Source organism: Marinomonas spartinae (assembly GCF_900089775.1).
Lineage (GTDB): Bacteria > Pseudomonadota > Gammaproteobacteria > Pseudomonadales > Marinomonadaceae > Marinomonas > Marinomonas spartinae.
On the sequence record NZ_FLOB01000005.1, the window covers coordinates 57672 to 115342 of the forward strand.

The 57671-nt window shown below is 44.8% G+C and carries 57 protein-coding genes and 1 other RNA gene (2 of these 58 cut by a window edge); 35 read left to right on the plus strand and 23 right to left on the minus strand.

Annotated features, from left to right (window positions below):
* The 5 genes from MSP8886_RS12045 to MSP8886_RS12065 form a co-directional block, all read left to right on the plus strand.
* Positions 1-41, plus strand: partial view of a GlxA family transcriptional regulator gene (locus MSP8886_RS12045; RefSeq protein WP_067016737.1) — the 3' portion only. The gene continues 979 nt to the left of window position 1, outside the view; only the last 41 of its 1020 coding nucleotides appear in the window; its start codon lies off the left edge, out of view; its stop codon occupies positions 39-41.
* 154 nt (positions 42-195) lie between these two features.
* Positions 196-963, plus strand: coding sequence for an ABC transporter ATP-binding protein (locus tag MSP8886_RS12050; protein ID WP_067016740.1), 768 nt, complete (start codon positions 196-198; stop codon positions 961-963).
* A 149-nt stretch (positions 964-1112) separates the two neighbouring features.
* Positions 1113-1871 carry an ABC transporter substrate-binding protein gene (locus MSP8886_RS12055; protein ID WP_067016742.1) on the plus strand — a complete coding sequence of 253 codons (759 nt, stop codon included), beginning with the start codon at positions 1113-1115 and terminating at the stop codon, positions 1869-1871.
* Between the two features lie 89 nt (positions 1872-1960).
* On the plus strand, positions 1961-2650 hold the full coding sequence (locus MSP8886_RS12060; RefSeq protein ID WP_067016744.1) for an ABC transporter permease: 690 nt from the start codon (positions 1961-1963) through the stop codon (positions 2648-2650).
* Between the two features lie 3 nt (positions 2651-2653).
* Positions 2654-3364, plus strand: a complete 711-nt coding sequence (locus MSP8886_RS12065) for an ABC transporter permease (protein ID WP_067016745.1) — start codon at positions 2654-2656, stop codon at positions 3362-3364.
* A 128-nt stretch (positions 3365-3492) separates the two neighbouring features.
* Here MSP8886_RS12065 and MSP8886_RS12070 read toward each other — a convergent pair whose 3' ends face one another.
* Positions 3493-3831, minus strand: coding sequence for a P-II family nitrogen regulator (locus MSP8886_RS12070; RefSeq protein WP_067016747.1), 339 nt, complete (start codon positions 3829-3831; stop codon positions 3493-3495).
* Between the two features lie 124 nt (positions 3832-3955).
* Between MSP8886_RS12070 and MSP8886_RS12075 the strand changes: the two genes are divergently transcribed.
* On the plus strand, positions 3956-4327 hold the full coding sequence (locus MSP8886_RS12075; protein WP_067016749.1) for a hypothetical protein: 372 nt from the start codon (positions 3956-3958) through the stop codon (positions 4325-4327).
* 125 nt (positions 4328-4452) lie between these two features.
* On the opposite strand, the gene hemE is transcribed toward MSP8886_RS12075, so the two are convergent.
* The 3 genes from hemE to MSP8886_RS12090 all read right to left on the minus strand — a co-directional run bounded on the left by hemE (position 4453) and on the right by MSP8886_RS12090 (position 7023).
* Positions 4453-5556 (minus strand): uroporphyrinogen decarboxylase, encoded by a 1104-nt coding sequence (gene hemE / locus MSP8886_RS12080; protein WP_067016751.1) that lies wholly within the window; start codon positions 5554-5556, stop codon positions 4453-4455.
* A 128-nt stretch (positions 5557-5684) separates the two neighbouring features.
* Positions 5685-6545, minus strand: a complete 861-nt coding sequence (locus MSP8886_RS12085; protein WP_245659094.1) for a DUF2927 domain-containing protein — start codon at positions 6543-6545, stop codon at positions 5685-5687.
* Positions 6487-7023 (minus strand): NUDIX hydrolase, encoded by a 537-nt coding sequence (locus MSP8886_RS12090; protein WP_067017120.1) that lies wholly within the window; start codon positions 7021-7023, stop codon positions 6487-6489. Before MSP8886_RS12090 ends, MSP8886_RS12085 begins: the two co-directional genes overlap by 59 nt.
* Positions 7024-7283: 260 nt before the next feature.
* Between MSP8886_RS12090 and astE the strand changes: the two genes are divergently transcribed.
* The 7 genes from astE (at position 7284) to traF (ending at position 14491) form a co-directional block, all read left to right on the plus strand.
* Positions 7284-8336 carry a succinylglutamate desuccinylase gene (gene astE, locus MSP8886_RS12095; protein WP_083200947.1) on the plus strand — a complete coding sequence of 351 codons (1053 nt, stop codon included), beginning with the start codon at positions 7284-7286 and terminating at the stop codon, positions 8334-8336.
* 121 nt (positions 8337-8457) lie between these two features.
* Positions 8458-9441 (plus strand): zinc ABC transporter substrate-binding protein ZnuA, encoded by a 984-nt coding sequence (gene znuA / locus MSP8886_RS12100; protein WP_067016756.1) that lies wholly within the window; start codon positions 8458-8460, stop codon positions 9439-9441.
* Between the two features lie 155 nt (positions 9442-9596).
* Positions 9597-10574, plus strand: a complete 978-nt coding sequence (locus MSP8886_RS12105; RefSeq protein WP_067016758.1) for a KpsF/GutQ family sugar-phosphate isomerase — start codon at positions 9597-9599, stop codon at positions 10572-10574.
* 80 nt (positions 10575-10654) lie between these two features.
* Complete coding sequence (kdsA, locus tag MSP8886_RS12110) at positions 10655-11512, plus strand: 3-deoxy-8-phosphooctulonate synthase (RefSeq protein ID WP_067016759.1); 858 nt, start codon at positions 10655-10657, stop codon at positions 11510-11512.
* 2 nt (positions 11513-11514) lie between these two features.
* Positions 11515-12099: a KdsC family phosphatase gene (locus MSP8886_RS12115; RefSeq protein WP_067016762.1), complete on the plus strand. Its 585-nt coding sequence runs from the start codon at positions 11515-11517 to the stop codon at positions 12097-12099.
* Positions 12096-12887, plus strand: coding sequence for a 3-deoxy-manno-octulosonate cytidylyltransferase (kdsB, locus tag MSP8886_RS12120; RefSeq protein ID WP_067016764.1), 792 nt, complete (start codon positions 12096-12098; stop codon positions 12885-12887). Before MSP8886_RS12115 ends, kdsB begins: the two co-directional genes overlap by 4 nt.
* Before the next feature lie 299 nt (positions 12888-13186).
* Complete coding sequence (gene traF / locus MSP8886_RS12125; RefSeq protein WP_067016765.1) at positions 13187-14491, plus strand: conjugal transfer protein TraF; 1305 nt, start codon at positions 13187-13189, stop codon at positions 14489-14491.
* Here traF and MSP8886_RS12130 read toward each other — a convergent pair.
* The 3 genes from MSP8886_RS12130 to MSP8886_RS12140 form a co-directional block, all read right to left on the minus strand.
* The gene (locus tag MSP8886_RS12130) at positions 14488-15108 is read right to left on the minus strand and encodes a 5-formyltetrahydrofolate cyclo-ligase (protein ID WP_067016767.1); all 621 of its coding nucleotides are present in this window, start codon (positions 15106-15108) and stop codon (positions 14488-14490) included. The genes traF and MSP8886_RS12130 overlap by 4 nt on opposite strands.
* 4 nt (positions 15109-15112) lie before the next feature.
* Positions 15113-15290: non-coding RNA, 6S RNA (ssrS, locus tag MSP8886_RS12135), on the minus strand.
* A gap of 124 nt (positions 15291-15414) precedes the next feature.
* Entirely contained in the window at positions 15415-15708 is a 294-nt protein-coding gene (locus tag MSP8886_RS12140; protein ID WP_067016769.1) for a cell division protein ZapA, read from the minus strand.
* Positions 15709-15853: 145 nt separating this feature from the next.
* Between MSP8886_RS12140 and prfB the strand changes: the two genes are divergently transcribed.
* The 10 genes from prfB to MSP8886_RS12190 all read left to right on the plus strand — a co-directional run bounded on the left by prfB (position 15854) and on the right by MSP8886_RS12190 (position 25819).
* Positions 15854-16949, plus strand: a protein-coding gene (gene prfB, locus MSP8886_RS12145) for a peptide chain release factor 2 (protein WP_139063140.1) whose coding sequence is annotated in 2 segments (ribosomal slippage) — positions 15854-15925 and positions 15927-16949 — 1095 coding nt in all. Because the reading frame shifts where the segments join, the coding sequence is not laid out codon by codon here.
* Between the two features lie 51 nt (positions 16950-17000).
* A complete protein-coding gene (gene lysS / locus MSP8886_RS12150) occupies positions 17001-18503 on the plus strand; it encodes a lysine--tRNA ligase (RefSeq protein WP_067016770.1) in 1503 nt (500 codons plus the stop codon).
* Positions 18504-18676: 173 nt separating this feature from the next.
* Positions 18677-19159 (plus strand): Tse2 family ADP-ribosyltransferase toxin, encoded by a 483-nt coding sequence (locus tag MSP8886_RS12155; RefSeq protein ID WP_067016772.1) that lies wholly within the window; start codon positions 18677-18679, stop codon positions 19157-19159.
* A complete protein-coding gene (locus MSP8886_RS12160) occupies positions 19146-19373 on the plus strand; it encodes a hypothetical protein (RefSeq protein ID WP_067016774.1) in 228 nt (75 codons plus the stop codon). Before MSP8886_RS12155 ends, MSP8886_RS12160 begins: the two co-directional genes overlap by 14 nt.
* 109 nt (positions 19374-19482) lie before the next feature.
* A complete protein-coding gene (gene hisC / locus MSP8886_RS12165; protein WP_067016776.1) occupies positions 19483-20547 on the plus strand; it encodes a histidinol-phosphate transaminase in 1065 nt (354 codons plus the stop codon).
* Between the two features lie 457 nt (positions 20548-21004).
* Positions 21005-22330 carry a methyl-accepting chemotaxis protein gene (locus MSP8886_RS12170; protein WP_067016778.1) on the plus strand — a complete coding sequence of 442 codons (1326 nt, stop codon included), beginning with the start codon at positions 21005-21007 and terminating at the stop codon, positions 22328-22330.
* Positions 22331-22539: 209 nt separating this feature from the next.
* Positions 22540-23085 (plus strand): GNAT family N-acetyltransferase, encoded by a 546-nt coding sequence (locus MSP8886_RS12175; protein WP_067016780.1) that lies wholly within the window; start codon positions 22540-22542, stop codon positions 23083-23085.
* A gap of 241 nt (positions 23086-23326) precedes the next feature.
* Positions 23327-23680: a DHCW motif cupin fold protein gene (locus tag MSP8886_RS12180; protein ID WP_067016782.1), complete on the plus strand. Its 354-nt coding sequence runs from the start codon at positions 23327-23329 to the stop codon at positions 23678-23680.
* 35 nt (positions 23681-23715) lie between these two features.
* Positions 23716-24267, plus strand: a complete 552-nt coding sequence (locus tag MSP8886_RS12185; protein WP_067017126.1) for a nucleotidyltransferase family protein — start codon at positions 23716-23718, stop codon at positions 24265-24267.
* A 280-nt stretch (positions 24268-24547) separates the two neighbouring features.
* Positions 24548-25819 (plus strand): O-acetylhomoserine aminocarboxypropyltransferase/cysteine synthase family protein, encoded by a 1272-nt coding sequence (locus MSP8886_RS12190; protein ID WP_067016784.1) that lies wholly within the window; start codon positions 24548-24550, stop codon positions 25817-25819.
* A 322-nt stretch (positions 25820-26141) separates the two neighbouring features.
* Here the strand turns inward: MSP8886_RS12190 and MSP8886_RS12195 are convergent, their stop codons facing one another.
* Positions 26142-27209, minus strand: coding sequence for a 2,3-butanediol dehydrogenase (locus tag MSP8886_RS12195; protein ID WP_067016785.1), 1068 nt, complete (start codon positions 27207-27209; stop codon positions 26142-26144).
* Positions 27210-27521: 312 nt separating this feature from the next.
* On the opposite strand from MSP8886_RS12195, the gene MSP8886_RS12200 reads away from it, so the two are divergent.
* Together MSP8886_RS12200 and MSP8886_RS12205 are read left to right on the plus strand one after the other, a co-directional pair.
* The gene (locus tag MSP8886_RS12200) at positions 27522-27935 is read left to right on the plus strand and encodes a GNAT family N-acetyltransferase (RefSeq protein WP_067016787.1); all 414 of its coding nucleotides are present in this window, start codon (positions 27522-27524) and stop codon (positions 27933-27935) included.
* A gap of 9 nt (positions 27936-27944) precedes the next feature.
* The gene (locus tag MSP8886_RS12205) at positions 27945-28823 is read left to right on the plus strand and encodes a GNAT family N-acetyltransferase (protein ID WP_067016789.1); all 879 of its coding nucleotides are present in this window, start codon (positions 27945-27947) and stop codon (positions 28821-28823) included.
* A gap of 72 nt (positions 28824-28895) precedes the next feature.
* Here MSP8886_RS12205 and MSP8886_RS12210 read toward each other — a convergent pair whose 3' ends face one another.
* Entirely contained in the window at positions 28896-30053 is a 1158-nt protein-coding gene (locus MSP8886_RS12210; protein ID WP_067016791.1) for a hypothetical protein, read from the minus strand.
* A gap of 257 nt (positions 30054-30310) precedes the next feature.
* Between MSP8886_RS12210 and MSP8886_RS12215 the strand changes: the two genes are divergently transcribed.
* Entirely contained in the window at positions 30311-31969 is a 1659-nt protein-coding gene (locus tag MSP8886_RS12215; RefSeq protein ID WP_067016792.1) for an acyl-CoA dehydrogenase family protein, read from the plus strand.
* Between the two features lie 55 nt (positions 31970-32024).
* Positions 32025-32393 (plus strand): nuclear transport factor 2 family protein, encoded by a 369-nt coding sequence (locus MSP8886_RS12220; protein WP_067016794.1) that lies wholly within the window; start codon positions 32025-32027, stop codon positions 32391-32393.
* Positions 32394-32485: 92 nt separating this feature from the next.
* Here MSP8886_RS12220 and MSP8886_RS12225 read toward each other — a convergent pair whose 3' ends face one another.
* From MSP8886_RS12225 to MSP8886_RS12255, 8 genes are all read right to left on the minus strand, one after another.
* On the minus strand, positions 32486-32923 hold the full coding sequence (locus MSP8886_RS12225) for a hypothetical protein (protein WP_067016795.1): 438 nt from the start codon (positions 32921-32923) through the stop codon (positions 32486-32488).
* 123 nt (positions 32924-33046) lie between these two features.
* Positions 33047-34888 (minus strand): ABC transporter transmembrane domain-containing protein, encoded by a 1842-nt coding sequence (locus tag MSP8886_RS12230; protein WP_245659095.1) that lies wholly within the window; start codon positions 34886-34888, stop codon positions 33047-33049.
* Positions 34889-35009: 121 nt separating this feature from the next.
* Entirely contained in the window at positions 35010-35156 is a 147-nt protein-coding gene (locus tag MSP8886_RS22350) for a hypothetical protein (RefSeq protein ID WP_175365305.1), read from the minus strand.
* 16 nt (positions 35157-35172) lie between these two features.
* A complete protein-coding gene (locus MSP8886_RS12235) occupies positions 35173-36495 on the minus strand; it encodes an aspartate aminotransferase family protein (RefSeq protein WP_067016797.1) in 1323 nt (440 codons plus the stop codon).
* Positions 36496-36575: 80 nt separating this feature from the next.
* The gene (locus MSP8886_RS12240) at positions 36576-37628 is read right to left on the minus strand and encodes a phosphotransferase enzyme family protein (protein WP_217491346.1); all 1053 of its coding nucleotides are present in this window, start codon (positions 37626-37628) and stop codon (positions 36576-36578) included.
* A gap of 210 nt (positions 37629-37838) precedes the next feature.
* Entirely contained in the window at positions 37839-38918 is a 1080-nt protein-coding gene (locus tag MSP8886_RS12245) for a tartrate dehydrogenase (RefSeq protein ID WP_067016799.1), read from the minus strand.
* 71 nt (positions 38919-38989) lie between these two features.
* Positions 38990-39853 carry a GNAT family N-acetyltransferase gene (locus tag MSP8886_RS12250; RefSeq protein ID WP_067016801.1) on the minus strand — a complete coding sequence of 288 codons (864 nt, stop codon included), beginning with the start codon at positions 39851-39853 and terminating at the stop codon, positions 38990-38992.
* A 307-nt stretch (positions 39854-40160) separates the two neighbouring features.
* Positions 40161-41039: a GNAT family N-acetyltransferase gene (locus MSP8886_RS12255; protein ID WP_067016803.1), complete on the minus strand. Its 879-nt coding sequence runs from the start codon at positions 41037-41039 to the stop codon at positions 40161-40163.
* Positions 41040-41354: 315 nt separating this feature from the next.
* Between MSP8886_RS12255 and MSP8886_RS12260 the strand changes: the two genes are divergently transcribed.
* The 8 genes from MSP8886_RS12260 (at position 41355) to MSP8886_RS12295 (ending at position 50970) form a co-directional block, all read left to right on the plus strand.
* Positions 41355-42836 carry an aldehyde dehydrogenase family protein gene (locus MSP8886_RS12260; protein WP_067016805.1) on the plus strand — a complete coding sequence of 494 codons (1482 nt, stop codon included), beginning with the start codon at positions 41355-41357 and terminating at the stop codon, positions 42834-42836.
* A gap of 234 nt (positions 42837-43070) precedes the next feature.
* Entirely contained in the window at positions 43071-43739 is a 669-nt protein-coding gene (locus MSP8886_RS12265) for a haloacid dehalogenase type II (protein WP_067016806.1), read from the plus strand.
* 26 nt (positions 43740-43765) lie between these two features.
* A complete protein-coding gene (locus MSP8886_RS12270) occupies positions 43766-45043 on the plus strand; it encodes an NAD(P)/FAD-dependent oxidoreductase (RefSeq protein WP_067016808.1) in 1278 nt (425 codons plus the stop codon).
* 132 nt (positions 45044-45175) lie between these two features.
* Positions 45176-46786, plus strand: coding sequence for an ABC transporter substrate-binding protein (locus tag MSP8886_RS12275; protein ID WP_067016810.1), 1611 nt, complete (start codon positions 45176-45178; stop codon positions 46784-46786).
* A 70-nt stretch (positions 46787-46856) separates the two neighbouring features.
* Positions 46857-47810, plus strand: coding sequence for an ABC transporter permease (locus tag MSP8886_RS12280; RefSeq protein ID WP_067016812.1), 954 nt, complete (start codon positions 46857-46859; stop codon positions 47808-47810).
* Positions 47807-48676: an ABC transporter permease gene (locus tag MSP8886_RS12285; RefSeq protein WP_067016814.1), complete on the plus strand. Its 870-nt coding sequence runs from the start codon at positions 47807-47809 to the stop codon at positions 48674-48676. The genes MSP8886_RS12280 and MSP8886_RS12285 overlap by 4 nt, the downstream gene beginning before the upstream one ends.
* Positions 48677-48688: 12 nt before the next feature.
* Positions 48689-50530, plus strand: a complete 1842-nt coding sequence (locus MSP8886_RS12290) for an ABC transporter ATP-binding protein (protein WP_067016816.1) — start codon at positions 48689-48691, stop codon at positions 50528-50530.
* A gap of 35 nt (positions 50531-50565) precedes the next feature.
* Positions 50566-50970, plus strand: coding sequence for a helix-turn-helix transcriptional regulator (locus MSP8886_RS12295; RefSeq protein ID WP_067016818.1), 405 nt, complete (start codon positions 50566-50568; stop codon positions 50968-50970).
* 108 nt (positions 50971-51078) lie between these two features.
* On the opposite strand, the gene MSP8886_RS12300 is transcribed toward MSP8886_RS12295, so the two are convergent.
* The 6 genes from MSP8886_RS12300 to MSP8886_RS12325 all read right to left on the minus strand — a co-directional run.
* The gene (locus tag MSP8886_RS12300; protein WP_067016820.1) at positions 51079-52404 is read right to left on the minus strand and encodes an NAD(P)/FAD-dependent oxidoreductase; all 1326 of its coding nucleotides are present in this window, start codon (positions 52402-52404) and stop codon (positions 51079-51081) included.
* An 83-nt stretch (positions 52405-52487) separates the two neighbouring features.
* Entirely contained in the window at positions 52488-53477 is a 990-nt protein-coding gene (locus MSP8886_RS12305; protein ID WP_067016822.1) for a M14 family metallopeptidase, read from the minus strand.
* Between the two features lie 17 nt (positions 53478-53494).
* Positions 53495-54976: an NAD-dependent succinate-semialdehyde dehydrogenase gene (locus MSP8886_RS12310; RefSeq protein ID WP_067016824.1), complete on the minus strand. Its 1482-nt coding sequence runs from the start codon at positions 54974-54976 to the stop codon at positions 53495-53497.
* A 142-nt stretch (positions 54977-55118) separates the two neighbouring features.
* Entirely contained in the window at positions 55119-55613 is a 495-nt protein-coding gene (locus MSP8886_RS12315) for an Lrp/AsnC family transcriptional regulator (protein WP_175365306.1), read from the minus strand.
* Between the two features lie 90 nt (positions 55614-55703).
* On the minus strand, positions 55704-57080 hold the full coding sequence (locus MSP8886_RS12320; RefSeq protein ID WP_067016828.1) for an aspartate aminotransferase family protein: 1377 nt from the start codon (positions 57078-57080) through the stop codon (positions 55704-55706).
* Positions 57081-57350: 270 nt separating this feature from the next.
* Positions 57351-57671: the 3' portion of an autotransporter outer membrane beta-barrel domain-containing protein gene (locus MSP8886_RS12325; protein ID WP_067016830.1), read on the minus strand. The gene runs 3264 nt beyond the window's last position; only the last 321 of its 3585 coding nucleotides appear in the window; the start codon falls outside the window, past its right edge; it ends in the stop codon at positions 57351-57353.

Sequence of the window (57671 nt, forward strand, 5' to 3'; positions counted from 1 at the left end):
TTCAATCGGACAGGAATAAAAGACAACTGTGGCGAAAATAATTTAGAATACGCCCCTTTTACATCGTGGTGTTATGTCAGAGGTGTTAGACCCTGCCAATATGGCCTCTCTAAGACAGAAGAGTTGGATGTGGGCACAGAGTGTGTTTGAACACCAAAACAAAAGTTAAGCTGAAATTTTAAAAGGTAATGAACAATGTCGAAAGCCCCTGCGCTAGAGCTCATTGATATACATAAGACATTTACAGATGTAGAGGTACTCAAAGGCATTAGTCTGAAAGCTTATGATGGGGATGTTATATCCATTCTTGGTTCCAGTGGGTCAGGTAAAAGTACCTTTTTACGCTGTATTAATTTGCTTGAGAACCCAACTAAAGGTGAAATTATCTTTAATGGTGAATCATTAAAGTTAACATCAAGTGGTCGTGATTTGGCCGCAGCTGATATGAAGCAATTGACAAAAATGCGTCAGCAAATTGGCTTTGTTTTTCAGAGCTTCAATTTGTGGCCCCATATGACAGTGCTGCAGAATGTTATGGAAGGGCCGTCTCATGTATTGAAACGCCCGAAACATGAGGTTATGGACTATGCTGAACACTTACTTAATAAAGTAGGGATTGCAGATAAAAAGCATATGTATCCGAATCAGTTGTCAGGTGGGCAGCAACAGCGTGTGGCTATTGCTCGTACCTTGGCCATGGATCCACAGGTTATTTTGTTTGATGAGCCTACTTCAGCCCTTGACCCTGAGTTAGTTGGGGAAGTATTGGGGGTTATGCGAAAACTGGCCGAAGAGGGTCGGACCATGCTTATTGTTACCCATGAAATGAGCTTCGCCAAGGAAGTGTCCAGTGAAGTGGTGTTCCTACATAAAGGCGTGGTCGAGGAAAAAGGCACACCAGATAAGGTGTTTAACTCGCCTGATTCTGAGCGCTGTAGAACGTTCTTATCCAGTACTTATTAGTTTACCTGTCTCTTTGGAATGACTCTCTTAGTAGATATGAAGTAGGTAAGTACTTGCTATTAATTATTTTTTCGTTGTGAAAGGACGGTTGTAGGTGCGTTATTCATTGTGCGTACTGCAATCATTGTGCGTTTTAAAAGGGGAATATTATGACATTAAAAAAAATCGTATTGGGTTCTGTGCTAGTGACTGGCGCCTTGTTGTCTTCTGTTATGGTTCAAGCGCAAGAAACTATTCGCTTTGCGACAGAAGGGGCATTCGCTCCGTTTAATTATATGGATAATACTGGCAAACCAGTTGGTTTTGATGTCGATATTGCTCATGCTTTGTGTAAAGACTTGAAGGCGAAGTGTGAAATTGTGACTCAAGATTGGGATGGTTTGATTCCTGGTCTTAAAGTCCATAAATACGATGCTATCATTGCCTCCATGTCGATTACACCAGAGCGTGAGAAAGTCGTGGCTTTCACGAATAAGTATTACTCTGGTGGTGTGCGCTTTATGGGGCTAGTTGGCAAGAACTTTAATCTGAAGGATTTATCAGGTAAAACCATCGGTGCGCAGCGTGCGACAGTGGCCGCCCAGTATCTCGAAGATCATTACGGCAAAACCGCTAATATTAAGCTATACGATAACCAAGACAACGTCTACCTAGACCTTGAGTCTGGCCGTTTAGACATCGTATTGTCTGATGAGTTACCTACTTACAACTGGCTGAAAACATCAGGAAAAGGCGGCAAGTTTGAATTTAAAGGCAAAGCCTTCTTGAAAACTGATCGGATCGGCATTGCGGTACGAAAAGGTGATACCAAGTTGAAAGATCAGCTTAATAAAGCGATTAAAGACATTCGCGAAAACGGTACTTACCAGAAAATCAATGCTAAGTACTTCCCGTTCTCTATCTACTAAGCGTTAGCTGACTAGATAGCGATGATAAAAAACCTTTGGTGGTTTTCACCAAAGGTTTTTAATTTTCTAGCTTATTCTGAGATGTTTATATGATTGATCTTCATGGATTCGGTGATCAGCTTTTACAAGGCGCATTGATAACCGTGGAGCTGGCAATGGCTTCTTTGGGTGTGGGTCTTGTATTGGGCTTGTTAGGGGCGGCGGCTAAGTTGTCATCTATTGCGCCATTACGTTGGCTTGCAACCATTTACACCACCATTGTCCGTGGTATTCCAGAGTTGCTCACTGTATTGATTATTTACTTTGGGGCAACCATTGTATTGATGGCTATCGCTAGCCAGTTTGGTTACGACGACTATATTGAAGTTGGCCCATTTACGGCGGGTGTGACAGCTTTAGGTTTAACCTTTGGGGCTTATGCTACTGAAGTCTTTCGTGGTGCTCTGCAGTCGATTCCCAAAGGTCAGCACGAAGCGGCGACGGCGCTAGGTATGGGCGCGTTTAGAAAGTTCCAGCGAATTATCTTGCCGCAAGTATGGCGCGTTGCTTTACCGGGATTGGGAAATTTATTTTTGGTGTTGCTAAAGGATACGGCACTGGTATCGATTGTTGGCTTGGACGACATCATGCGTAAAGCTAATATTGCCGTGAGCAGCACTAAACAGCCTTTTTTATTTTACGCCACCGCCGCGATAATGTATTTGCTACTCACCATTATTTCAATGGTGGTTGTTACATGGTTAGAAAAACGCGCCAGTCGCGGCATGAGAAGAGGGTAAACGATGGATTTTTCAGTGGTAGTCGAGTATTTCCCTCGTTTATTAGAAGGTGCTTGGGTTAGCGTGCAGTTGGTTGCATTGTCTGTTGTATTGGGGGCGCTTGTTGCCTTGCCTATTGCGCTGGCACGTATATCTCAAAATTGGTGGATTAAAGGGTTCCCTTACGCTTATATCTTCTTTTTTCGCGGTACACCTCTGTTGGTTCAGATTTTCTTAGTTTACTACGGTGCATCGCAGTTCGATGTGGTTCGTGAGAGCTTTTTATGGCCGATACTTCGTGAGCCCTATTGGTGTGCCATTATCGCCTTTACCTTAAATACCTCAGCGTACACCGCTGAAATCTTTCGTGGCGCAATCCAAGCAATTCCTGAAGGGGAAGTGGAAGCGTGTAAAGTGGTTGGCATGACAAAGGCTCAGATGTATCGTCGTGTTCTGTTGCCTCGTGCATTTGGCATCGTCTTACCTGCTTATGGGAATGAAATTATTTTAATGCTCAAAGGCAGTGCCTTAGCGAGTACCATTACGATATTGGACTTAACTGGGATGGCGCGAACCATTATTGCTCGTACTTATACGCCGATTGAGATATTTCTGGCTGCGGGAGGGATTTATTTAGCCATCAGTATGGTAATTATCGCTATCTTCCGTCAGGTAGAGAAACGTCAAAACCGTTACCTTGGAACGGTGTCGATTAAGGTGCCAGATAAAGGCTAATATTTGACAAGACTAAGGTGTAAAACAAAAAAGAGGTCTGTTATAGCCTCTTTTTTGTTTCAACTGCCTATATAAAGCAATTCTCAATAAGGTTCGGTCACGTGATACATGGCTAGAGATAGATTTGATTAAATTGCATCTGCACCGGTTTCCCCCGTGCGAATTCGAATAACTTGTTCAAGTTCAGACACAAATATTTTTCCATCCCCAATCTTGCCAGAATTGGCGCTGTTTTTAATGGCTTCAATGGCTTTGTCTAGCTCACCGTCATCAACGGCCAATTCCAATTTTACCTTTGGTAGAAAATCGACGACGTATTCTGCACCACGGTATAGTTCTGTATGACCTCTTTGGCGGCCAAACCCTTTTACTTCTGTCACCGTTATGCCGCTAATACCTATTTCAGACAGGGCTTCACGAACTTCATCTAACTTGAAGGGTTTAATAATCGCTGTAATTAACTTCATTTTTCTCTCCATACAAAACAGGTTCTATAGGCTAAAAGTAACACTCTCTTGTAAAAGTCGCCACTTGCTCGTGAATTATGCGCTATATTAATTTTGCGGAGTTGGAATTTAGAGGGGAGGAGGTATGAGCGAAGTAGAGGGCGTTATGGCATTTGAGCAGGGGATAGATAGCTTTATAAAGCGTATTCGATCTGTTCTTTATGAGCGGGCGAATGTTCGATTGTCTCAGCATACGACACCGCAAAATCTTGCCACGCTTTTTTTACAGCAGGACAAATACCCATTACAACTGCGTTTTGTTGTTCTAGCGGTAGGTCATGATCAGTCATTAGGACGTTTATCTTGGTTGGATCAATATGGTTGTGATCACGTCTGTTGTTATGTGAATGAGTTGTTTCACTGTGTTGTGCGTAAGCGTAATGGTAAATGGAGTGAACAAAAGCATAAGGTTGATGAATTGTGCGCGCGTCGCTTACTGGACTTGCTTGCTGCATGATTATTCAAAGAGCATAGGTTGGGTTGAGGAGAGATTGAATGAAATGCGATAAGATAAAATAGCCACCGTGTTGATCAATACGATGACTATTTTATAGGTGCCATTTGCTTGTTAAAAGGCCTAAATTAATCCAAATTATTTAGAGCATCCAAATCCTCAGACAACGGCTCGTGATATTTTCTACCTAATTCATGGACCGCATCGATCAGATACTTAGGGTGATCTGGGTTAACAAACTGGTGAATACCATGGCCGAGGTTAAACACATGGCCTGTACCATGGCCGTAGCCAGACAGTACCAACTCTACTTCTCGTTCGATGACGTCCTTATCAGCGTATAAAACACAAGGGTCAATGTTGCCTTGTAGTGCTACTTTTTCGCCCACTCGTGCACGGGCTTCCGCGATATCGGTTGTCCAGTCCAAGCCTAGTGCATCTGGGCCAGTTGCAGCCATGTTTTCTAACCATTGTCCGCCATTCTTGGTAAACATGATCACAGGGATGCGTTTGCCTTCGTGCTCACGAATTAGTCCGTCTAGAATCTGTTTCATATAAAGCAAAGAGAACTGTTGATACATTGGGCCACTTAAAGCGCCACCCCAAGTATCAAAAATTTGTACTGCTTGGGCACCCGCTTTGATCTGTCCATTTAAATAAGCCGTAACGGATTTTGCGAGTTTGTCTAGCAAACCATGGAGCACTTCAGGGCTTTGGTACATCATTCCTTTGATATGGCGAAAATCCTTGCTGGAGCCGCCTTCTACCATGTAGGTTGCTAGCGTCCATGGGCTTCCGGAAAAACCAATTAGCGGTACACGGCCATTCAGAGCATGACGAATGGTGGTGACGGCCTTCATGACATAATCTAGATCATCCGCTGAGGTGACAGGAAGTGCTTCCATATCCGCTTGGGAGCGAACGGTATGCTTGAATTTTGGACCTTCACCTGTTTCAAAATACAAACCTAATCCCATAGCGTCTGGAATGGTTAAAATGTCCGAAAACAAAATAGCTGCGTCTAGGTCATAGCGTTCCAGGGGCTGCAGAGTTACTTCACAGGCAAAGGCGTCATTTTTGCACAGACTTAAAAAGTCACCTGCTGTGGCCCGACTTGCACGGTATTCTGGTAGGTAGCGGCCAGCTTGGCGCATCATCCAGACGGGGGTGGTATCGACCGGCTGTTTGAGTAGGGCGCGTAAAAAGCGATCATTTTTAAGCTCAGGAAACATTCAGACTCTCCACTGGAAATTGTTTGTTGCTTTATTTTACCTAAGTTGATTTAGAAAAGCAGATTCAATAAACCTAATTTATGCCAAATAGCGTGATAAAGACCAATTGCATTGATTTATCGCATGCATTAGTCGCCCACATAACGTCTCAAACTGTGTATTTGCACCCTCTGTAAAGCGTGTTCAATATCGCCTGATTGATGCAACTCCTTGAGTACGTTAGGAAACGCTGCTTTGACTTGTTTGACTGTCATGCCAGGTTTTAAGTAGGGGGAGTAGAGGGCTTTTAACAGAATATAATCTAATGGGCTGAGATAGGTGTCGATGCTGTGATCATTAAAGACGGAAGGAAAAACCTCATCAGAATCATTTGGTAGACCAAGCAATTGAGTGATTTCTTCTACCACACAGTCTAATAATCGTGCTTTTTCTCGAGCATAATCTACGGGGATAATGATGGTTCCTCTTGTTATTTCATGGCGTTGATTGAGGCGGAAGTTACCCAAGCAGACGGCTTCATTAAGTGCTTTGCGTATTTTATCTGGATTTCCAATGTATTGACGGACTTTGTCTTCAACATTTTTGTACTGGGTAAAAATGACAAGAATGCCTGCTCCCTTCGCCTGCTTGGTAAAATGGATGGGCATGCCTGAAATATAGGCAAGGTGGCCCATTTGAGTCGTTAGTAGGTCAAGTTGTAGTTGTGAATCGCCAGTATCACTTTCAACGTAAACAGAAATTGGCTTTTCCCAACGTACCAACTTGGGGTGTTTGGTTTCTTTATATTCTCGCTCAAGGGCGATTTTTATAAAACTTTGTGTTATGTAAGCATCACTTTGCCAGCGTTCTTGGGCGAATGCGGGTAGGCAAAAAAGGGCTAAGAAAACACTCAGGTAGGTATATTTTAAGAGTGTTTTTTCAGAAGGTGGGTTACTCTGGGTCACTCGGTGACGGGGCAGTGAGTTTATGGGCATAATGATATAAGGCATCCAATGAATCCGGCGTAAATGATAATTGGTCATCATTGTTCAATACTTCATCGATACTCATTTCATGCACGGAAGCCACTTCTTTGGCTTGTAATACTAACGAGCCGTGAATACTTTCATCATAGCAGCAGCTATAGATTTTGCCCCAAATTTTAAACCCAGTGCCTTCAGTATAAAAAATGCCGTGGGAGGTAAGGTCGGCATCAAAGCCCATTTCTTCTTTTAGCTCGCGATGAGCAGACTCTATGTAAGATTCCCCTGTTTCGACCACACCCCCCGTCGCGACACCATAAAAACCGGGGCAAAAAGCTTTATTATCTGTGCGCTTTTGAATGAGTAAGTTGCCCTTGGTATTAAAGACAAGAATATAGGTGACACGGTGGTAGTCTTCACCAAATTTCATTAAGTGGCGTGCAACTTCGCCAATAACCGTGTTGTTTTTATCAACAAGTGTAATGATTTCATCGGTGGTAGACATAAGGCTCTCAGGTAATAAAGTGAATTGGCTATAAAAAAGCGCATGATAAAGGGTATCGGCATTTGCCATGAAAGAAAAGCATTTGCAAAAAAACTACTGGAATGAAAAGGGGCAATCACCTCATGCGGGAAAAGGCAGATCTTTTCGATAGAAAGAGCTGGATAGATTGTGTAATGGTTGAGTCATGAATTAAGAAAGCCTTATCATAGTGGTGTAAGCATTGTGCTTAGAAACATTTAATCATTATGGGACATGATACTGTGCAGATTTCTGATAACGATATTTTAGCCCTGACGCTGTCTAATCCAACGCATCTCGACCCGTTTGAGTTTGTTTTTCCTGGTGGTGTTGGTTTTGTTGTAGATACAGGGATTTTTCGTTTTGAACCGATGTCTACTCGGTTATCTAATGATCCAGTTAGCTTAGTTTTGTCGGTGGGGATTCATGGTAATGAAACGGGACCGATAGAGTTGGTGAATCAACTGGTAAAAAACATTTTATCGGGTAAGTTATCTTTAGCGATACGTCTACTGGTGGTGATTGGTAACCCGGTGTCTGCTAATCAAGCTACTCGATTTTGTGAGGTGAATTTAAACCGACTGTTCAATGGGGCTTGGCAACAATATTTAACGAATGAAGAAGGTCTTGGAAGCAGTGAAGCTCGCCGAGCAGAGCGACTGGAAAAGGCTGTAAGCGATTTTTATGCACAAGATTCTCATTGCACGTTGCGATTGCATTATGATCTACACACTGCTATCCGTGGTTCTAAATACGAAAAATTTGCGGTGCATCCTTTTATGGAGGAGCCCGTTTATCAACATGCTCAGTTTGGATTCTTAGTTGCCTCTGGGATTGAAGCAGTCCTCTTGTCGCACCAGCCAACCACCACCTTTTCTTATTATTCCTATGCCGCCCACCGCGCCAATAGCTTTACGATTGAGTTAGGTAAAGTGCATCCTTTTGGTGAAAATGACTTGTCGAGTTTTACACAGATACAAAAGGCGCTCATTATCTTGCTAGAAAACGCGACGTTAGCACAGGGGGATTTATCGTCGATTCAGGTCTTTGCTGTTCAAGATGCTTTGGTAAAAAATGCTGATGATTATCAACTGACCATTGCAGAAGATGAGGAAAACTTCACTGATTTTGAAGAAGGCTATGAGTTGGTGACTTCTTCAGCTGATGGATATCGCATTACGAAAACAGGCGATGCCATTGTGTTTCCGAATGCGAAGGTGCCGATCGGTCAACGAGCTGGCTTGGTAGTGCGTCCTATTGCCATTAATTCTTTAGCGTTTGAATTAACCTCCTAATACTATTTTTGTGATTTTGATGGAAGAGGTCATAGCACAGGGATGTGACTTGAAAATCATTATTCTTTACTATACTGTTACGTTATAACGTAATTTATATCTAATAGGATTGAGGTAAGTAATGAATAAGCTATTGATGGCGCTTAGTGCATCGGTGTTATCGCCTATGGTGTTGGCGAAACCAACGATCGTAACCAGTATTAAACCTGTGTCTATGGTCGTGGAAGCCATTGCTGGAGACCGTGCGAATATTGAACAAATTGTCTCTAGTACGGCATCTCCTCATGATTTTGCCATGCGCCCCTCTGACTTGCGTAAAATAGGCCAAGCGGATGTGGTGGTTTGGGTCGGAGAGTCTCTAGAGCGTTTTCTGGAGAAACCGTTGGAAAATGCGGGTAAAGAAAAATCCTCTATTGAGTGGTTAACCTTGAATGGCATGACTCTCGAGAACTTTGCCAAAGGGCATGATCATGACCATCACCATGGTGACGAAGAGGATCATGGACATATGGAAGAGGTTGATCACCATGAGGACGACCATCATGATGAAGACCACGAAGAGCATCATCACGATGACGGTCATCACCATGAAGGGGTGAATCCACATGTCTGGATGTTGCCTAATAATGCCAAAGTGTTAGCAGAAGCCGTGACCAAACGTTTGTCTAAGTTGGATGCCGCTAATGCCAGTTATTATCAGGCTAATTTACAAACCTTTGAAACCAAGTTGGCGGCGACGGATGCGCAAATTAAAAAAGCCATGCAAGCCGTTCATGGTGTGCCTTACATCGTTTTCCACGATGGCTATGGGTATTTTGAGCATCATTATGGATTGAATCATGCTGGCGCCATTACGGTTAGCCCTGAACGTCAGCCTGGCGCGAAAAAAGTGGCGGAGTTGCGTGAAGAAATCACCGAGCATAATGTGAAATGTGTGTTCAGTGAACCACAATTTAGCCCCGCTATTGTGAAGACCTTGCTAAGTGGTACTAAGGTTAATACGGCAGTGTTGGATCCGCTGGGTTCAGATATTAAATTAAGCCCAAATGCCTATTTTGATTTCTTAAAATCACTGAGTCATCAGTTCTCAAGTTGTCTTAAATAAAGGGGCTTGGGAGGCGATGAATAGACGAATTTCTTGATATTGCTCTAGGAGTCTTGGTCTGCTATCGCAGTGCTTTGGGTAAAAGTGTCTGCGATGGTAGGCGACTCACTCTGACCTCTGTATAATCAATGCACTTAATTATTCAGAGAAGTCATATGAGCAATACGTCCTCTATTAAGAGTATTCACTCTGACGCTCTCATCGAGAGTGCTCGACACACTTTATCGACTCAAGCTCAATCCTTGCAGAACCTTGCCAATCAAGTGACCGAGGAGTTTGCCAAAGCCGTTCGCATGATTCTTGCGAGCGAAGGGCGCGCCATCATTTGTGGTATGGGAAAATCCGGTCACATTGGTAAAAAAATTGCGGCAACCCTGGCTTCTACCGGAACCCCAAGTTTTTTTCTTCATCCTAGTGAGGCGTTTCATGGTGATTTAGGGATGATTCAGCCACAAGACGTCTTACTCTTGATCAGTTTTTCAGGAGAAACTGAGGAACTGATACGCTTGCTGCCTTCCCTAAAAGACTTTGGTAACCCATGTATTGCAATGGTGGGTAATCTCGACTCAACGTTGGCAAAACATTGTGACTGTGTACTGGATATTTCCGTGGACAGAGAAACCTGCCCTAATAATCTTGCCCCCACTACGTCGACGACCATGACCACCGCTATGGGGGATGCATTGGCGGTGGCTTTGATGGAATGTCGCAACTTCCAGCCGCAAGACTTTGCGCGTTTTCATCCAGGCGGCAGCTTAGGACGTAAATTACTGACCCGTGTAAAAGACTTAATGCACAAAGACAATTTGCCAGTTTGTGCGCCAGAGACCAGGTTAAAAGAAGCCATCTCAGTGATGACTCATGGTCGTATGGGGGTGGTGATTATTCAAGACAAAGGCCATTTACTCGGTATCTTCACCGATGGGGATTTACGTCGTGCTATGCTCAAAGAAAGTGAAGGGATGATACACAAGCCGATGTCTGAATTGATGACAGCAAAACCGAAAACTATTAATGAGAACGTCATGATTGTCCAAGCAGAAGAGCAAATGCTGCGTGACAAAATCACCTTGCTGGTGGTTGTCAACGATCAGGGCAATTTGACTGGTTTGCTGGAAATCTACGACCGATAAGCCTTGTGGCTGTCGATGAATGTTTGATGTTTACAGCGGTTTTATGTGAACGTCCATATTGAATTTATAGGAAAATTACCATGTCTCACGGTAACAAGATCATTAAAATCGGCGACAACATTGAAGTCGCAAACCATCTTCCTTTTGTATTGTTCAGTGGTATGAATGTACTGGAATCTCGCGATATGGCCATGCGTGTTGCGGAAGAGCATGTCAAGGTGACGGAGGCTTTGGGCATTCCTTATGTGTTCAAAGGCTCGTTTGATAAGGCAAACCGTTCTTCCATCAATTCCTACCGTGGCCCAGGTATGGAAGAAGGGTTAAAAATTCTTCAAGAAATCAAAGAAACCTTTGATGTGCCTGTGATTACCGATGTGCACGAGACCTTCCAGTGTGCGCCTGTGGCGGAAGTGGCGGATGTCATTCAACTGCCCGCTTTCTTATCTCGTCAAACAGACCTTGTGGTTGCCATGGCGCAAACAGGCGCGGTGATTAATATCAAGAAAGCGCAATTTCTGGCACCTCATGAAATGAAGCACATTCTGAAGAAATGTGAAGAGGCGGGCAACAGCCATTTAATGTTGTGCGAACGCGGTACTATGATGGGTTACAACAACCTAGTTGTGGATATGTTGGGCTTTGGGGAGATGAAAAAATTCGAATACCCCGTGATGTTCGATGTGACCCATGCTTTGCAGCGCCCTGGAGGCCGTGAAGATTCTGCTGATGGTCGCCGTGCTCAAGTAACCGAGCTGGCTCGTGCGGGTATGTCGCTTGGTCTTTCAAGCTTGTTTCTAGAAACTCACCCTACACCAGATCAGGCAAAATGCGACGGCCCTTGCGCTTTGCCGTTAGGCAAATTAGCTCCCTTCTTAAAGCAAATGAAGCAGCTTGATGAACTGGTGAAAACCTTTGAAACGTTGGATACGAGCGCTTAATCATGGATGAGAACTTTCTCGCAGGTTATCCATCGTTGCAAGACGCCAAGTCCCTTGTGAGTATGCTGCAAGGGCTGAAGTTGGTCGTGTTTGATGTGGACGGGGTCCTCACCGATGGCGGCTTATGGTACGCAGACGCTGGAGAGCAGGTAAAACGCTTTAATGTCAAAGATGGTGTGGCTATGAAGCTGTTGCCTAAGTGGGGTATCGATGTGGCGGTGATTACTGCAAAAGATTCGGCCCCCTTACGTAAGCGGATGAGCGACCTTGGGGTGGTGCACTTTTACCCCGGTTGTCATAATAAGGCCGAAGCGTTTGATGAGATTGCCTCAGCTCTTGGGGTGGCACCAGAGCAAGCCGCTTATGTGGGGGATGATGTAATCGATCTGCAAGTCATGCCCAAAGTGGGAGTGGCGTTTTGTCCAGCGGATGCCCATGTGCTTGTTCAGCGTCATAGTCATTTTGTACTGACAAAAGCGGCTGGCCAAGGTGTGGCGCGAGAAGTAGCAGACGTGATTTTAGCTACGCGAATGTCGTTAGAAAGTGCCTATGAATGGGCGCAACAACCGGAGTTTGAGAAAAAATGAGCCACGCTGAGTTACCTGAATTTCATATCGTGATTCCAGCCCGTTACGCGTCTCAGCGGTTTCCTAAAAAGTTAATGGCGGATTTAGGGGGGAAGCCCGTTTTACAATGGGGATATGAGCTCGCCCTGAATGCTGGCGCAAAAACTGTCACCATCGCCACCGATCATGAGGTGATTTATCAAGCTGCTCAATCTTTTGGCGCGCCTGTTGTCATGACGCGAGATGATCATGAAAATGGTACCGAACGCCTTGCGGAAGTGGCGGAAAAAATGGGCTGGCAGCAAGATGAAATCATCGTAAATGTGCAAGGGGATGAGCCTTTATTACCTGTTGAGCTGATACATTCGACTGTTGACGCGTTGGCACAAGACACAGCGTCTGAAATGGCCACCATTGCATGTAAAATTCATGATGCGGAAGACTTCTTCAATCCCAATGTGGTAAAGGTTGTGTGTGATGAGCAAGGCCGAGCCTTGTATTTCAGCCGCGCGCCTATGCCATGGGATCGTAATGGTTTTATGGATAACGCTACTAATGAAAGTTCGCTAGCAGAAGACTTTCCTGCTATGCGTCATATTGGCTTGTATGTGTACCGTGCCAGCTTATTGGCGAAGTACGCAACCTTGCCTATGTCGCCTTTGGAAAAGTGGGAAAAACTGGAACAGCTGCGTTTTCTTCATCAAGGGATCAAGGTGCAAGTGGCACAAGCGTCTGGTTTACCTCCCCATGGTGTGGATACGCAAGATGATCTTGATGCATTGCGTAAGCATATTGCCTCAACTAGATGACAGCCTCTTATATTTATACTTTCTGGAAAGTCGTCCCTTAGCCTTAGAAAGTAACAAACTCTCCCTTTTACCTTCTCGATACTCTGAAAACCATCCATGTTTTGGATGGTTTTTTATTTTCTTTCTAAAGTCATCCCTGCTTTGTGTCGATGAGTAGTTTGTACATATTTTTTGCAGAATTATCAAAAAAATAGTCAGAAACTCTTATATTGTCAGTAAATTGTATGTATTTAGAGTTAGGTAGGCTGGTTTTTCTTGTTGTTATGCCTGTTTAAATTTAGTTTGAGAAGAGTTGGTTTATGAAAATTTACATCAGCATGTTTGGGGCTTTGTTTAGTTCGTTAACAATGGCGGCTATGCCTGTCTATTTGCCTGTGGGGTCAAGTTATACTTTGAGCGGGGTGATCAATCCTCGTGCGTTGTCGACGTCGTTATCAAATCCTGCTGCGCCTTATTTGATGGGCAGTGTGTCCTCTGGGCAAAATGTTCGTTTGGGGTTGCTTGGTCCGGTTGGTCTCTCCTACGAGCTGGGAGAAGTCGGGAATTTGACGGATAAGGTCGATGATTTAGAGAGCCTGTTAAATCGTACGGACTATCAATCACAAGCTGAGGTTGATGCGGCGATAGCCAAAGCAAACTCGATTGTTAGAGATGTGGCAAGTACAGCTTACATAAAAGTAGCGGGCAGTAGTCAAATCCCTTTTATGCCCTTTATCTATAAAACCAATACCCGTGGCGCGTTTATAATAGATGCTAGCGCTTCCTTTTTGGGAAGAGCGAATGTATTAGCTGATGATATCGTTGCTGAACAAACTGGCTCCACCTACAAGATCAAATCAGACACTTCGTTTTACGTCAAAAAAGCAACGGATTTACGACTGGGCTTGGGTTACAGCCAGAGTGTACTGAGAACGAATTACGGTGAATTAATTGGTGGCGTAAAAGCCAATCTACATAGAATTTCTTTAGGTCGTTCATTAGTTGTTTTAACTGATGAAAATGATGATGCCAGTAAAGTATTTACTGACTCCCTGTTTAGTGATCAGCATTCGAGTTCCAATGTAGGGATCGATATCGGTGCTATCTGGGTGAGTAATCACTATCAGCTGGGGGCTACAGTTGCCAATATTAATCAACCAAAATTTGATTATGCTGACCTTGGAAATTGCTCCAATTTATCAGGTTCAAAGTTAACAAGTTGTAATGCTGCTGTGGTGTTTTCTGGAAAGGGTAAGTTGGATTTATCTGAAACCTACCAGATGAAAACACAAAGTACCATTGATGGAGCCATTACCTCACGAAATCGCCAATGGATATTGGCTGGATCCTATGATTTAAACAGTGTTAAAGACCCCGTTGGGGATAAGTACCGCTGGGCGGTGGCGTCTTTATCTTTCTTTAGCGATAACTTGATCGCACCAGGTTTTCGAGTGGGTTATCGGGAGAACCTCGTGGGTAGTCAATTAAAATACGTGACTGGGGGTCTGACCTTTTTCCGCCGTTTAAATTTAGATGTTGCCGTTTCAACGGGGACAACCGAATACAATGGGCACTCCATACCACGAAGTGCCTATTTTTCTATTGGTTACGATATGGCGTTTTAATCTGTCTGTGTATGGTTAGTAATACTGATTAATTGAGTGGGAGTCATGATGACGTCGAGTGGAATATCCCAGCTTTCCATTGGCAAGCTCGCCACTTGCTGGCAATCGTGAGCGAGGCCTATTAACAAGGGCTTCGCTTGCTCCGACTTATTGGCGAATGTGCGATCGTAAAACCCACCGCCCATACCCAAACGCCCCCCTTGGTCATCAAAGCCAACCAAAGGTAAAAATACCAAATCCATTTCAAAGCCAGATATTGGAGAAACGTCAACGGGTTCTTTAATACCAAAACGGTTTTCATGCCACAGGGTATCATCATCTAAATGTTGCTGGGTATAGTGAGCGAAATCCAGAGATTGCTCTTTGACAACGGGCAAGTAAATGTTATGGCCGAGTGACCAAAGATGCTCGCATAGTATATGGGGGGAGATTTCGCCATCATTGGTCAAGTACAAAGCAATGTTTTTGCCATCGCTTATGTTAATAGCAGAGGAAAGACCCTGATACGCTTTCACTAGGGCTTCTGCGGCCAGTGATTGCTCTGTTGTACTTAAATGTCTGCGTGCTTGACGAAGTTGACGACGTAGCGTTTGTCTAAAATCTACTGCTGAAGGCATAAAAGAGTTTCCCAAGTTGCCGTTTCGACTATTGGCCTTGAACCCAGTGGTTCAAGGTGGATGGATCTGAGGCTCTTTAGGCTTTCCGACGCACGGACATGCTCACCGAACCCACAGTCTCCGTCCGGGGTATTACTCATAGGCTCAAGGGCGTTAAGCCGCCTCGAACAACCCAGGAAACAAGTGAAGTATAGAGTAAGCGATGAGGAAAATCATCCCATGCTCACACTTGCTGTCTCGGCTGTATGAGGAAAATTCGTGTTCTCGCTCTTGCATGAAGCAAAGTTGATTAAAGAGTAAGCCGCTTTAACCCACTTTCGTTTGATGCGTAAGCGCAGCATCAAGCTGTGACGTCAGTTCTCGCAGCTGCTGCTCATTAGAACGCGCATATTTTCGGCCTGAAAGCATGTCGTGAGTAATATTCAATGCGGCAAGCACCGCGATTTTTTCAAGGCCAATGATTTTTCCACTGGCTTTGATTTCGCGCATTTGCATATTGAGATACTCAGCGGCTTCTTTCAGATCCGCTTCGTGCCCTTTCGGACAATTTATGTTGTAAGTTTGCCCAAGTATATTGACTGAAACCGTTGGTTTATCCATATTGACTCCATTTGATAGCAAGGCCCACCATAAAATGGTCTGTTTTTCCATCATTGGGTAGCGAATGGCATTTTATGCTGCGGTTAAATTCGTTACAATTGCGAATCACATTTATCCACTCTGTTTATAGCAAATTGACGCAAATATGGAAATCAACCCGATACTTTCTAAGATAAAAGACCTTTCTGAACGTACTTTAACCCTTCGGGGGTATCTTTGACTACGAGTCAAAGAAAGAACGACTAGAAGAAGTAAACCGCGAACTGGAAGATCCAAATGTTTGGAACGATCCTGATTATGCCCAAAAGCTCGGTAAAGAGCGTGCTGCCCTTGAAGTCGTGGTGGAAACCATTGATAACATGGAAAGTGGCATCGACGACTCCAAAGAACTACTGGATCTCGCCGTGGAAGAAGACGACAGCGAGTCTGTTGACGCGGTGCAATCTGAACTGGCTGACCTAGAAGCTTTACTGGCTAAGTTGGAATTTCGCCGCATGTTCTCCAAAGAAATGGATGAAAGCAGTGCCTTTTTGGACATTCAAGCAGGTTCTGGCGGTACAGAGGCCCAAGATTGGGCAAACATGCTGTTGCGTATGTACCTTCGCTGGGGCGAAGATAAAGGCTTCAAAGTGGAGTTAATGGAAGTCTCCGCAGGCGATGTCGCGGGTATTAAATCGGCGACGATTCGTTTTGAAGGCGAATACGCTTTCGGTTGGCTACGTACCGAAACGGGTGTGCATCGTCTGGTGCGTAAATCACCTTTTGATTCGGGTAACCGTCGCCATACCTCGTTTGCGTCTGTATTCGTTTCTCCTGAAATTGACGATAACGTAGATATCGATATTAATCCAGCCGACTTGCGTACTGATACCTACCGTTCATCCGGTGCGGGTGGACAGCACGTTAACACCACCGATTCTGCGGTGCGTATTACTCACGTGCCAACAGGTATCGTTGTACAGTGTCAAAACCAGCGCTCGCAACATGCTAACCGTGACTTCGCGATGAAACAATTGCGCGCAAAGTTATACGAGTTGGAAATGATGAAGCGCAGCGAAGCGGCGCAAGCTCTAGAAGACAGTAAGTCTGATATCGGCTGGGGCAGTCAGATTCGTTCTTATGTACTGGATGCGTCACGTATTAAGGATTTGCGTACTGGAGTAGAAACCTCTAATACAGGTGCTGTTCTGGATGGCAATCTAGATCAATTTATCGTTGCAAGCTTAAAACAAGGCCTGTAAAGCGCTAGCACTTATTTATTTTTAAACATTTATAAAGAGCAATATCAAACCATGGCTAACGAAAAGACAACAGAACCTACCGCACCATCTGATGATAACCGCTTAGTAGCGGAGCGTCGTGCTAAGTTGGCGGCTATCCGTGAACAGCGTAATGCTTTCCCTAACTCTTTCCGTCGCGATGCTTACGCAGCTGACCTTCAAGCAGAGTTTGGCGAGTTTGAAAAAGCAGATCTAGAAGAAAAGGATCATAAGGTTAGCATCGCGGGTCGTATCGTTCGTAACCGTGGTGCCTTTATGTTGCTGCAAGACATGACGGGGCAAATCCAAGCCTACGTGAATCGTAAAGCGCTCAGCCCAGAGTTATTAGCGGAGCAAAAAACATGGGACTTGGGTGACATCATTGGTGTCTCAGGCCCAGTGCACAAATCAGGTAAAGGCGACTTGTACATCGATATGCAAGAAGCACAATTACTCACCAAATCCCTACGACCACTACCAGACAAGCATCATGGCTTGTCTGATATGGAAATGCGCTACCGTCAGCGTTATGTGGATTTGATTGTGAACGAAGAATCTCGTGACACCTTCCAAGTGCGCTCAAAAATCATTTCTACTATTCGTCGCTTCTTGGAAGATCGTCGTTTTATGGAAGTGGAAACGCCCATGCTACAAACCATTCCAGGTGGAGCAACGGCTCGTCCATTTATTACCCATCATAACGCGATGGACATGAGCATGTACTTGCGTATTGCCCCAGAGCTTTATTTGAAACGTTTGGTTGTGGGTGGCTTTGAACGCGTATTTGAGATCAACCGTAACTTCCGTAACGAAGGGACATCGACTCGCCATAACCCAGAATTCACTATGATCGAATTCTATCAAGCGTACGCTGACTACAAAGATCTTATGGATCTGACGGAAGACATGCTGCGTACCGTGGCAGAGAAAGTGTTGGGTACAACAAAAGTGACCTATCAAGGGGCTGAGTATGACTTTGGAGCCCCATTTGTTCGTATGACCATGCTTGAGTCCATCCTTCACTACAACCCAGAACTAACCGCGGCGGATCTGGAAACCGTTGAAAAAGCGACAGAAGTGGCGAAGAAACTGAAAATCGATGTGAAACCTATTTGGGGCTTAGGCAAACTTTGGACGGAAATCTTCGAAGAAACCGCTGAACACAAATTGGATCAACCGACTTTCATCACGGAATACCCAGCGGAAGTCTCTCCACTGGCGCGTCGTAACGATGATAACGAGTTTATTACTGACCGTTTTGAATTCTTCGTTGGTGGTCGTGAAATCGCCAACGGCTTCTCGGAGTTGAATGATGCAGAAGATCAGGCAGAACGTTTCAAGCGTCAGGTAGCGGAAAAAGACGCCGGTGATGACGAAGCTATGCATTACGATGCGGACTACATCAACGCACTAGAATACGGTTTACCACCCACCGCTGGTGAAGGGATTGGCATCGACCGTTTAGTCATGTTGTTTACGGATGCGCCTTCTATCCGTGATGTGTTGTTGTTCCCACATATGAAGCCTCAGGACTAATCCGAGGTTATATATCTAAACAGCCACAAAGAAAGTTTGAATAGCCAGCGATAGCAGCTTGTGTTACTGGCTATTTTTTATATTATACTCGGGACACTTTCCTCAGAGGTTTTTGCATAAATTAAGGTTGGTTTCACTAAGGGTTTTTATATTTAACAAAACAGGGAGTTGATATGGTTACTTTGGAAGAAATTATTATTGGTCGAGGTGAGTTGGAAAAAATATATCGTTCTGATGTATCGCTTACTCTTTGGAGAGCGGTCAATAAATCAGAGCTTCAAGTAGGAAATCCTCTTTACCCTGACTTAAAAGAAAAAATCTTACCAAACGGACGTATTCGGTTAGCTGATGTATCAACATATATGAAAGACGGTATAGAGTATGTTAAGTCTGAAGAGAGTAGAGGGACATCTCTTTCTGACAAAAATGGCCTTTTTGGACATAAAAACTGGGATTATGTCGTCATTCCTGCAGGTACAGTTGTTCCTCATGAACTTATTATCACAAAAGATCATTATATTTCCAAAAAGAAGAGTTGGCATTATTCAATATCCCCTAACTTTGATATGACTGTATCTAGTTTTCTGTCTGCTCTAGATCAGCTAGCAATCAATGCGAAGATAAAAATAAAGGTACAGAGCAATGTTAGACGCTGATATTAGAAGTATATTTGTCTGTATTCAGGCTTTAGAAGACGCTATTCGGTATTATGATTTGCTTGCTCAATCGGATACGACAGATAGTGATGACTATGAAGAATGCAAATATATGTATGAAGTCGAACTAAGTCGACTTTGTGAAATATACTCCAAAGAAGAGGAGCGAGGGAATGTCCCTGTTCCCTTAAAAAAACTCTTAAAGAATTCTTAGAGGTTAGAAGATGTCAGAGCCCTTTAACTGATAACAAGATTTGCCTTATCTAGTATCTACTTTTAAAGGGCTCTGACCCCTTTATGAGAAGAAGTGGAGAGTTATTGATATGAGTCGTTTTTGGACAGATAAAATTGCTTCTCTTGACCCTTATGTGCCAGGCGAACAACCGCAAGACAAAAAGTACATCAAGCTAAACACCAACGAGAGTCCATACTCTCCTTCTCCAAAAGCCTTAGATGCCATGGCTATAGAAGTCAGTGAGCGTTTACGTCTATACCCAGACCCAAATTGCATGACATTGAAAAATGCCTTAGCAAAAAACTACCAACTCGATATCAACCAAGTGTTTGTTGGGAACGGTTCAGACGAAGTCTTGGCCTTGGCCTTTATGGGTTACTTTGCAGACGGTAAACCTTTAGCGTTTGCGGATATTACCTACAGCTTTTACAAAGTATACGCGGGCTTATACGGCATCGAACCTAAACTGATTCCTCTAAGCGAAACATTTGATATTGTCCCAGCGGATTACGACAATCTAGATGTGTCTGGTGTGGTGGTTACCAACCCCAATGCGCCAACGGGTAAAGCTCTGCCGCTATCGGATATTGAATATATTCTAAAAGCCAATCCAGACGTGGTGGTATTGGTGGATGAGGCCTATGTGGACTTTGGGGCACAAAGTGCGACCACCTTAATCAACCAATATCCTAATCTGTTAGTCGTGCAAACCTTGTCGAAATCTCGTGCTTTGGCTGGGATTCGAGTGGGTTATGCGTTGGGCCATCCTGACTTGATCGAAGGGCTAGAACGTTTGAAGAACTCCTTCAACTCCTACCCTATTGACCGTATTGCCTTAGCTGGCGCCACGGCCGCTGTGGAAGACCAATCTTACCTAGAAGACATTTGCGCGAAAACCATCGCGACCCGAGAGCAATCGGTAAAAGACCTAGAAGCCCTTGGCTTTGAAATTGTGCCATCGTCTACCAACTTTGTGTTTGCCACTCACCCAAACAAAGACGCAGAAGAGATTTACCTGTCATTAAAAGAGCAGGGGATTTTGGTGCGTTATTTTGGTAAGAAGCCAAGAATTGGTAACCACTTGAGGATTACCATTGGCACAGACGCAGAGATGGCAGCGCTGACCGCGGCTTTAGAAAAGCTTTTAAAATAAGTTTTCGAATTTTGCAAAGGCCACAGATTGTGGCCTTTTTAATTGGAAAACATAGTGTAGATATGGTTCCTTTCTAAAAAAATTGGATTCGAAGAAGTTGGTAGGGAAAAAGTTGAGCTATCTAGCGGTTCACCATTTGAAGCTGTAGAAATGAATCGATTGATACCTTAAAGAGCATTTTGGACAGATCAAAATAACGTGATTATTTATATGCCTCCAAACTCTCTGAGTAGGCGAGGCAAACACTATGTTAATGCTATTCAGATAGCTACTTCCAACGCTCCAACCCGAGGTAGTGTCCGTAGTAGCCTCTTAAACTCTTCGGTAAATCGTTATTTCATTGCACCTTCTCATCTAGCTATTACTAATTATTACTCATCATTACTCATTAACCTCGTCAATGTAGCCTAGTATTAACTCTATACTCATTGTGTGAGTAGCCTACAGAGGAAGGAATATGAAGAAATATTACCGGCTGGCATTAGGTATGAACATTGTCTCTATAGTGCTTGCCTCACTATTCGTGATAGAAAACACAAACCTGCTTATTTTGGTTGTAGCAATAGCGGTGGGGGGAGGTTGTCTGATAAAGATGGAGCGTTTAGCAAGGGAGAAATTCAACTTTTATGAGCAGATTCTTGATTCGGTCCCAAATCCACTTTCTGTTACCGACATGGATATGAAATGGACATTTGTCAATCGAGCGGCTACCGATCCCTTGGGAGTAAAACGAGCGGATGTAGTCGGACAGCAATGTTCAAATTGGGGAGCAAATATCTGTAAAACTGAAGATTGTGGTGTGAATTGTTTAAGAAAAGGCAAACCGTATACTTTCTTTCACCAGTGGGGGAAAGATTTTCGTGTAGATACTTTTTACATTAATGGATTAGATGGTAAAGAGATAGGTCATGTTGAATATGTACAGGAGATATCAGAAAAGGTTGCATTAAAAGCGGTGTACAAAGATGTGGATGCCATTAGCGACAGTCTCACAACTGGGGCAAAAGACCTTAATGTTGCCAGCCATGCTTTGACAGTCGGGTCGACTCAGCAAGCGACCTCTATTACTCAAATTGGCCGTTCGCTTAATGAGATTCTTAGTCAGGCCAATGACAATGCTGAGCGTGCATCAGGAGCGAGTGCTGTTTCGTCTGAGGCTCAGCGTGCTGCGACCATGGCCTCCGATGAAATAAGAGAACTTGAGCAAGCGATGCAGGAAATTAATGGCTCAAGTGAAGCCATTAGTGACATTATTAATGTCATTGATGATATCGCCTCTCAGACGAATTTACTGGCACTTAATGCTTCCATTGAAGCCGCTCGGGCAGGCGAAATGGGTCGCGGTTTTGCTGTGGTGGCCGATGAAGTCAGGTCGCTTGCTGAACGAAGTACAAAGGCCGCTAGCGAGTCGGCGCAGTATATTCAGTCATCAGTAGCAAATGTCGAAAAGGGGAATGCAATATCACAAAAATGTGTGAGTGCATTGAGTGAGATTGTTAAGCACGTGTCAACTATCTCCAACACCATCGAAGAAATAGATAAGGCATCGCAAAGTCAGGCGATGGGATTGAGCCAGGTCAATCAGGGGATGTCAGAAATTGATGATGTGATTCACTCGACGGCCGCGTCTGCGGAAGAGACTTCCCTCTCTGCCACTGAACTGAGTGAGCTTTCATTGCAACTCCAGGCCCAGCTCGAAAATATGAGAAAAATTGACGGATTAATTGATGATGCTGCTGCCAAGAAAGACGCTAACCTTATTGAGGTTAAAAATGTGTCATAACATAGAGCAAAACCTAACATGTGCCGAGTCTTGACCAAGACGAAAATGAAAAAAACGATAGTGGCTATTGCGGATCATTAAGCAAAAGGTTCAATATACCTAGGTAGTATATTGAACTTTCGGCACACAGATAGCCTTTACGGCGCTTCTCTGTAAAGGCTATCTGTGTGCTTGGTGTTATATCTTGGTCGAAACTTATAAGATAAATCATGAAGTTAGAATTAGAACATTATTACTTACGTTCACTTGAGCCAACTGACAGCGAGTTTTTTTATAAATGGTCCTGTGACCGTGAAGTGACGTTATATAGCCTCTCTTCTTATGCGTATCCACAGTCAAAATTAGACATAGAAAAATGGCTTTCAACCGTTAATTCGTCGGCTAAAAATGTCTCATTTGGTTTATGTAGCAAAAAGAGTGATCAGCTCATTGGTTACGCAGGAATATCTGCCATAAGCTCCTTAAACCGAAGTGGTGAATTCTTCATTCTTATCGGCGAAAAAGAGTATTGGGGAAAAGGCATCGGAACGTTAGTGACAAAAGTCGTGACTGATTATGCTATTCGGACGCTAGGTTTACATCGAGTGCAGCTGACAGCAAGTGCTCAAAATATTGGCGCGGTAAAAGCGTATGAAAAAGCTGGCTACCAACATGAAGGTGTAATGCGTCAATCTGGCTTTCGTAACGGCGAGTTCGTTGACAAGGTTTTAATGTCAGTTCTTTCAACCGAGTGGCAAGGCATAGCAAGCGTTTAAGCGGTTTCAGCCCCGGCATATGATCCGCTTTTTAGTATCAATAGGTAAGAATATCGGCAGAAGTAATAATCTTCGTCATTGATCGTGAAACTAGTGGTAAGGAAAGCCTAGTAAAGAAAAAGGTCGAGCCTATTAGGCTTTTACAAACAAATCAACGAGATAATGCATAAAACTGGTGTGGATACAAGGCTCGTTCCTCTCCAATGCCACAAGCTGTAGGCAGCCTTAAACCGGAGTAATAATGGAAAACTCAAACATTCCTTTTCAAACGATAGACTGGAAAAACGTTCCTCGAACAGAGCATAAGGGAGAAACTGGAATTGCGTATTGGCAAACTTTGCAATTCGACGGTTTACGTGTCAGATACGTAGAATATTCAAAAAATTATAAAGCAGACCATTGGTGTGAAAAAGGTCACATAGTGTACTGTCTTGAAGGTGAAGTGGTAAATGAGCTTCAAGATGGAAGCCGCTCAACTTTACGTAAAGGCATGTCGTATATTGTGTCAGATGATTTAAGCTCCCATCGTTCGGTAACAGAGAATGGTGTTCACTTGTTGATCATTGATGGCGACTTTTTAAAGTCAAATGCCTAATAAATTAATTTGCAAAGACAAAATACGGAATGGCTATGAGAGAGAAGTACTTAGTCGATACCATTTCTAATATTCCAGAAATGATGGAATTGTTAACAATACTAAATGAAATCAAGCTGCCAAATCATTATTTAGCAGGAGGCTCTGTAACACAGGCCGTCTGGAATCGAAAGTTGGGGAATGATCCACTTTATAAAGTGAAAGACTTTGATGTGGTTTACTTTGATCAAAAAATGTCGAGATCTGAGAAGGAGTATGAAGCGGAAATCGACTTTCGAAAAACTTACTTGATGCCTGTTGATGTAAAAAACCAAGCTAACGTCCATGAATGGTATGGTGCAAAGTTTGGCAATAACATAGAGCCACTGAAAGAGTCGGAAGATGGAATACGCATGTGGCTTCCTTGTTTTGCCGTTGGTATTCGTTTAGTCGATGATGTTTTGGATGTCTTTGCTCCCTTTGGTTTAGAAGACCAAGCCAACATGATAATTCGACCAAATAAAACGGCGATGAGTAAAGAAAACTACGACACAATGAATCGTAGCTTTAAACAGAGGTGGCCGAACCTTGAGATCAAGGAATGGTAGCCGTTAACAAAAAAGGTGAAGTAAGTGAACTGCTTGGTCTGGCTTAGCAGCCTATGGACATCAACCTTCACAAGGCCAGCCACTGCGGCGGTATTGCGGTGACGTCTTCATTCCAAACCGCACATGTTGAAAAACTTATTAGGTTCGTTTTTGGCTTAACGCCTTTATGCTTGTTATGATAGGTTTACACTAGACTCTGTCGATCTTGGCGGTTGTTTTTAATCACACATACCGCTGTTATTTAGTCATATAACCACAATAATTTTAAACGAGACACACTATGAAACTCGAATCCATTGCACTTCATGAAGGCTATAAGTCCGAAGCAACCACCAAAGCGGCCGCTGTTCCTATTTATCAAACCACATCGTATACCTTTGATGATACTCAGCACGGTGCTGATCTGTTTAATTTAGCCGTACAAGGTAATATTTACACCCGCATTATGAACCCAACCACTGATGTGTTGGAAAAACGGGTGGCTGCGATGGAAGGTGGTATTGCGGCGCTGGCTGTGGCGTCTGGTATGGCGGCTATTACCTATGCGATTCAGTGTATTACGCAAGTGGGTGACAATATTGTCAGTACCAGCCAGTTGTATGGCGGTTCGTATAATTTGTTTGCGCACTCACTACCGCGCCAAGGTGTGGACGTTCGTATGGTGTCGCATGATGATTTTGAGGGGTTTGAAAACGCGATTGACGAAAATACCAAAGCGTTATTTTGCGAGTCTATTGGTAATCCAGCCGGTAATATTGTCGACATTGCGCGTCTGGCGGAGATAGCGCACAAGCACGGTGTTCCTTTGATTGTGGATAACACGGTCGCTACGCCTTATCTGTGTCGCCCGTTTGAGCTGGGGGCCGATATCGTTGTGCATTCACTCACTAAATATATCGGCGGCCACGGTACAACAATTGGCGGTATTATTGTCGATTCTGGCAAGTTTGATTGGGTTGCCAACAAAAAACGCTTTCCGATTCTTAACGAACCAGACCCTTCCTACCACGGTGTAGTTTACACGGAAGCCTTAGGCGCCGCTGCGTATATAGGGCGTTGTCGAGTCGTGCCACTGCGTAATACAGGTTCTGCCATTTCGCCGATGAATGCGTTTCAAATTTTACAAGGTCTGGAGACATTGGGTTTGCGGATGGATCGCCATTGTGAAAACGCCCAGCGCCTTGCTGAATATTTACAGCAACACCCGAAAGTAGAGTGGGTGAACTACGCGGCCTTACCGGATAGTCCGTATTATGAAACCTGCCAAAAAATTACTAAGGGCAAAGCTTCTGGTATTTTGAGTTTTGGTATCACTGGGGGGATTGATGCCTGTGCTAAGTTTATTGATTCTCTTGATATGATTTTACGTTTGGTCAATATTGGCGATGCAAAATCATTGGCATGTCATCCGGCTTCTACTACGCACCGTCAATTGAATGACGAAGAGCTTAAAAAAGCTGGCGTGAGTGCTGATCTAGTGCGCATCTCGGTGGGTATTGAGCATATCGACGATATTATTGCTGACGTATCACAAGCGTTGGATAAAGCTTAATTATATGATTTGAGGGCCTGCATTCAAATGCTAGATTGATAAATTATAAGTCTTAGCTGGCATTACTTATTAGTTGGATAAAAAGCCGTTTCTTGTTTTACCAGAATCGGCTTTTTTGTAGAGTTTTCCCCATCAAACAATTTTAAATATGAAGTAAATAAGGGGCTGAGCTTGTTAAAAGTCTCAAACGTCAGGTGAGAAAAACTCTTGCAGCTTTTTATTCATCTAAAGAACGAGTATCGATTCTCTTTTTTTAGACTAGATTAAAAAGCCAGTAAGGATCAACCTTGTTGAGCCCTTGCTGGCTTTATAGTGATGTTATTTATGCTTTTGATGGACGAACAATAATTTTTACCGCCGATTCATTGTTGTGAATTAATGTATCGAAGCCTTGGGAAATCAGGTTATCTAATTCGATTCGCTGGGTGATAAAGGGCTCTAAATTAACCTTGCCTTCCTCCACGAGTTTAATGGTTTCTTTATGGTTGTTAACATAAGCAATGGTGCCGCGAACGTCCAATTCCTTCATGACCACACTGTGAACGTTCACAGTTGCCGGATGGCTCCAAATGGAGACAATAACGATTGCCCCTTTTGCTTTTGTGCTTTCAACTAAAGAGTCTAATACCTTGTTATTGCTGGTGCACTCGAAAGCTACATCCACACCTCGGTCTTCCGTAATCTTCATCACCTCTTCTGTGACGTTGACCTCGGTTGGATCTAAAATATAATCTGCGACACCAGTATCATGAGCCTTTTCTTTACGTTTAGCGCTTAGCTCAGTCAGGATAACCGTGATGCCCTTAGCTTTTAAAACGGCAGACAATAACAAACCGATAGGGCCACCGCCACCGACCAACGCCACATCACCCGCTTTTGCCGCGCTACGAACAAACGCATGATAACCGACGGCTAAGGGTTCAACTAAGGCGGCTTGATCCAAAGGAATGTCATTAGAAATAGGATGAACCCAACGGCGTTTTACGGCGATTTTTTCGGATAACCCACCTCCGCATCCACCAAGACCAATAAAGTTCATATTCTTCGATAGGTGATAATTTTCACCCGGCCCAGTTGGTACCTCATCGGCAATAATATAAGGCTCAACGACGACGTGTTGACCGACTTGAATATCGTCAACACCTTCTCCCACCGCGTAAACCACACCTGAAAACTCATGTCCCATGGTAACAGGGGCAGATTCTCCTGAAATAGGGTGTGGATGGCCACAAGGTGGAATAAAAATCGGCCCTTCCATAAATTCATGTAAATCGGTACCGCAGATACCACACCACGCAACATCAATGCCCACTGTACCTGGCTCAACACTAGGTTCAGGAATATCTTCAATGCGAATATCCCCTCTGTCATAAAAACGAGCAGCTTTCATTTTGCTTTCCTTGTGTTTGACTAATAGAGATGAGTAGAGTCCTTTTAACGCACCGCAGTCGAGCAAAGGTCTCTACTAAATCAAGCTACTCAGCACATCGAGTGCAGTCAAACTCTATGATGAAAAACTTGCTTGTTAATGACAATTATCAAGTAATTCCAAGAGGGGGTCAGAGCATGAAGCAATAGGTATTTGCCTAATGTTTATAAGGCGTAAAGTCGGGAACGGGTATCGTTGATTAGCATTTTGGTTTTCACGCTAGCATCAAGTCTATAACATCTTTCATAAAAGACATTGTAAATAGGACAAAAAATGAAGGTTCGTATATCAAAAGAAGAGGATTTAGACATTCTGGCAGAACTAAATTGCCAGCTTATAAAAGACGAAGGACACAGCAATCCAATGTCAGTCAAAGAGTTAAAAGCTCGAATGGCTTGCTGGCTTGTATCGGAATATTCAGCAGCACTTTTCGAACTCAACGATGAGGTTATTGGTTATACACTGTGGCGCAAAGACACTGACTTTATTTATATTAGACAGTTTTTTATTGCACAATCATTTCGAGGTAAAGGGAACGGAAAAAAGGCCTTTGAGCTAGCAAAAAAGCGCTATTGGGACCAAGAAAAACTACGTTTAGATGTTTTAATAAATAACCTGAAAGGGCTAAGCTTTTGGCGTTCAGTTGGTTTTCATGATTACTGTCTAACGTTGGAACAAGAAGGATAGGGTGCTCATATGCAGAATCTTATGTGCCAAATTGAAGTGGCTAAGGATATTGCTCAGGTTGAGCGGTTGTTAGAGTGTGAGTCTGTGGAGAAAAAGATAAGGGAGGCTTTCGAACTTGGGCAAACGATTTTTTATGCTTGCTTTGATGAGGTTCCTATTGGACTTGCATGGGTGAGTTTTAACAATTTTCATCCATATTGGGCCCGCCCTTTTGTTTATGTGGCTGACGCCCAGCGTCGAAAAGGTATTGGCTCAATGCTATATCGTCGACTTCTTGTAGAGCCATTGCCTAACAATGTGCTCGGTTTTCAATTTGGTGCAGATGTGCAAAATACTGGATTAAGAGCTTTTATCGAGTCAGTTGGTTTTAAAAGACGGCTTGATTGTTATTCTATGGTGTTTGATTGTGATCAAATGCAGCAACCAGATTATTCAGTGCTTGAAGAAAATGGCTTTTATCTTTGTGATTTTGAAAAAGCGTTGGAATTATCGTTGGATATCAATGCGTTTTTAATTAATGCCTATACTCGTGATCATTATTGGTCGACACCTGTGTCAAACGATAGTGTATTATGGGTACAACAACTATCAAAATTTGATCCGAACTTTAGTTTTGTTATCCATAATGGTAAGGCAATTAAGGCTTGTATTACTAGCCGTATTACTTCTTCGATATTAAATATCTGGTGGTTGTATTCAGATGATAAGGTGAATGATTATTTGCAAACTATTTTATTATCGCACCTTGCAAAATTTGCTCTTCTCAAGAAAATCACATTAGCTGATATTGAAATCGATTCTACTAAGACTAATTTTGATCAGCTATATCAATCTATTCCTACCAAAAAGATAGATATTTGGCAGGTTTATCAGCATGCTTTTATCTAAAAGAAAATGTAGGGCTTTACTAAAGGCGATATGTCTTTATAAAACCCATTAACATTTCTCAAAGTTACTAGGCTAACTTTTTTGTGTTTTAATAATGGCCTGAGAGAGTCCATTTAGATAAGAAGTAAGTACAGTATCTATGGATAATATGTTTTTATACCAGCCATTCCAGATTAAAAAGCAAGTTATTAACGTTTTTAAATCTTGATCTAAAGACTTACTTTCGTCTTTTAGTATATTCAAACCATAAGTGGCGAAATCTTGTCTGATATCCTCTTCTTTTAAATTTTTCACAAAATTTTCTAGATCGGATTTCAGTTTTTCTTGAGTAATGGCAGGAATGTCTAAACTCAATCCTTTCATTTTTATAAAATAGAAAGCGGTACAGGTTTGTAGGTTCTTTGTTTGTTTATTCAGCCAATCTTCACTGTTTTTGAATGTGCTACCATCCCAACCTTCTAGACCAATCGATTCACCAAAGCGTAAATAAATTGACGATTTTAGTTGCCCTCGCTCTCCAGTTTGAGTGCCATTACCATAAAAACTTTCAAATATGTCAGAGACCGTCTGGCCATTATACTTATTACTGCTGTCATTACCTGCCAGGATCATACCGTCGACATTGGCTAAGTTTTTATAATACGCACCAAATTGATCAATGATGTCTTGTTTTTTCTCATGTTGTTTGGCTTTTGATAGAAGATGATCCGTTATTTTATGTTGTAGTAAAAACTCTCCGGTGATTTCTGATAAATCACCAAGCCATCCAGAGGCCATCAATCGGTCTTCAACAACAGGCACTATATCTTTTATCTTATCCCAGATTTCTGGCTTTTCAATAATGCTTTCTGGTACGGGGGTGAGTGGGCCATTATGGTTGTTAGCGTCTAAAATGGCAAAGATATGTGCGACATCGTATAGATCGTTATTAGACAGTACAACCTCATGGCTATGTTGCATTTTTTGAGTGTAATAACTGGCAGGGAAAGGCGCGATGTTTGCTGTTTCGGGGATGAGGAGTTTATTCCAACCAAATGAGTCGTAATAAATTTTTCGAAATTTGGTTAACATCAGGTTGGTGTTAGTGTCCACTGATGAATTGTCTTCTTCAATCGATTTCATAAAATCGATATATTCTTCCATCTTATAGTAGTTACCATTTTCTGGTACATGATTATGAACAGACTCTCCGAAATTAAAATTAAAAACTTCGACCTCTTGCTTTTGCATTTGATTACTCCTGTTAAATCGTTAGCTGGATACGATGTCGATTGTGTTTAGCGTTTATTAAAATAATTTTTTATCTTGTTGCTTTTTGAAAGCTTGAAAATCGCCATTCTACTAATTGTTTATATCTTTTTTGATTCAATGTACAGGAATTAGCCTACTAAATTGGGGAGAAGTCTTACTAAATGCTAAGTGTGGTAGGTATTCGACAAGTAGGCTTGAGCTGTTATAGTGGGAAAAAACAAGAATAGGGTGTGAAAATGGCATTCATGAACGGTGAAACACATCAGGTTTTTAATCAACCCAAAGCGCTTGAACACTATAACGCTTACCTTGCTGATAGGGTGCTGCAGTATTGGCAGCAGCGCTTTGATGGCGGTTGGGGGACTGAGTTTTTGACAGATTTTGGTGCTAGAGTCGGCGGTGACTTGCAACAAGCGGGTTTTCTTGCCAATAAATGTTTGCCGGAACTGCATACCCACAATCGTTTTGGTGAGCGCATTGATCAGGTTGACTACCATCCAAGCTATCATCAATTAATGCAGCATGCTATCGAACATGGGCACTGTTCTTTGCCTTGGCAAAAACCACAGGCTGGGAGCCATGTGGTACGTTCCACCTTGGCGGTGTTGCATACCCATGCTGATCCTGGATCGGGTTGCCCGCTTACTATGACATTTGCCAGTGTCCCTGCTATTTCTGTTCAACCAAGTGTTGCCAAACTCTGGTTGCCGAAAATTTTCGCCAATCATTACGATGGTGATAATAAACCTTGGTTTGAAAAACAAGGGGTGACCATAGGCATGGCGATGACAGAAAAGCAGGGTGGTTCTGATGTACGGGCAAATACCACTACAGCAACACCGCTCAATGCAAGTGGGCCAGGTGAGTTGTATTCGTTGTTAGGGCACAAATGGTTTTGCTCGGCCCCCATGAGCGATGCCTTTCTTGTATTGGCAAAGATGGATGATACTCAGTTGTCTTGTTTTTTAGTGCCCCGTTGGTGTGAGGATGGCCAAAAAAATGCCATTTACCTTCAGCGTTTAAAAGATAAATTAGGAAATCAATCAAACGCTAGCTCTGAAATTGAATTTAGGGGGGCTCAAGGTTGGTTACTAGGGGAACCTGGCCGAGGCATTGCGACCATTATCCAAATGGTGGCGCTGACTCGTTATGATTGTATGTTGGGCTCATCAGCTTTGATGATGCAAGCGGCTAAAGAAGCCATTTGGCATACATCAGGACGGAGTGTCTTCGGTAAAAATCTCCATCAACAACCATTGATGCTGAATGTGCTTGCTGACCTTGCTCTTGAAGCAGAAGCGGCGCTTGCTATTTCGATGCGTATTGCCCATGCCCTGGATAATATGGCCGATGAGAAGCAGGCCGCATTAGTGCGCAGCGCCACGGCGATCGGTAAATATTGGATCTGTAAACGTGCCGTTCAGCATACTTATGAAGCGATGGAGTGTGTTGGCGGTGTGGGGTATGTACAGGATAATGTCTTAAGCCGTTTATATAAAGAAGCGCCGGTCAATGCGATATGGGAAGGTTCTGGTAATGTGCAATGCCTCGACTTGTTACGAGTCTTCAACCGAGAACCTGACACATTGAAGGTCTTTTTAGAAGAGCTTGAGCTTGCCCGTCAGGCAAACCCTTTGTATGCAAAAAAACTCGATTCAGCCTATCGCTTGTTAGAAGACAAAGCTCATTTAGAGGTTCAGGCAAGACGAGTGATCGAGACCTTAGCACAGCTTTGGCAAGCCGCCTGCTTACTGATCTACGGCGATGAGGATATCGCGGATGCTTTTGTAACCGCACGCTTCAGTGACCATGGTTTTCACCAATATGGTTGTTTAGATAGTGGTATTGATATGGCCAAGATTGTAGCGCGTTTTATGCCTAAAGGTGACCACTAACCTAATATAGGGTAATGTAAATTTTATCTTTTACGAATGTTCTCAGGTAAATGAAATGAAACCACAGCAAGTATTGAAGAGCTATGAGTTAGCTTTGGCTAGCCAAGATTGGCGTTTGGTGGAACCTTTAATGCATAAGAATGTTTGTGTGACATTCTCAAACGGGACTTTTAAAGGCATTGAAGAAGTTCGGACGGTTTTTGAAGAAAACTTTTCCTATATAAAAGACGAGCAGTATTCAATATCAAAGGCACACTGGGCTCACATTTCTGAAACAGAAGCCGTGTGTCTGTATTGTTTCAGCTGGAAAGGAATTATTGAGGGAGAGCACTGCTCAGGAAGTGGCAGAGGTACCACTGTACTGATCAATGAAAACGGGTGCTGGCAAATAATAACGGAACATTTGGGGCCTAATGAGTCATAACCGATTTAGTTAAAGCAAAATAGCATATTAATGAACTTCCAGCTTTGACTCGCTAAGAATGTCTAATTTAAAATAGAATCATTTTGGTTTTTTTAAGTGGTTTTTTTAAGTGGTTTTTTTAGTGAAGATTTTTTCATAAGCAAAAAAACGATTACGGTCAGTAATACAGATGCTCCAGAACAAAGTAATGCAACAGACCAACCATATGGACCAATATCGCACTGACTGCTTTCATACCGACATAGTACATCCAAAGGGCTATAACGAAAGGTCCAATAAGAAAAATACCCAAGTATCAAAGCAATAAAAGATAAGAAAAAAGAAGCTGATATTTTAAATAAAAAACTAGGCGAAGGCTGTGCCAATGGTTCTCGATGAGTCCTGATAAGGTAATAAATACTATAATAACAGGCAATATTTAATAAACTAACAATAATAGTCAATATGAAATTAATCGTTGTTCGACTAATAAGAGCTAATGCTGTTAGAGTTATTACTATAAAGAGAATCTTAAATGCCTTTTTCTCCATGTGGATGCCTTTTGCTTTTATTTAAGTCCATATTAATGTTGGTCTAATACAGCAGTCTCTACTATGAACCAGAACAATCTTAAGTAACCTATCTTTTTATTAAGTAATTACACGATAGAAAGATTACTGTTCACCAAATTGTAAGTCTGCCAAGCGCTTATATAAAGTACAGCTTTTTAGTAGTTCAGGGTGGGTGCCTTGGGCGATGATTTCCCCTTGATCCATGACGATAATGCGGTCTGCGTTTAATACAGTGGCGAGCCGGTGGGCGATGACAAGGGTGGTTCTATCTGCCATCAATAATGAGAGTGCTGCTTGTACCTTGTTTTCACTTTGTGCGTCAAGGGCACTGGTGGCTTCGTCGAGTAGCAATATTGGCGCGTCTTTTAAGATGGCTCGAGCTATAGCAATTCGTTGTCGTTGACCGCCGGATAGGCGCACACCATCTTCCCCGAGTCGAGTCTCATAAGCTTTGTCTAAGTGTTGAATAAACTCGTCGGCATTGGCTTTTTTTGCGGCCTCTTGAATGGCTTGTTCGGTGGCATTGCGATTGGCATAACCTAGGTTATCCGCGACACTTTGATCAAACAGGGCCGTTTCTTGGGGCACCAAGGCCAGTTGGTGACGCCAAGCACTCAAGTCATAGTCTTTAATATTGTGACCTGCAAAACATATTTGCCCCTGTTGAGGGTCATAAAATCTTAGTAAGAGTTCAAAAATGGTCGATTTCCCCGCGCCGGATGGGCCAACGAGGGCAATGGTCTCACCTTGCTTAATGGTAAAGCTAAGATGCTTTAGGACTGGTGTTGTTGGACGAGTAGGGTAGCAAAAAGTAATGTCTTTTAAGGCTAATAAAGTGTTGTTTATCGCTGTGTCTTTTTTATCTGAGGTGTGTTGAGGCCTAGTGTTTTGATCCACAAATGCTGGAATAGCCTGTTTGCCACTGATTATATCGCTCTTTTCGTTGAGCAATTCCATAATGCGCTCGGCAGCCCCTGAGGCCCGTTGCAATTCCCCCATGACTTCAGATAACGCCGTGACAGAGCCGGCAACAATAATGGCGTAGAACAAGAAACTGGCTAGGTCGCCAGCGCTTATTGCACCAGAAATAACGTCTTTTCCACCAAACCAAAGCATGACACCGATGCCGCCCATGGAGAGTAAAATAGCCATCAAGGCGAGCCAGGAGCGTTGCAGAATACGTTTTACGCTGACGCTAAAGGCTTGCTCTACTGCCCCTGCAAAGCGTTGTTCATCATGGTTTTCATGGGTATATGCTTGAACCACTTTGATATGGCGTAACGCCTGTGACAAATAGCGCCCTACATTGGCGATTTCATCTTGGCTATTGCGCGATAAGCGACGTACTCGGCGACCAAAATACAACACGGGCGCTACAACAAACGGTACACAGACGAGTAAAATTAGGGTTAACTTAAAATGCATCACCAACAGAAAAATAATACCGCCGAGCAGCATTAAGCTACTGCGCAAAGCAATGGATAAAGAAGAGCCAATGACGCTTTGCAATAAAGTGGTGTCTGAGGTGATGCGTGATTGAATTTCGCTTGGTGAGTTATCTTCGAAAAAAGAAGGGGAGAGGGTCAATAAATGGGCAAAGACGGCTTTACGTATATCGGCAACCACTCGCTCGCCAATCCATGACACAAGAAAAAATCGGCAAAAACTACCAACGCCTAATAGCAGTACCAAACTCAGAAAAACCACTAAGGCTTTGGTCAAATCCGCTTCGGAGCCGGAGGCCAAGCCTCGATCAATTAAAAACTGTATGCCTTTACCGAGACTCAACATGGTGCCAGCGGTAATCACTAAAGCGATAAGCGCAAAAATAACCTGAAGGTGATAAGGTCGTAAAAACGCTAGAAAGGTTTTTAAGCCGACGCTGAAATGCGCGTTTATACTCTTGCTTGTATCCTGTTGCTCTGACTTATTGTCTGTATTCAACGATAGCTTCCATCAACTTATGTATTACGTTATTCATTCCGAGAGCATGTTTTATACCATGGCAGCCAATGTTGAGCGAGCCTCTGAGACATCCGTTGGAGTATTCTAACTTATGGTGTTTTCAGTCAGTTAGCCAAGATATTACAGCACTTTGTGCTAAATCGCGTAGGGAGTCACCACAAGTCATCACATGGCGCGCCACTTCAACAGACACAGCGGTTTTAAGATGGAGGTTTTGCGACTCCATCTTAAAACCATTATGCGCCATCGCTACGGATCCCTTTCTATGACGCGAGCAAGGCGCGCTCCATAGAGGCAAGAAATAGGTCGACATGTTCGGCTTGGCAAATAAGTGGAGGGCGCACTTTGAGTGAATCCTCATTGGCCCCTGTCGTACTTATCAGAACACCGTCTTCTCGCATTGCGTTCACAACATTCAGAGCCATTGCCCGCCAGCTTGCTGGCGGTTCACCAGCAAGCCCTATGTCGACACCAAAAAACAGACCCGCATTACGGATGCCGCGTATACCGGGCGACCGATGCGCGAGTTCCTCCAGTCCATTTCTGAGTCGCTGGCCCATCGCCAGGGCATTCTGTAGGATGTGGTCGCGTTGCAGTATTGTTAGTACAGCGTCCGCTGTTGCAATGCCGACTGTATTTCCTGCGAAAGTATTTGAGTAGCGGGCCGTTCTTCCAAAGAGTTCCATCGGTGTTTTGCGACCCACCACGGCACCGATAGGAAATCCGTTGCCCATCGGTTTGCCGAGCGTGACAAGGTCGGGAACTATACCGTGTCGCTCAAACCCCCACATATGGTCGCCAGTTCGCCCAAAGCCCGGCTGCACTTCGTCGGCAATGATTAGGCCGCCCGCTTCGCGCACCGCGTTAACCCCCCCCGCAATGAAGCCGAGCGGATCAACCCAAACACCATCACTGGAGAATATACTGTCAAAAAGCAGGGCGGCAACACCGATGCCGCGACGCTTCAGATCTTGGATAGCCGCGCGAATTTGTGCTTCGAAAAAGTCTGCCGCTTGAGCTTCCGGCACGCCCTCGGGCCCAGGTAGGGAAACCATCCGCACGGAGGGACTGAGTTTAACGGCGTCACCCAGATTTGGGGAAACTGCGGCGACCGCTGCACTGGTGCCGTGATAGGCATAACTGGATACGATCACGCCTTCATTGCCGCTCACCAAGCGTGCAATACGCAGTGCTAGATCATTCGATTCACTTCCTGTGCAGGTAAACACCACCCGGTTGAGTTCATCTGGGAAAGTGTCAATAAGCCGCTCGGCATAATCGACAAGTTTTGGCTCTAGATAGCGTGTGTTAGCGCTGATCCGTCCCGCCTGCTCAGCCATTGCGGCGTTGACTTCCGGGTGGCAATGGCCAAGCGACGGCACGTTGTTGTAAAAATCTAGATAGGCCCGCCCATCAGGATCGTAGAGCCACATGCCTTCGCCACGCACGAAGTGCACAGGCTGACGGTACTGGAGTCGATAAGAGGACCCTAAGACGGAGTCGCGGCGGGCAATCAATTCGGCTTCGCGCTTGGGAAGAGCGACTTCGCCGGGTGTATAACGGTTTGGCATGAGATCTTTGGACATAAGCTTCTTCCTATAGACGAGTAACTTGGACCGGTAGTGATTTTTCGACTACTGTGCGGTTCGAGTTAACTATAATGATGTTACGGTCGAGACGACGATATTGCCTTCAGGACCGCAGCCTCCCCATCCTCAATACTCAGAGGGGAGAGGATCGTCAGGCCGCGCTCGGCACGCGAAACATTCTTTGTGATGTATTGAGCCTCAGCCGGAAATAAATGCGCGCGCCAGTAGTTGACCAGAATCAGCGCGCTTTGTCGTGCTCGCATCAGTCCGACGAGCAAACTTGCTTCCTCTGCCGATAGAGCCGTGATCGAGGCGTAGCCGGCAATAAGATGTTCGGCTCCACCTAAGGGAAGCGACGGATCCTTGACGACGTGACTTGCTGCAATCGCCAAGTCTTGAATTCTGGGGCTCCAGCAACCATCGCCAAAATCGATAAAGCCTATCCCTTGTTCAGTCACCATCATATTGAACGGGCTGGGATCATTATGGGTTATCTGCCATGGTAGGTTCGAGATCTTCGGTTCTACAAACTTCACGTATTCAGACATCGCCACATCAACGAGGTTAGCAATGCTCCCTGCGGGTAGGTATTTTTCGAATGCCATCAATCTTGGCCAGCAACCGACGTGCCACAAAACAGGGCGGAGGGCGGAGGGCAAGGTGAGCTGACTAAGCGCTTGGTCCAGTCGAGCCAGAGCACTACCGGTTTGGAAAAGCACATCAGGCGTTGGAGAAGCTTGATGCAGTGCAGTTCCGTGTAGCCGGGTTTGCAGATATCCACAGATACCCTCTTGCTCAAACATCAATGCGCCGTTGCGTGTTCGTATCACTTCAGGGCTAACAAATCCCTTAGCCTCTTGTACGCCGGTCAGCGCTGAGGACTGAAAGCGAAAGCTTTCTAGTGCCCCCGGTCTCGACGACGTTTTTAGAATCAATCGGCGACCATCTGACAGACGCACGTCAAAGGTACTCTCGGTTTCGGATGACAGTGTCGTGATCGATCCGGATAGCCCGTAATGGCATGTGAGTAGGTCTGTCAACAAACAGGATTTTGAAGAAGCAGGCTGCTCAGCCAGATAGGCTGAGGCCGCACAAAAATAGGCGTCACTTGACATTGCCGAATAAGGCATTTGATAATTTCCTACTGCCATAAAATCATTGAATTGATTCGCTTCTTCGTTGGCATAAGCTCAGGCATACCGCCAAAAAATCGATCTATAGATCTATAGCCGTGGTCGCACTACTTACTCTCTCTATAAGTCATGAATGCGACCAGGCGTTGCTATTCTTTAGGGGTACCAACAGCATCGCCTGAGCTAGCTATTTGCTGGTTACTATAATTACAAGGGGGGCTGCCCATAATGTATCTGTTCGACAATAGCAGCGCCCAGTTCTTGAGTGCTTGCTGTCCCTCCCATGTCGTGGGTTAGGCTGTTTTTATTACGTAATACGCTTTCCATTGCATTGAGTAGAGTGTCATGAATCTCTGGGTAGCCAAGATGTTGCATCATCATTGCGCCTGCCCAGATGGTCCCCAGCGGATTGGCAATATTTTTTCCAGCGATATCAGGTGCTGAACCATGAACGGGCTCAAACATGGAAGGAAAGGTTTTTTCAGGGTTGATGTTGGCCGATGGCGCAATAGCAATGGTGCCAGTACAGGCAGGTCCTAGGTCGGAAAGAATGTCACCGAATAAGTTGGAGCCAACCACCACGTCGAAATGCTCTGGCATCTGGACAAAATTCGCCGTGAGAATGTCAATATGGTATTGATCTACTTTGATCTCAGGGTATTGTTGCGCCATTAGGGCGACACGCTTGTCCCAGTAAGGCATAGAGTGATAAATACCGTTGGATTTTGTTGCGGAACTAAGGTGTTTTTTCTCTCGACTTTGGGCCAGCTCAAACGCGTATTTTAAGATACGATCCGTCCCATGACGAGTGAAGATACTTTGTTGGGAAACAATCTCTCGTTCTGTGCCTTCGTATTGAATACCGCCCATGGCGGAATATTCCCCTTCGACGTTTTCACGTACCACATAAAAGTCAATGTCGCCGGGTTGTTTGTTTGCTAGTGGGCAAGGGACGCCATCAAACAGACGCACAGGACGCAGATTGACATATTGATCAAACGCGCGGCGTATAGGTAACAATAATCCCCATAACGAAATGTGGTCAGGTACTCCAGGAAAGCCCACGGCACCGAGATAAATCGCGTCGAATGCTTTAAGTTGCTCTAGGCCATCTTCTGGCATCATGCGTCCTGTTTTGTGGTAGGTTTCGCATGACCAATCAAAATGCGTCCATTCGTATTCTAGGTGGCACTGTCGTCCTGCAGCTTCTAAGGCACGAATGCCTTCGGGAATGACTTCTGTTCCAATACCGTCACCTGCAATGACAGCGATTTTGACTGTTTGCATGCTTCTCTCCCTTCTATTGTTATTTTTAGAGGCCTTTGATCGCAGTTTGATCAAAGGCCTCTTTTGTTTAGCTAACCAAGTGCTTGGTTGATTAATGCGTATTGGCGAAGTGTGTCGTCTCTCTGTGGTAGTTTTCCTCGTATCATTTCGACCACCGTATCCACTTGAGGCAAGCCTATTTCCTCTAGCCAAGTGCTGAGCTGACTGCTTTGTGGTACATCGATCCGTACAAACTCATTGACATGCTGATTGATCAAGGATTGGATCATGGCCTTCGCTTGTTCTTGCGAAGAGGCGATAACAGGGCCAATGGCGTAACCCCGGCCAAATTTACGTATGATGGCAAAACCTGTGATCTCACCTTGGCTTTCCGTTACGATGCCTGTTGCTGATTTCAGTATTTCATTGAGAGCGGTTTCCCTTGCTAGACCACATGATGTTTCTGCGAGCTCAACAATTTTCGCATGATCCGCTTGGATTATCTGACGTTGCATTTTTGTGAGATTAGCATCAACACTGTTGCTTGCTTCTACTATGGCTTGGTGTTGATAGACTTTGCTGGCGGTACGAAAGCCGAAGCTTTCATATAAAGGTTGACCCGATGGTGTGGCGTATAAAAGCACATTTTTCTGATCACCGATTTTCTCCAAGACCCGCTCCATTAGCTTTCTACCAATGCCGTTGCCTTGTTTTTCTGGTGACACAATCACCATGCCAAGAGAGGCGTAATGGTCACCATGATTCCAGCATAAAACCGTTCCAATGGATTCTTGGTTATATTCGGCAATAAACCCAGTGCCGAGATGGTAAACCATTTTCCAGTCGTCAATGCGATGTGGCCATTTGACTAATTGAGATAATGAATAAGCTGTTGTTAGGTCATCTTCCGTCATGGGGCGATAACAAATCTGAAGGGGTTCTTTTGTTAAAGTCATCATTTTCTCCTCAAAATAATGACTATATTTTGAGGAGAGATAGACCTAATTACTAGGACATTCTTGCCATTTAATGGGAGTTGATCTAAATACGGCAGCAAGCGCTAATAATGCTTTATCAGGGTGATAAATCTGCTGAAAGCCTATTTTGTAACGGCATAATATTGTGATGAGGTGATACTGCTGACAGCAACAAATAAAAGAAAGTGGGGGATGCGGCAGTATTAAGTGGCAGTAGATCACAACATGCAATCGTAAAAATCGGCGAGTTGCCAATATAGCTCCATACAAAACAGTTTATGCATCACTAAGCAAGAGTGTGACTGACTAAAGCAAAACTGTGAAACTCACTGTCTTCGTTTTTGAACGATGGTCTTCTCATGGAGGTGACCGTATCAAATTCAGGCATGCCAGCTTCGATTAAAAAGGTCTTAAAAGGACTGTCTTGTTCGGCGGTATCGATACGCAGGAAATGTCCTGTATGTTGATTGATATGAGGGGCGATTAGAGCCATGGCATCGTCACCGTTTTGGGCAACGACTGGACCAATAACGTGGCCGCGACCAAACTTTCTACATAGGGCAAAGCCAATGATACGATTGTCTCGAACCAATACCGAACCTTGTGATTTTTCTAATATGGCTTCGATGATACGACTTCTATCAATACCAAACGCAGTATTATCCAGTTGAAGGATGCTTTGCTGATCATTGGTGTCGAACTCTCTAATGCCTTCGGTGACCGAAAGCTTGGATCGATCAATGAAAGCCGCAATGCCTTGATGCTGGAAAACCGGTGCAACCATTTGAAAGTCTAATGATTGATAGAGGCGATACCCCGCTCTGGTAGAGGTTAGCAAAATGTCGCGATTCTCGCATTGTGCCATAATATGTTTCATGATCCAGCGTCCACCACCCAATGCTTGTAGTCGAGGTGAGGTAATCACCATGCCAATGGTGGCGTAACGATCACCCATGGGGAACCACATACCAGAAGCAACCACTCGACCAATGGGATCGCAGCCAACGACTCCTTTGCCTAAAGTTAGCAACAGGCGCCAATCAGAAGGGCGATGGGGCCAGAGCACGGTAATGGAAAGCTCATGAAGCTTGTCTATATCATCAGGCGTCATGGCTCTAATGGTTAGCTCATAGGTTTTTAATCGCTTTGATGTCTCGCTCGGCACGTCTGCCACCTCTATTTTTTCTACAAAACGTAGATTATTTAGTACTTACATTAGTTTGTCATTGCATACCATTAAATACTAGGACGTTCTTGCCTAATCGCTATAGGGAAACGGTGTGAATAGTGGATTCGGCATCAATCACTAAAACGTCTTGCCACAAAGCTCGCTTTATATCGTCACTACTCTTTTATCGGCATAAAACGCTTTCTCCCCACGCTTAGAATAGAAAAAGCAGCCTATTTTCTGCTTACGAAGACCTGTCTTGTGGCAAGGTCAGTTCCTTAATTGGGTACGAATACACTGGGAGATAAATGTATGGCCTCGTTTAATCCAAAGGATGTGAGGATTCCTAATAGTCATTTCATTGGTGGGAAAGCCATTAACAGTCGCGAGACAATTAATGTTTTGCGGCCATCAGACGGTCAGGCATATGCCTCTCTTTCCATAGCGGATGTTGATTTAGTCGATCAGGCCGTTGAAAACGCATGGCAAGCGTTCAAACAAAGTGATTGGGCTTCTCGGTCACCTCGTGATAGGGCTAAGACTATGAAGCGTTGGGCCGCTTTGATTGAAGCGGATGTCAATACCTTAGCGCCCTTAGAAGCCATCGGATCGACGCGTCCAATTGCCGCTGCCGCGCAATGGGATATTCCCTTCTGTGCTGAAGGTATCCGTTTTTTTTCCGAGTATGCCGATAAGTGCGGTGGTGAAGTGATCCCGACGGCAAATGGTAGTTTAGGTATGACGATAACTGAACCATACGGTGTTATTGGGGCGATCGCTCCTTGGAACTTTCCGTTGGTCATGGCGTCGTGGAAAATTGCGCCAGCGATGACCGCTGGCAATGCGGTGGTATTAAAACCGTCAGAAATGACGCCGTTTAGTGTGGTGCGCTTGGCTGAGTTAGCCATAGAAGCGGGTATTCCTCCGGGTATTTTTAATGTCGTCCAGGGCGATGGCCGTGTGGGTGAGGCTATCTGCCGTCATCCCCGTATTTCGAAAGTCACCTTTACAGGTTCCACTAAAACTGGTGCTCTCATTATGACGGCTTGTGCACAAACAGGCACGAAACCTGTCACGCTAGAATTGGGGGGCAAGAGTCCACAGTTAGTGTTCGATGATATTAAAAACATCGATAAAGTCGCACGCCGCATTGCCGGAGCCATTACCACCAATGCCGGACAGGTCTGTGTCGCAGGTTCTCGTCTTTTGGTGCAAAAAGGCATTGCGGATCAGTTAGTGACGCGCATTTCCGAGCTCTTTTCTGACATGGTTTCGGGGCCAACTTGGCAAAATAGCAGCACCTTATCCCCGATTATCTCGGCGCGGGAATTGGAACGTATTGATGGAGTGGTACAGCGTACCGTTCAGCAAGGCGGTGAAATTTTGGTAGGAGGTTGTCGTTTGCATGAACAAGGTCAGAGCGCTTTCTATCAACCGACGATTTTAACCAAGGTCAATATGAGCATGGAAGCGGTACGAGACGAAATTTTTGGGCCTGTCTTGTGTGTGGAAACCTTTGAAACAGACGACGATGCTTTGCAGTTAGCTTGCCATCCCTCTTATGGCTTATCCGCCGGTGTGCACACCGCAGACTTAAATCGTGCCATGCGTATGGTGAATGAGCTTGAAGCTGGCACAGTGTGGGTGAATCGTTATGGCCGTAGTTGGGATTTCGCCATCCCTACCGGAGGCTTCAAAGGCTCTGGTATCGGTAAGGATCTGGGGCGTTACGCCTATGAGGCCAATCAAAAGGTGAAAAGTGTATTAATCGATTTTGCCAATGACGGAGCGTAATTACGCTGGTGGAATAAAAATTTGCCCATTAACGACATTCTATTTTTATTCGGTAGATTGTGCCGAGGTGAGGGGGCAATTCCGTTGAAAATTTGTTACAGCAAAACAAAATCGGGCCAAATGGGCTTCGCTTTAGTGTTGTAATAAATCTATTGAATAGTTTTTACACAAAGAGTTGCTGTTTTATTGAAATAAAAAAATGAAGCACCGTATCACTAAATGGAGAAAATCAATATGACTACCCTGAATCCTAAGTACATTACGTTTGATTGCTACGGCACTTTAGTTTATTTCGAAATGGCGCCAACGGCGCGTCGTGTATTTAAAGATCGTATTTCAGAAGCAGACATGGATCAGTTTATTGCCGACTTTTCAGCCTACCGTCTTGATGAGGTACTTGGCGATTGGAAACCATACGATCAAGTGGTATGTAACGCCGTTAAGCGCACTTGTAAACGTTGGGATATTGAGTATCGGGATAATGAAGGCATGATTTTTTATAATGCCGTACCGACTTGGGGGCCTCATCCTGATGTACCAGAGGCGCTAGCACGCTTAGCAACAAAATTTAAATTAGTGGGTTTGACCAATGCCATGAATGAGCAAATTCCCCATAACATTGAGAAATTAGGCGCGCCTTTTCATGCGGTCTACACCGCGGAAGAAATTCAGTCTTATAAGCCTCGTCTAAAAGGATTTGAGTATATGTTGGATAAGCTGGGTTGTGGCCCAGAAGACATTCTGCATGTTTCCTCAAGTCTGCGTTATGACTTGATGTCTGCTCACGATATGGGCATTAAAAATAAAGTGTTCATTAACCGTGGACATGAACCTTCAACGCCTTTCTACGAATATCATGAAGTCACCAGTTTGGCTGGCCTGGCAGATTTGTTGGGCGTTTAGTTTGTCATTCATTAGAAGGAATTATCATGAAGCTAGAGTCCTATTGGCTAGACACGGTATCCGCTTTTACTAAAGGGGAGCAGGGACGCGCATCCGGTCAGTATGATGTGGCGATCGTTGGTGGAGGTTTTACTGGTTTGTCGGCGGCCATTGAACTTTCTAAGCAGGGGCTTTCAGTAGTGTTGCTTGAAGCGGGTCGCGTTATTAGTGAAGCATCAGGTCGAAACGGTGGTCAGTGTAATGCAGGTCTAGCGCATGATTATGGTTCTCTGGCGCAGCGTATTGGTGCAAAGAAAGCGGGCGCGTTCTATCACTCTTATATGGCAGCAGTGGACACAGTTGCTGAGATGGTTGAGGAGGAAGAGATTGACTGTGATTTTACGCGTCACGGTCGACTGAAATTAGCAGCAAAACCTGCACATTATGACAAGTTGGCACGGGCTCATGAGCGGTTAGTAAGCGAGGTCGATCCTAATGTTGTCTTACTGAGTGAGGGGCAGGTGCGTGATGAAGTCGGCTCTGAACGGTTTTATGGTGGACTGTTACAAACGACGAGTGCACAAATGCACATCGGAAAATTTGGTCTAGGACTAGCGGATGCAGCAGTGAAATACGGTGCGAAACTTTATGAATCCGCTGCTGTAACGGGGATTGCCCCCATTTTTGCTGACCGTTATCAGGTGACCTCCAGCCGTGGCACAGTCATTGCTGATAAGGTATTACTGGCGACCGGAAGTTCTGCCAAAGGTCCTTTTAGTTATTTTCGTCGGCGCTTGGTTTCTGTGGGCAGTTTTATCATTGTTACGGAACCGTTAGCGCCAGAACTTTTAGCACGTCTCTTAGTCAAGCGACGTGGTTATGTGACCTCGAAAAACATCGGTAACTACTTTCGAGTCACTCCCGATAATCGTCTGCTCTTTGGTGGCCGTGCTCGTTTCGCAATGTCTAATCCACGCTCAGATGAAAAAAGTGGTCATATTTTACAGGCGTCAATGGCTCAGGTATTTCCGGCGCTTAGCAAGGTGCGTATCGACTACTGCTGGGGGGGGTTGGTGGACATGACGGCTGACCGCTTACCAAGAGCGGGTCAATACAAGGGCATGTATTACTCGCTTGGCTACAGTGGACATGGGGTTCAGATGTCAACGCACATGGGGCAAGTAATGGCCCAAGTAATAATGGGGAATGAGACTGTCAATCCATGGCGTGACTTGGATTGGGCACCTGTGCCGGGTCACTTTGGTAAACCTTGGTTTTTGCCCTTCGTAGGAGCCTATTACCGTTTCCAGGATTTGATTCATTGATTGTTTTTAATAATAGGGGATCAAAGGAGCATGGAAAGAATAATCAAAGGTAGATGAAGGATATAGAAAAAAACTATAAAAAAAGAAGAGCAAATAACAAAAGACATAACAACTCACAAAAGGAACCATAAAATGAAAGATGACAAAAAGCGTTCGTTAGTGGATCAACAGAGTTCAAATATATTAACGCAGGGGGTTTCACGGCGTCAGGTGCTGCGAGGTATGATGACTTCGGGGGTCGTTGCGGCAGGATCTGGTCTTTTGACACCCGGCTCTTCTTTAGCTTTTGCAAATACCGATGAGCCTAAACGTGGCGGCAGCATTAAAGTGGCCAGTCAATCTGGTTCCACTTCCGATACATTAGATCCTGCCCATGGTTCAGGTTCGTCGGATTATACCCGTCAATATATGTTCTATAACGGTTTAACCGTTTTGGATAGAACGCTTACTCCACAAATGGAACTGGCTGAATCGTTTGATACAAAAGATGCTCAACATTGGGTGATTAAGCTCCGTAAAGACGTTCTTTTTCATGATGGAAAACCTTTTACGTCTGCTGATGTCGTGTTCACTTTGAATCGTCATAAAGATCCAAAGACCAGCTCTAAAGTGGCTTCTGTTGCCAAACAAATGGTCGAGATTAGCGCTAAAGGCCCCCATGAAGTACATATTACCTTAGCCGCTAAAAATGCGGATTTGCCTGCCATTTTGGGGGTGGTTCATTTTCTTATTGTACGTGATGGCACGACAGATTTTAGTAAAGGGAATGGGACAGGGCCTTTCCTATGTAGCGTATTTCAGCCAGGTGTTCATTCCATCGCAACGCGCAACCCAAATTATTGGAAAAAAGGGCTTCCATACTTGGATTCCGTGGAGCTCTTTTCGATTCCGGATCAATCCGCTCGTGTGAATGCCTTGTTAGCCGGTGATGTGCAGCTTATTAATTCAGTGAATCCTCGAGCCATTGAAACATTGAGTGCCAGTCCATTGGTGAAGGTTTACCACGCCGATTCTGGAGGTTATACGGACTTGATTATGCGCGATCAGCTGGGTCCTATGAAGAATCCTGATTTTGTAAAGGGCATGAAATACATCATGAACCGTGAGCAAATTCTCAATGTTGCCTGTCGTGGTTTTGGCCGAGTTGGAAATGATCAGCCCATTCCCAAAGGACATCGTTATTATAATAGCTCGTTGCCGCAGACGACTTACGATCCAGATAAAGCCAAGTATCATTTTAAAAAGTCTGGTCTATTAGGACGTAGTATTCCCATGGTGGCCTCTTCTGCCGCCGATAACTCGGTTGAGATGGCTCAGTTGATCCAATTGTCAGCCCAAAGTGCGGGGCTTAATTTACAAGTAAAACGTGTGCCCGCAGATGGTTATTGGTCAAATCACTGGATGAAAGACACTTTGGGCTTTGGGAATATTAACCCTCGGCCAACGGCAGATTTAATGTTTACGTTGTTTTTTCAATCTAATGCCGCTTGGAATGAATCGGGTTGGAAAAATGCAAAGTTTGATCAGCTGCTGGTGGCCGCACGTGGTGAAACCGATGATGTTAAGCGTAAGCAAATGTACGGCGAGATGCAGGCTCTCATCCATGATCAGAGCGGTATTGGTATCCCAATCTTCAGCAGCATTAATGATGCTGCTAGCCGAAAATTAGGCGGTTATAAACCTCATCCTCTGGGTGGATTTATGGCGTACATGTTTGCCGAGCATGTTTGGCTGGAAGCGTAAGTTTCGATTCCTTCTTAACCATACTAGCGTTGCGGCAATAGGCTGCAACGCTTTGCGCAAAAGGTGAACCATGAATAAAACCGTTTTAAGGCTGATCATTAATCGTATTGGATTGGGGATATTAACCTTATGGATCGTCTCATTGGTGGTCTTTTTTATTACCAATTTACTACCCGGTGATGCCGCCCAAGAACTATTAGGTCAAGCAGCGACAACACAGACTCTGGATGCTTTAAGAGCCAAATTGGGGTTGGATCTCCCCCTCTATGTACGTTATTTTCACTGGTTAGGTGGGATGCTGGTAGGGGATGCGGGGACGTCAATGGTCAACGGCATTCCTATCTTGCAGTTAATTTGGTCTCGTTTACCCAATACGCTTCTTTTAGCGGCCTTTGTAACCTTGGTCTCTGTGCCTGTCGCCATGTTCATTGGTATTGTTTCTGCCATGTATCGCGGCTCGTGGTTTGATCGTTATATCAATATTCTTGCTGTGTGTGCTGTCTCTGTCCCTGAGTTTTTAATTGCGACCATCGCGGTGCTTATTTTTGCGGTAAAACTTGGCTGGTTGTCTGCTTTGTCTCATATAGAGAATGCGCAGACCTTTGGTGAAATGTTGAAAGTCTTTGCTATGCCAGTGTTGACCCTATGTAGCGTTTTAGTTGCTCAGATGGCACGCATGACCCGTGCAGCTGTGATTGATCAGTTAAGCTCCTCGTATGTGGAAATGGCATTGTTAAAGGGGGCAAGTCCTATTCGAATGGTACTGCGGCATGCCTTGCCTAATGCCATTGGGCCCATTGCAAATGCCATCGCTTTGAGCCTGTCTTACCTTTTAGGTGGCGTTATCATTGTTGAGTCTATTTTTAATTACCCTGGTATTGCTACTCTGATGCTCAATGCTGTGAGTTCAAGAGATATGCCATTGATTCAAGCTTGTGCCATGCTGTTCTGTTTTGGTTATCTGGTAATGGTGTTAATAGCGGATATTAGCGAAATAGTCTCTAATCCGAGGTTACGAAAATGAATACACATACTCCTTCTACTACGACTGTTGAATCGACACAGAAAGCCTCTTTTTCCTCACGTTTTCATGTTCGTTCGATCAGTGGCTTGATCGGTCTGATCTTAGTTGGATTCTGGTTAGTGATTTCAGTTATAGGCCCGATGCTTTCACCTTATCCCCCTAATGATTTTGTTAGCAATACGGTGTTTGGCCCGATGAGTATGAAGCACCTTTTTGGTACGGATTATTTGGGACGGGATATCTTTAGCCGAGTTTTAGCGGGTACCCCCTATACCATAGGTGTTGCTTTAGCGGCTACCGTCGCGGCCTGTTTGGCTGGGGTGATTTCAGGACTGGTGGCAGCCGCTGCCACCAGCTGGGTCGATATGACGATTAGTCGAACTCAAGATGCGTTGATTTCCATACCCAGTAAAATGTTTGCTTTGATTATGGTGGCATCGTTTGGCTCTTCTGTGCCTATCCTTATTTTAACCGCTGCCATTGCTTATATGCCTGGCAGTTTTCGTATTGCGCGTTCTTTAGCGGTCAATGTGATGACGTTGGATTATGTACAAGTGGCGCGTCTTCGTGGTGAGTCCATGCCCTATATCATTTTTAAGGAAGTGTTGCCGAATATGTTCCGTCCTGTGTTGACCGATTTTGGGTTGCGCTTTGTTTTTATTGTTTTGTTGCTAAGTGCCATGAGTTTCTTAGGTCTGGGTATTCAGCCTCCTGAAGCGGATTGGGGGTCATTGGTACGGGAAAATATTGGTGGTCTAAGTAGTGGGGCTCCAGCGGTCATTATGCCAGCGATTGCCATTGCCACGTTGACGATAGGCGTTAATTTACTCATCGACAGTATTGGCAGTAAATCGGTACAACATTGAGGGGGAGTCATTATGACTGAGTTAGTAAAGGTATGTGATTTACAGGTTGCCGTGCGAACGGGAGCTGGCGTGGATGTTCCTATCGTGCATGGTGCCGATTTTAGTTTGCATAAAGGCGAAGTGCTGGCGCTAATTGGTGAGTCAGGTTCTGGTAAGACAACCATTGCCTTATCATTAATGGGGTACGCTCGTAGTGGCTGTCATATTGTGGGGGGGTCAGTACAGGTTGATGGGACCGACCTGTTGACACTGTCAGACTCGAAGTTGACAAAAGTACGTGGTCGTACGGTGTCTTATATTGCACAAAGCGCCGCGGCGGCTTTTAACCCTGCCATCACCATCATGAATCAGGTCATTGAAAGTGCCATGATCCATAAAACCTGTAGTCGCAAAGAGGCTGAGAAAAAAGCCATTGGTTTGTTCCGTGAATTGGCATTACCTGACCCTGAACATATTGGTGAGCGTTATCCACACCAAGTGTCTGGGGGGCAGTTACAGCGTTTAATGGCGGCAATGGCACTGATTACTGACCCTATTTTGGTGATTCTGGATGAGCCAACCACTGCACTGGATGTTACCACGCAAATCGAGGTGTTGAGGGCATTCAAAAAAGTGGTGCGTGAGCGTAATACCACAGCGGTTTATGTCTCCCACGACTTAGCGGTTGTGGCGCAGATGGCGGATCGTATTGTGGTGCTGAAAAACGGTGAAATTCAAGAAAACAGTCTGACCAAAGACTTGTTAATTGAGCCAAAGCACGAGTATACGAAAAGTTTGTTATCGGCCATGAAACCTGAATCTCGTCAGGATACCGCCACGCAAACCATAATGGATTTAGAGACAAGTACGCCACTATTAGAAGTGCGTAATCTCGAAGTGTGTTTTGAAAAAGATAAGCGCGTACTGCAAGACATCGACCTGAAGATTCGTCGCGGTTCGACCGTCGGGGTGATAGGGGAATCTGGCTCTGGCAAAACAACCTTAGCAAGAAGCATTGTGGGTCTCGTTGAGCCCAGTCTTGGTAATATATATCTGGATGGTGAAGCGCTCAATGCGTCTGCATCGGGCCGCACCCGAGAGCAGTTGCGTCGTGTCCAGTATGTGTTCCAAAATGCTGATACTGCGTTAAACCCTCTGCATACGGTTGAAGATATTCTGGCTCGTCCATTAAGCTTTTACCACGGTATGAAAGGGCAGAAACGACGTGATCGCGTCGCCGAACTGTTGTCTCTTGTGCACTTACCAGACAGCATTGCGAAACGCCGTCCAACGGAGTTGTCTGGTGGTCAAAAACAGCGGATCAATTTGGCACGAGCTTTAGCCGCAGAACCGGACATTATTCTATGTGATGAGGTGACGTCAGCATTGGATACGGTGGTTGGGGCGGCCATTCTTGAGTTAATGGCGGATTTAAGGCAAAAGCTTAAGGTGTCCTATTTATTTATCAGTCATGATATTAGTATGGTGCAAGCCATTTGTGATGAGGTAGTGGTTTTATATTCTGGTTTCAAAGTGGAGCAAGGGGCTGGAGAATCCTTTAAACGGCCACCATTCCATCCCTATACCCAGTTGCTGATTGACTCTGTCCCTGAAATGAAACAAGGCTGGCTGGAATCGACGGGGGCCAATCACGAAGCCTTGCCCAAGATAGCACCAGAGAAAGCGAATGTGGTGTTATGTCCGTTTTTGGATCGTTGTTCTGTACGTATTGAGGGTAAATGTAATCAGGTTATTCCTGCTCGCAAAAAACTTGAAAAAGGCAATCAAATATTTTGCCATCATTCATTTTCAAACCAAAAAGCTCAAGAGATTGAAGTGGAGAAACAACCCATCTCGCAGTTACAAAGTGTGTGACGGGAAATGCTTTTAATGAGTCTGGGGAGAGTGTTATGGGCGAAGGAAGCGTAAGGGTGAATCAAGTTCCGGCTGTATTGACTTTACCCCCAGTATGGCAGGTGAGTCAGGTCATGTCTCAGACAATTATGTTGGTTAAACGGTACATTGAGGAGAATTACAGGGAGTCGATTAATCTTGATTCCTTGGGGGGCTTAGTTGGCTTGACGCGCTATAGTTTAGCCAAGCAGTTTCGTCAGCAAGTGGGTGTATCCCCCTATCAATACGTCTGCTTGGTGCGCATTAAAAATGCCCAGTCTTTAATGAAACAAGGAGAACGGCCAACTGATATTGCCAGTGCCGTCGGCTTTTTTGACCAAAGCCATTTGGCGAAACATTTTAAACGTCTTTGTGGTGTGACACCGAGCCAGTATCGCGAGCAATTTTGTAAACACGTCTAAAGAACTTGGTTGTTTTCCATACAGTAAAGCCTCTTAGGGAAAACCTAAGAGGCTTTACTGTATGCAGATTAAATGGCATGTCGTTATTTATTAAGTGGATAACTGAGACTAAAACTCAGAGACTTTGCCCCACGAACTTTTATTAAATCGGCTAAGCTGATATTGCTTGTTTTCTACAAAGGTGTTTTTGCCCGTGATCATTTGTGCAATGAGCAGCCCAGCACCAGGTCCAATGCCAAAGCCATGTCCTGAAAACCCAGCCGCGATTAAAAAGCCAGATAAGTTGCTCGCCTGATCGATCACTGGCACCCCATCTGGGGTGCTGTCTATGTAGCCTGCCCAGGCATTTTGCACGGGAATATTCGTCAATTCCGGTAGCATTTTGCGTGCGCGAGCGAGGGTAAGTTCGATCATTTTTCTGGAGGGAGTGGGGTCTAATATACGGTTTTTTTCCATCGGTGTGGGTTTATCTAGTGCCCATTTTTTGCGGGTCTCGTGGCCAGCTTGCCAAGCTTGTAAATCACCAGGAGAGAGTGCTTTCCAACGTTTTGCAAACATCGGAATGAAATACGATGCGAAACGCAATTGTTGGGGGGTGATATCCACATTGGCGAAGCCAGAAATGGCTAAGGTATAACCGCCATTACTACGTCCGGTGATTGATATCTCTGAAGTATGTAACGCACTGGGAATGCCTTTGGCGCCCGGCATAAGAGAAAGGGCGGAGGAACGCACCGCCGATTGTGGAAAGCGAATGCCCAGTTGATGGCAAAAAGACGACGCCCATGCCCCTCCCGCCATGACCACTTGAGACGTTTTGATCACCCCTTTTTCTGTGATAACGCCGGATACTTTACCTGCCTGTGTTTCGATGCCACGTGCTGCGCAGAATTGATGAATGCTACCACCGTGCTTCAATATGCCTTTGGCAATCAATGGTGCGGCTTTCGATGGGTCGGCAATACCGTCAGAAGGCGAGAAAACACCGCCCAGCCATTGCTTGTAGGTGGATTCGCCACGTTCTGTGGCTTCACTCGCACTGAGCATGTGGGTGATGACACCTTCGCCTTTGGCAAAGTCGCGCCATTTGCTCCAGCCGTCTATCTCGGCTTGATTGTCGGATAAATAGAGAAGGCCACAACGTTTAAAGCCTAAATCTTCCCCGATGTCCGCCGTTATTTCCTCCCAAAGGTCGAGGCTCTTGGTGGCTAATGGGAGTTCCCGTGCATCACGGTTTTGCTGGCGACACCAGCCCCAGTTACGACTGGATTGTTCTGCACCAATTCGACCTTTTTCAATTAAGGCGACTTTCATACCTTGGCGAGCCATAAAATAGGCCGCGCAGACACCCACAATACCGCCCCCGATGACAACCGCATCGGTGCTTTCTGGTAGTTCTGGTGTTGATGGAATGCATATTAAGGGAGCGGGCATTTGGTTCTCCTTGCCGTGTATTAGTATGAGACCTTTGTTTGTGACCTCGTGCAAAGATCTCAATATGTATTTTTACCACTTATCTAAACGCACAGTTCGCCAAAACGAACGACAGTAACGCCAGGACGTAACTGTCTTAGTGACGGCATGACCAACACACAATTGTCGTAAGGTGTACGAATTTCTTTGCCATCGCGCCAAGCGATAAGGCTGCCTTTTTCGGCAAAGGTTTCTAACCCGGTGTAAGGAGCGGCAAAGCGAAAATCCATACTGGAAGCCACGACAGGTTCTGTGACCTTAACAATATTCATGGTGGGTTCAACGGGTTGGTACCAGCTGGCGGGTAAATCGTCTTCTTGAATTACATGATGCAAGAGCAGAAAACGTGCCGTCACATCGCGAGCGACCGTCACCGCTGAGGCTTCCCAATGTTGGCCACATTCAACCAAGAGGGCATTCTTTTCGCTGTCCGGATCTCCGAAATCGTCATAGTCTCGCAGGCGGCAGCCTTCTGGGTGGCCTTCATCGCGAATCACCCAAGCGGGTGAGCGCTGTTCACGGGCCAGAGCTAACCCTTTATCTAATGGCCCGCACACACAAAGTGGCGGGCATTTTTCATGCATTGAATGCAAATCCAACAAAAAATCGACTTTGTCTATGATGGGACGTAATTCGCGCGCACGGCGTAACTCAGAAGAGTCACGGCCGAGATCGTCCAGTATCTCTTTGGTCCAGACACGATTGAGGTCTTGATCAACAAACCGTGATGCATCGGGCTGATTTGGGTCGAAGTTAAGGTACGCTGCCGCGTTGGCAAATGATAAGGTGAGCCGGCCTTGGCGAGGCGCTATACCCAGATCGATGAGTTCTTTTACCACTATGGCACCACACACTTCATTGCCATGAACAATGACATTGATCATGACATGTGGTCCAGCTTTTCCACTATCGAAGGTATAAAGATAGGGGACGCCACTGTTTCCATCCGCATAGGGAGTGATGTCAGGAAAATCGATTTCAATGGGGTACTCTGACAAGGTGTCAGAGATCGAGTGGGTATCATGATTACTCATTTAAAACGCCTCTATAGTTAACTTAAGTTGCCTTGGCAGAGATATTTCATTTCCATGTAGTCGTCGAGGCCATAACGTGACCCTTCACGACCATAGCCTGATTCTTTTACCCCGCCAAATGGTGCGGTTTCTGAGGTGATGGCACCTTCGTTGATGCCGACGATGCCCGTTTGCATCTTGTTGGCCACACGCCATACACGTTTGATATCGTTCGAATAAAAATAACCCGCCAAACCAAACGGAGTATTGTTGGCCGCTTGAATAACCTCTTCCTCGTTTTCAAAACGGAACAGTGGCGCGACAGGACCAAAGGTTTCTTCGTGGGCTAGCTCCATATCATGATTCGCATTGGCTAATACGGTTGGTGCGTAATAATGAGGCCCGCAAGCGATGTCATTTTGAATGCGTGTACCACCCGTTAGTATGGTTGCACCATGTTGTAAGGCATTTTGCACATGACGTTCAATTTTCTCTACGGCTCTCTCATTAATCATCGGGCCGATTTGGCTCTCTTCTCTATCACTTGGGCCAACGTGCAGGGCGGCAACACGGGTCACCAATTTGTCGGCGAAAGCATCGTATACGCGATTGTGAACATACACTCTGTTTGGGCAGACACAAGTTTGCCCGCCATTACGGAATTTCGATACCATAAGCCCCTCTACAGCGGCATCAATATCAGCGTCTTCGAAAACAATAAAGGGTGCATTACCACCTAACTCTAAAGAAAGGTGTTTGAGGGTGGCGGCCGCTTCTCGAGCGAGCAATTTGCCCACTGCGGTGGAGCCAGTGAAGGTGATTTTTCGCACGCGAGCGTCTTCCAGCCAAGCGCCGACTACATCCGATACTCGATCACGAGATGAAGTAACGATGTTCAAGACTCCGGCAGGTAAGCCCGCTTCGTCAGCCAGTGCCACTAAGGCAAGGGCGGTTAAGGGGGTGTCTTCGGCAGGTTTGGCCACGACGGTACAGCCAGCGGCAAGGGCTGGGGCGATTTTACGAGCAATCATCGCCAGCGGAAAATTCCACGGAGTAATCGCAGCCACAACGCCAACGGCTTCTTTGACGACCAAGCGTTGTTTGCCCGAAACCGTTTCGGGAATAATATCGCCATAAGTGCGTAGCGCTTCACTCGCGAACCAATCAACATAGGAAGCCCCATAGGCGACTTCGCCACGGGCCTCGGCGAGTGGTTTACCTTGTTCAAGAGACATCAAGCGAGCCAAATCTTCCGCGTTATCGAGAATCAATTGATGCCAGCGGAGTAAAAACTCTGAGCGCACTTTGGTGGTTTGGTTGCGCCAATCTTCAAATGCCTCGTAGGCGGCTTTGGTGGCCTGAGTGGCGTCTTGCGCTGTGCTATTGGCGACTTGTGCAAAGTTTTGGCCTGTAGCAGGGTTATTAACTGGGTAAGATTCGTTCAGGTTACTGGGTTGCCATTGCCCGTTGATAAAGTTCTCTGTACGAATGAGATCGGGACGTTTTAGAGTCAAAATCATGTGCCTGCTACCTCATAGATATTATGGTAAATACGAGTTTCTATTGTAGATGAGCAAATGCAGGGAAATGTGCCTAATACACCCTGCAAATCGCAGGAATGCGTGTTTTTAATTGAAGATTCAGAAGCTTATGCCGTGGTGCTTATTCCGTTGGGCTAAACAGCTTATCAATAGGATAATACTTTTTAACAATGGGGGATTTGATGACAATATAGCTGAAGTATTTGTCGATAAAAATATTCTTATCGAGCAGATCTTCCATGACGGTTTGATAGTGCACAACATTGCGAGTAAGGAAGGTGAGCTGATAGTCAAATCCACCGCTGACTAAGTGGCATTCTTGCACTTCGTCGACTTTACGGATATAGGCTTCAAATTGTGCAAAATGATCCGGTCTGTGGTCCGTTAGTGTCACTTGAGTGAAAACACGCTGTACTGTCCCCAGTTTTTCCAGCTGAATATGAGCGCCATAATCCATGATGTAGCCTGCTTTTTCTAAGCGTTTGACTCGGGTTAGGCAAGGGCTTGGGGATAAACCGACGGCGTCGGCTAGATTGACGTTGGAAATTCGACCGTTGCGCTGTAAATGGCTCAATATTCGAATATCAATACGATCCAATTTCGGCGCACAATTCATCAAAATCTCCAGTTATTTTAGATGGTTACATATTTGATATGCTAGCAAGTTGTGCGCGGTGCGTCATCTACTGATGCACCGCGATTTTTTTCAGCTCAAAGCAAGACGTACGTCAGGTTGCTCTAACACCTCATCAAGTGTGCGTTTTAGGCGCTCAAATAAAATATCAAAATCTTCTTTTGTATAACATAGCGCTGGCGCAAAGCCAAGAACGTTATCAGTGAAGGCGCGAAAAATTAAGCCGTTTTTGTAGGCTGCTGTGGCAATGCGTTCAGATAATTTCAGTGCTGGATCAAAACGTGCTTTGCTGTTTTTATTCGCAACCAGTTCGAGCGCCCCGAGCAAACCTCGGCTACGGGCATCGCCTACCAGTGGGTGATCAAGCATGGCCATTAATCCTGCCTCAAAATGGCGAGCGACGGCTTGTCCATTCGCTAATAAACCCTCTTCATAAAGTCGAATCACTTCCAGCGCAATGGCGGCACTGACAGGGTGAGCGGAATAGGTATAACCGTGACCAACGGGCGCATCTGGACCACAGCCATCAGCAAGGCCTTGATAAACCGCATCGCTCATCATCACCGCTCCCATGGGCGCATATCCTGCGGTGAGGCCTTTTGCCATGGTCATTAAATCGGGGGTGACATCTTCTGCATCACAGGCAAACATGGTGCCGGTACGGCCAAAACCGGTAATGACTTCGTCTACCACGAACAAAATACCGAGTTCGTTGCAGCAGTTTTGTAGGGCTTTTAGCCAGCCTTTCGGTGGTACAATGACGCCGCCAGAGCCGATGACTGGCTCACAGAAAAAGGCCGCCACATTGTCGACACCTAGTTCTTCCACCTTGCTTTTTAGTGCCGCAACAGATTCAGCAATAATACCTTCGGGGCTTGTGTCTTGTGAACTGCGGTAAGCATAAGGACAAGGAATACGGTGTTGATTAGGCAGGGGCACATCGAAGTGACGATGAAACGCAGGTAAAGCTGTTAAGCCTGACCCCTGTGACGATGAACCATGGTATCCGCGTTCAATACTGATAAAGTGTTTTTTCTTGGGTTGGCCAGTGGAGTTGTAGTAGTTAACGATAAAACGAATCGCAGAGTCGACGGCATCGGATCCTCCCATGGTGAAGTAAACATGCTGCAAGGAGACAGGGGTGATTTCTACCAATTTAGCGGCGAGCTTGATTGCGGGTTCTGAACCAAAATGAAAGTACCCTGTTGCATAAGGTAATTTGCGCATTTGTGCTTCGCCAGCTTGTACAACACTGTTTTGTCCATAGCCTGTATTGACGCACCAAAGTCCCGAAAACGCATCAAGCAGTACATTGCCTTGGCTATCTGTTAAATACGCGCCTTGTCCCGACTCAAGTATGGTGACGCCACGTTTTTCATGGGCATGATAATTGATCACAGGGTGAATAAGGTGTTGTCTGTCTAAAGCAACTAAAGATTCATCATTCATGGTTAATCCGCCATCTATCGAAAAGTAATCCTTATGGTAGCGCTAATAGTCCAGTTTATTATGTTGAGTCGACTGTGTTCGACAAGGCAGATGTGACGAATTCAAAGGGGATTCGGAATATTGTTTTGTCTGTTTCCTATGTCGATAAGTCGTGTAATATCTTTTTAGACTCATGCATTAGATTAGCTATATACAGAGATAACTAAAGGCCTTTGCTCGTTATTTCGCACAAAGGCCTCTAATAGACTCACTGTTTGAAAGGATTAGGTTTTAAAACGCCATGGAAAATTTCCCTGAAACAACGCTATTCGTAGAGTGAGAAGAGAATTTACCGCCGTAGTCTAGTGTGATAGAGGATCTTTTTGATAGGCCGTAATCGAAGCCAACATTGAGAAGTGCTGTATTACGATCTGCTGCAGGACCATAGACTTGGAAGCTTGAGCCTGCCGTTGAATTGGCAAATCGCATGGTGGAAGAAGAGGATAAATTACCATAAGCGTGTTGCCAGCCAAGTGTTAAGTAGGATGTTAAATTGTGTCCATTAAAGCCTGTGGTATTAAAGAGGTGAGAACCCAGTGTCGTGTAGTAATT

Coding starts and splice junctions, on each gene's coding strand:
- MSP8886_RS12050 (WP_067016740.1), top strand. CDS start 196: ATGTCGAAAGCCCCTGCGCTAGAGCTCATTGATATACATAAGACATTT.
- MSP8886_RS12055 (WP_067016742.1), top strand. CDS start 1,113: ATGACATTAAAAAAAATCGTATTGGGTTCTGTGCTAGTGACTGGCGCC.
- MSP8886_RS12060 (WP_067016744.1), top strand. CDS start 1,961: ATGATTGATCTTCATGGATTCGGTGATCAGCTTTTACAAGGCGCATTG.
- MSP8886_RS12065 (WP_067016745.1), top strand. CDS start 2,654: ATGGATTTTTCAGTGGTAGTCGAGTATTTCCCTCGTTTATTAGAAGGT.
- MSP8886_RS12070 (WP_067016747.1), bottom strand. CDS start 3,831: ATGAAGTTAATTACAGCGATTATTAAACCCTTCAAGTTAGATGAAGTT.
- MSP8886_RS12075 (WP_067016749.1), top strand. CDS start 3,956: ATGAGCGAAGTAGAGGGCGTTATGGCATTTGAGCAGGGGATAGATAGC.
- hemE (WP_067016751.1), bottom strand. CDS start 5,556: ATGTTTCCTGAGCTTAAAAATGATCGCTTTTTACGCGCCCTACTCAAA.
- MSP8886_RS12085 (WP_245659094.1), bottom strand. CDS start 6,545: ATGCCTTATATCATTATGCCCATAAACTCACTGCCCCGTCACCGAGTG.
- MSP8886_RS12090 (WP_067017120.1), bottom strand. CDS start 7,023: ATGTCTACCACCGATGAAATCATTACACTTGTTGATAAAAACAACACG.
- znuA (WP_067016756.1), top strand. CDS start 8,458: ATGAATAAGCTATTGATGGCGCTTAGTGCATCGGTGTTATCGCCTATG.
- MSP8886_RS12105 (WP_067016758.1), top strand. CDS start 9,597: ATGAGCAATACGTCCTCTATTAAGAGTATTCACTCTGACGCTCTCATC.
- kdsA (WP_067016759.1), top strand. CDS start 10,655: ATGTCTCACGGTAACAAGATCATTAAAATCGGCGACAACATTGAAGTC.
- MSP8886_RS12115 (WP_067016762.1), top strand. CDS start 11,515: ATGGATGAGAACTTTCTCGCAGGTTATCCATCGTTGCAAGACGCCAAG.
- kdsB (WP_067016764.1), top strand. CDS start 12,096: ATGAGCCACGCTGAGTTACCTGAATTTCATATCGTGATTCCAGCCCGT.
- traF (WP_067016765.1), top strand. CDS start 13,187: ATGAAAATTTACATCAGCATGTTTGGGGCTTTGTTTAGTTCGTTAACA.
- MSP8886_RS12130 (WP_067016767.1), bottom strand. CDS start 15,108: ATGCCTTCAGCAGTAGATTTTAGACAAACGCTACGTCGTCAACTTCGT.
- MSP8886_RS12140 (WP_067016769.1), bottom strand. CDS start 15,708: ATGGATAAACCAACGGTTTCAGTCAATATACTTGGGCAAACTTACAAC.
- lysS (WP_067016770.1), top strand. CDS start 17,001: ATGGCTAACGAAAAGACAACAGAACCTACCGCACCATCTGATGATAAC.
- MSP8886_RS12155 (WP_067016772.1), top strand. CDS start 18,677: ATGGTTACTTTGGAAGAAATTATTATTGGTCGAGGTGAGTTGGAAAAA.
- MSP8886_RS12160 (WP_067016774.1), top strand. CDS start 19,146: ATGTTAGACGCTGATATTAGAAGTATATTTGTCTGTATTCAGGCTTTA.
- hisC (WP_067016776.1), top strand. CDS start 19,483: ATGAGTCGTTTTTGGACAGATAAAATTGCTTCTCTTGACCCTTATGTG.
- MSP8886_RS12170 (WP_067016778.1), top strand. CDS start 21,005: ATGAAGAAATATTACCGGCTGGCATTAGGTATGAACATTGTCTCTATA.
- MSP8886_RS12175 (WP_067016780.1), top strand. CDS start 22,540: ATGAAGTTAGAATTAGAACATTATTACTTACGTTCACTTGAGCCAACT.
- MSP8886_RS12180 (WP_067016782.1), top strand. CDS start 23,327: ATGGAAAACTCAAACATTCCTTTTCAAACGATAGACTGGAAAAACGTT.
- MSP8886_RS12185 (WP_067017126.1), top strand. CDS start 23,716: ATGAGAGAGAAGTACTTAGTCGATACCATTTCTAATATTCCAGAAATG.
- MSP8886_RS12190 (WP_067016784.1), top strand. CDS start 24,548: ATGAAACTCGAATCCATTGCACTTCATGAAGGCTATAAGTCCGAAGCA.
- MSP8886_RS12195 (WP_067016785.1), bottom strand. CDS start 27,209: ATGAAAGCTGCTCGTTTTTATGACAGAGGGGATATTCGCATTGAAGAT.
- MSP8886_RS12200 (WP_067016787.1), top strand. CDS start 27,522: ATGAAGGTTCGTATATCAAAAGAAGAGGATTTAGACATTCTGGCAGAA.
- MSP8886_RS12205 (WP_067016789.1), top strand. CDS start 27,945: ATGCAGAATCTTATGTGCCAAATTGAAGTGGCTAAGGATATTGCTCAG.
- MSP8886_RS12210 (WP_067016791.1), bottom strand. CDS start 30,053: ATGCAAAAGCAAGAGGTCGAAGTTTTTAATTTTAATTTCGGAGAGTCT.
- MSP8886_RS12215 (WP_067016792.1), top strand. CDS start 30,311: ATGGCATTCATGAACGGTGAAACACATCAGGTTTTTAATCAACCCAAA.
- MSP8886_RS12220 (WP_067016794.1), top strand. CDS start 32,025: ATGAAACCACAGCAAGTATTGAAGAGCTATGAGTTAGCTTTGGCTAGC.
- MSP8886_RS12225 (WP_067016795.1), bottom strand. CDS start 32,923: ATGGAGAAAAAGGCATTTAAGATTCTCTTTATAGTAATAACTCTAACA.
- MSP8886_RS22350 (WP_175365305.1), bottom strand. CDS start 35,156: ATGGCGCATAATGGTTTTAAGATGGAGTCGCAAAACCTCCATCTTAAA.
- MSP8886_RS12235 (WP_067016797.1), bottom strand. CDS start 36,495: ATGTCCAAAGATCTCATGCCAAACCGTTATACACCCGGCGAAGTCGCT.
- MSP8886_RS12240 (WP_217491346.1), bottom strand. CDS start 37,628: ATGCCTTATTCGGCAATGTCAAGTGACGCCTATTTTTGTGCGGCCTCA.
- MSP8886_RS12245 (WP_067016799.1), bottom strand. CDS start 38,918: ATGCAAACAGTCAAAATCGCTGTCATTGCAGGTGACGGTATTGGAACA.
- MSP8886_RS12250 (WP_067016801.1), bottom strand. CDS start 39,853: ATGACTTTAACAAAAGAACCCCTTCAGATTTGTTATCGCCCCATGACG.
- MSP8886_RS12260 (WP_067016805.1), top strand. CDS start 41,355: ATGGCCTCGTTTAATCCAAAGGATGTGAGGATTCCTAATAGTCATTTC.
- MSP8886_RS12265 (WP_067016806.1), top strand. CDS start 43,071: ATGACTACCCTGAATCCTAAGTACATTACGTTTGATTGCTACGGCACT.
- MSP8886_RS12270 (WP_067016808.1), top strand. CDS start 43,766: ATGAAGCTAGAGTCCTATTGGCTAGACACGGTATCCGCTTTTACTAAA.
- MSP8886_RS12275 (WP_067016810.1), top strand. CDS start 45,176: ATGAAAGATGACAAAAAGCGTTCGTTAGTGGATCAACAGAGTTCAAAT.
- MSP8886_RS12280 (WP_067016812.1), top strand. CDS start 46,857: ATGAATAAAACCGTTTTAAGGCTGATCATTAATCGTATTGGATTGGGG.
- MSP8886_RS12285 (WP_067016814.1), top strand. CDS start 47,807: ATGAATACACATACTCCTTCTACTACGACTGTTGAATCGACACAGAAA.
- MSP8886_RS12290 (WP_067016816.1), top strand. CDS start 48,689: ATGACTGAGTTAGTAAAGGTATGTGATTTACAGGTTGCCGTGCGAACG.
- MSP8886_RS12295 (WP_067016818.1), top strand. CDS start 50,566: ATGGGCGAAGGAAGCGTAAGGGTGAATCAAGTTCCGGCTGTATTGACT.
- MSP8886_RS12300 (WP_067016820.1), bottom strand. CDS start 52,404: ATGCCCGCTCCCTTAATATGCATTCCATCAACACCAGAACTACCAGAA.
- MSP8886_RS12305 (WP_067016822.1), bottom strand. CDS start 53,477: ATGAGTAATCATGATACCCACTCGATCTCTGACACCTTGTCAGAGTAC.
- MSP8886_RS12310 (WP_067016824.1), bottom strand. CDS start 54,976: ATGATTTTGACTCTAAAACGTCCCGATCTCATTCGTACAGAGAACTTT.
- MSP8886_RS12315 (WP_175365306.1), bottom strand. CDS start 55,613: ATGAATTGTGCGCCGAAATTGGATCGTATTGATATTCGAATATTGAGC.
- MSP8886_RS12320 (WP_067016828.1), bottom strand. CDS start 57,080: ATGAATGATGAATCTTTAGTTGCTTTAGACAGACAACACCTTATTCAC.